This is a genomic window from Tigheibacillus halophilus (assembly GCF_042683165.1).
In the GTDB taxonomy this organism is placed as follows: domain Bacteria; phylum Bacillota; class Bacilli; order Bacillales; family Amphibacillaceae; genus Tigheibacillus; species Tigheibacillus halophilus.
Genome location: NZ_JBHUIZ010000018.1, coordinates 197,302 through 254,972 on the forward strand (window position 1 = coordinate 197,302; position 57,671 = coordinate 254,972).

Below are 57,671 nucleotides of genomic sequence, written 5' to 3' on the forward strand. Positions count from 1 at the left end.
GATTTCAGGAAGTCGATTTGGTTCATTATTTCCAGCCGATCAGCAAATGGACGGTAGAAATCAAGGATGCGGATCGGATTCCTGAGCTGGTTCAGCGAGCATTTCGCATAGCTAAATCTGGACGGCCCGGCCCCGTGGTCATTTCATTACCGGAAGATGTGCTGCCGGAAGTTGCAGAAATGCGGATTGGGCCTGTAGCTGAAAAGCCAAAACCAGCACCATCAGAAGAAGAAATCGAAAAAACTGCGGCGATGCTGAACGGAGCCAGGCAACCTGTCATTATTGCTGGCGGCGGAGTGAAGGCGGCTGGAGCGGAAGAATTGCTGGCCAAATTTTCCACGCGATGCAAGCTGCCGGTACTGGCTGCTTTCCGCCGGCACGATGTAATTGACAGCAAGCATGAAATGTATGCGGGACATCTCGGGCTGGGACTGAGTCCGACCATTAGGCAAACTGTAAAGGAAGCAGACCTGATCCTCGTTCTCGGAAGCCGGTTATCCGAAGTGACCACACAGGATTATGGCCTGATTGAAGCTAGCCAGAAAATGATCCATATAGATATTGATGCAAATACACTCGGAAAGGTCTACGCCCCAGATGTCGGTATAGTCGCTGATATGAAAGAAGCGCTGCTTAAGCTGCTGCAAATGGACATCTCGGTCACATGGGGGGATTGGGCGGCTGCGACACATGATTCATATAAACAGACCTGTGTGTTGCAGGTTTCGAAAAATGATGTGCTGAATAAATTTGTCATCGCGGAGCTAGCCGAAAAATTGCCGAAAAATGCATTGCTTACAAATGATGCCGGTAATTTTGCAGGCTGGATGCATCGTTATTATCCATTTAGAACAACACATAGTTATGTTGGACCGACTTCGGGGGCAATGGGTTATGGAATGCCGGCTGCCCTTGGCGCAAAGCTGGCATTCCCGCATAAGACAGTTGTTTCTTTATCCGGTGATGGCGGATTCATGATGACGGTATCCGAGCTGGAAACAGCAGTCCGGCACCAAATTCATATCATCGCGATCGTGTTCAATAACCAAATGTACGGAACTATCCGCATGCATCAGGAAATGCATTACCCAGAAAGAACCATCGCAACAGACTTGGGGAGAGTGTCTTTTGTCCAGCTTGCTGAAAGTATGGGAGCAAAAGGCTGCCTTGTTACAACCAGGAAAGATTTTTCCGAGGCGTTTGATGAAGCGCTTCATTCCGATTGTTGTACCGTCATTGAAGTGATGACAAATCCGGAACAGATATCTGTTTCCGCAACTATTGCAGATATCAGGAGTAAAAAGAAGTGAATGGTTTGCAGTCCTACACACATATTTTTTAGTAACCAGACATAGGATACTATTTGTCTATGAAAATGGGAGGTTTTGAATGTGACAGAAGCAGTAATTGATACAAAAAAACTAGCAAACTTTATCGACGGTGTTTGGGAGAAAGAAAAAGTGGAATCTGTGCCGGTGATCAACCCGGCGACAGGAGAAAGCATCGTGGAGGTGCCTCTGTCTACAGCTGAGGATGTGGATCGGGCTGTGGCTGCAGCAAAAAAAGCACAAAAAGAATGGTCGCTTGTTCCCGCTCCGCAACGTGCAGAAGTCCTTTTCAAAATAGGAAGTCTGATGAAAGAGCGTAAGGAGCATCTTGCACAGCTGTTGACAATGGAAAACGGTAAAGTGATTGAAGAAGGCAGGGGAGAAGTGCAGGAAGGCATCGATATGGCATTTTACATGGCAGGTGAAGGCAGAAGGATGTTCGGACAGACGACACCGTCAGAACTTAAAAATAAATTTGCTATGAGCGTACGGGCACCAATCGGTGTGGTTGGCATTATCACACCATGGAACTTTCCAATCGCTATTGCTACGTGGAAATCTTTTCCTGCCATTGTTGCTGGGAATGCCGTTGTCTGGAAACCAGCGACTGAGACACCAATCATGGCTTATGAACTTGCAAAGATTTGTGAAGAAGCGGGGCTGCCTAAAGGTGTTTTGAACGTTGTGTTCGGTAAAGGATCTACTGTAGGAGACAGCATGGTACACCATGATGACATCCGAGTCATTTCCTTTACGGGATCTAATGATACAGGGCGCGATATCGCTGCGGAATGTGGGAAGCAGCTGAAAAAGCTGTCCATGGAAATGGGTGGAAAAAACGCAGTGATCGTAATGGATGATGCTGACTTGGACTTGGCTGTGGAAGGCATCTTATGGAGTGCTTTCGGTACAAGCGGGCAACGTTGTACAGCCTGCAGCAGAGTTATTGTCCACAAAGATGTGAAAACAGCGGTGGAGGAACGTCTGCTGTCTGCCATGGAGACATTGACCATTGGCAATGGATTGGATGAATCTATTAAGGTCGGTCCGATCATCAATCAAGCAGGCATTGATAAAATAAAAAAATATATTAGCATCGGCAATGAAGAGGGAGCTAAACTGCTTGCCGGCGGCTATGAACTGAAAGATGGCAAATACAAATCCGGCCATTATTTTGCTCCGACATTATTCACAAATGTTAAAGCAGACATGCGCATAGGCCAGGAAGAAATCTTTGGCCCGGTTGTTTCGCTCATTCCTGTGGATAGTTTTGAAGAAGCGATAGAAGCCAACAACAGCGTTTCGTACGGATTATCCAGCTCTATTTTCACGAAGGATGTCAATCGGGTATTTCAAGCGCAGCGAGATTTGGATACCGGTATCGTGTACGTGAATGCGGGAACAACTGGAGCTGAAATCCATCTGCCATTCGGCGGCACGAAAGGGACCGGAAACGGGCATCGTGATTCCGGCGTGCAAGCCTTGGATGTTTTTACGGAATGGAAAGCAGTTTACGTCGATTACAGTGGCAAACTGCAACGGGCCCAAATAGACGTAGAATAACTGGCAGAAGTACTGAAGAGATTCGCCCGGCACATTGGTGCTGCCGGGCGCCTGCTTTGATGCAGTAGAGAGGACGACCGCTTTTAACCGGTGAACAGAGCCCGCAACAAAAAGCTATTGCAGATCCAATGAATCGAAACAAGGGAGTGATCGTTTTGAAAATAGGTGTATTAGGATCAGGACTCATGGGAAAAGAAGCAGCGAGGGACTTGACCCAAAATGAGGGGGTGACAGCTGTCGGTCTTGCAGACATCGACTTGGAAAGGGCCAGGCAGGTTTGTGATCAGTTACATTCCCCAAAGCTGAAAGCCTATCAGGTCAATGCCGCCGATGAGGAAGATTTAGCAAATTATATGCAACAATTCGATGTCATCATCAATGCGCTTTTCTATTCGTTTAACGAAATTGTTGCCAAGACTGCTATAAAAGTTGGTGTAAACTCTGTCGATCTTGGGGGGCATATTGGTCATATCACTGACAAAGTACTGGATCTGAAAAAAGAAGCGGAAACTGCAGGTGTGACTGTTATTCCGGATCTTGGTGTTGCACCAGGAATGATCAATATTTTATCCGGGCACGGCGTGAGCAAGCTGGATAAAACGGAATCTATCAAACTGTATGTTGGCGGCATCCCAGTTAAACCTGAACCGCCTTTCGAGTATAATCACGTTTTTTCAATGGAAGGCCTGCTTGACCACTATACGGATCCTTCGTTGATCATTCGCAATGGGAATAAAGTTGAAGTGCCTTCATTGTCTGAAATAGAGCAGGTTTATTTTGAGCGATTCGGTCCCTTAGAAGCTTTCCACACTTCCGGAGGAACATCGACACTTTCCTTTTCTTACCCGGATTTGGAAACACTCGAGTACAAGACGATCCGTTACAGAGGCCATGCGGAAAAGTTCAAACTGCTCGTCGATCTGAATTTGACAAGAACTGATTATGAGGTGGAACTGCGAGGAGAGAAAATCAACCCGCGTGAAGTGTTGCTGAAGGTGCTTGACCCGATTGTCGAACTCGGAGAAAAAGATGATGCCGTATTGCTCCGTGTAATTGTCGCCGGAATAAAAAACGGAGAACAAGCTGCATATGAATATGAGATGACAACCTATAAAGATCGAAAGAATAACGTAACGGCCATGGCAAGAGCCACTGCCAATACGATATCTGTTGTAGCACAAATGATCGGCGCCGGTCATATTCAGCAAAAAGGTGTCTACCCGCCAGAGCAGATCGTACCAGGTGATTTATACATGAAAGAGATGGCAAAACGTGGAGTGAATATCATAGAAACGGAGCATGTGGAAAAGACACATATTCGGATGTAAAAGCATAGAATTTTTTCAAAAATACACCGAAACATGAAAAGCCCCTGTACATGCAGGGGCTTTTCATGGCAGAATAAAGGAATAGACTTTGCAGAAAAATGAAAATAGGGGATTTAACATGAACCAGAGTGTGATTAAAGCATTGAAATTATTGGACTTGTTTACAGCGGAAACGCCAGAATTGGCATTGCGGGATATTGCTGATCAGGCAAACATGCCCAAGCCCACCGTTTATCGGCTGTTAACTGCGCTGGAATCGCTGGACTATATACATAAAGTAGGAGATACAGGAAACTACAGGCTAGGCTTGAAGCTCCTTGAACTTGGAAGGCTGGTTTCTGACCAGCTGGAGGTACGGACGGTAGCTTTTCCGTTTATGCAACAGCTGGCAATGAAGATCAATGAAGCTGTTCATCTTGTCATTGCCAATCAAAACCAGGCGACTTACATTGAAAAAGTGGATAGCAACCAAGCACTAAGATTGTTTACGAAAGTCGGCAAAAGTTCCCCACTTCATATCGGATCTGGCCCCAAGCTGTTATTTGCTTTCATGTCTGCAGAAAAGCAGATAGAGATCATGCGTCATTTAATGTCTGCTGGCCAGGGCCAGAAATCCTTTCTAAAGGAAGATGAGCTTTTTGATCAGCTGCAGAAAATTCGCGACACCGGGTATGCCTATAGCATTGGTGAACAGGATGAAGATACTACCGGGATTTCTTATCCAATCTATGATTTTAGAAATCATGTTGTCGCTTCCTTGACAGTCAGCGGCTTATCCAGTCATTTCATTGGGAAAAATTTGGAATTCATCAAAAGGGAAACGCAACGGACAGCAATCATGATATCGAAAAAACTTGGCTATACACGTGACTGAGGGGGGAGTGGCTTATGAAAACCGTATTTATCGCTGGACATGCCAGGCTTCCTTCTGGGATGGCGGCAAAAAGCATATATGATACATTGACGATTACCGCAGAAATAGATAAAAAATATGGTGTCATTGTCAATGCTGGGTGTACATTGGCAACAATCCACGGCAGAGAATTCGTTCAGCAGCTTTTGCGCGGGCATAGTTTGCAAGACGGTATTAGTGAACCGGAAAAGAAATTGCGGGAGCACTATTTGGGAAAAGCAGGCAACGCACTCGTGTCCGCACTCCATGATTTATATAAGCAGTACGAGGCACATAAGAATAGTTAAGCAATCCCGGTAAATATCGTGAGAATACGAATATGTAACATGATCAGAATGGAGTTATGAAAGAATCTTATTTCAACTGGACTAAATGGCAGAATAAGATTCTATGCTGCACAATTTGTTGTAAAAAAATCTTCTTTTGATAGGACTATCTGAATGGAGGATTCCGGGATGTTAAAACTGTTCCAATATAACTGGCAAGTTCGTGATGATTGGTTCAGATGGTGCGAAGATGTTTCTGAAGAAGAATTATTGAAGATGCGAGTGGAAAGAGTTGGCAGCATTCTCTACAGATTGTTTCACATTGCAGATGTTGAATACAGCTGGATTTTAGGACTAAAAAAAGGGGAACCAGAGCCTGAGGAGCCGCCTTTCGAGTCCTTCTTAAGCTTGCAAAGGGTGAAGGAATTTTGAAGACATTGTCATAAGGAAGTGGAACCTTTTATCATTCCTGGACAAACGAAATGGAATCCCGGATACATTCAGAAAATGATTCCAGTGGAAAGGCGATTCGTTATAAATATGGAGAGATTATGCTGCATGTCATTGCCCACGAAATACACCACATTGGTCCGTTATCAGTATGGTCGCGTGAATTGGGAAAGGAACCGGTGACTGCAAATTTGATTAGAAGGGGATTATTTGAGGATTAGGCTGCCTGCGTTGAGTGATGACACATTCCATAGGGATTGTGATCCAGGAGAATTTTTTATTAGGAGAGGTCAATAAACATGGGGGCATTTAAAGAATTTTTATCAAGTTTTTTACTTGTGCTGGGTTGGTTTGTTTTTGCAATAACTACGTATTTGCTTTTTTGGACGATTATCATGCCGTCCATTACAATTATCCCTTTTCTTTTTTCTTTTGTGATAGGTTTCATGTGTTTTTATGTATCAAGAAAGTTTGATGGCAGGGGAACTGAATAACGCTTTTTTATTCTTTACAATAGCATTCTGAATTGAATCGGCGCATGTTAAAGATAAGGGCCAGTTAAAAAAGTAAGATTATTTACAAGGATGCGATCAATAGATGGAACAAAAATTTAAAGTGTTTTTAGAAAAAAACGATGAAATTTTCACTTTCTTAAAAAATGAAGTGAGAGATTATAATAACCAACACTCGGTTCATCATCGAGAGGCAAGGAAACAGGGCTCTGTCCAGCCCATAAACATTATTGTATCAGATGGCAATGAACAATGGGTCGGTGGAATAACTGCTGAAGTCTATTGGGATTGGGTTGAAATTACTTGGTTTTGGTTAAGTGAAGATTTTCGTGGTAAAGGATTGGGTAGCTCATTAATTCGTAAGACAGAGGAATTAGCAGAAGAAATGGGTGCAACAAAGGCGATAGTGACAACATTTGAATTTCAAGCTCGGTCGTTCTATGCATTAAAAGGTTATGAGGTTGTTGGAGAGGTTAAAGGTTATCCACCTGGAAGCAGTTATTATACAATGGTTAAATCATTAGAATAATAGGTAATAGTTCTTCAAACGGATGTGTTTGTTGAATAGAAAATGTGCTTATACTGGACCAGATTGTTGAACAAAAGGACTATTTTACAAAATAAGGGGGAAGATAGTTGGCTAAATCGTACTTGAGAATTTTATGGGTTATTCTCACACTCATACCAGCACCGTACTTATTTCACTTTTATGAGTACGGGCAGTTCATCAAGCATAAGGAAGCTCCCTTCCTGTTTTTAGCTTCCATATTATTTGTTTTGATAGTTGGCTTTTTATCTTGTCTAGTAAAAATCCGTTATGTAGTCCTGATCCATATATTAGTAGCAATAACCTCAGTAGTATTAGCTATAAATTTCATTTCTGATGATGGTGGTCAAAATTGGAAGAAAACAAAACAGGAATACTTCTCTGTTCATCGTGAACTTGGGAAAATACTAGCAAAATCAGACTATGAAGACTTGTATAGAGAGATACCGGGAGAAGATAATTCATTAGTGCTTGAACTGAAGAGTTTAGGGTTGCACGACGCATATCATATTGGGCAAATTGTATTCCTAAGTAAAATGCAAGGAGCTTGGCCAGGGAAACGCAACTTTTAAAGCGCTTTATTAGAATTTTAATTATTCGACTATAGGGCGCGATTATCGTAATGTGTATGACGAAAAGGGCGGTGAGGAGGAGAGCCCCTCCAATCCTAATTTATATTCAGAAATATGGAACTTAAGTCCACTGCTGCAAGAATAACTGTAAACTGTATTCACACGAGATTGCTTAACAGCATTATTTGTTAATAGGTCAACTAACTGAATAAATCAAAGGAGAACAAGGGTTGATGAGTTCAGTAAAACAAAACAAATGTATGTACTTTTATCATTTTTATGTGCATGCGGATCAAGAAATGGAATTTGCAGGACTTCAATTCTATTTTTTTAAGATCTAATTATTAGTAACTTTAACCATTTCTTTGAAAAATTAGTTACAACGAAAAACAAATAGCTCAACTATTGGGCGCAGTTGTTAAAATAATCACTGTGCCTGAAGATAGAAAGGAGGGAGAAAAGTACATGCTGGGTTATTATAACAAGCTTTCTTCAGAGGTGTATGATATAGACAAATATATCGGCCTTTCATTTGGAGATGTAGAGTTCTACAGCAGCAGATTGGCTTCTTGTGGGGGGAATGTTCTCGAGCCCGGGACAGGTACTGGTCGGGTTCTTATTCCATTACTAGAAAAAGGATTGAAAGTTGATGGTTTTGATATATCCGAAGAAATGTTAAAAATTTGCCGTAATAACTGTGAAAATAGAGGGTTGCATCCAAAATTGTTTAAAGGGAAAATGGAGTCCTTTTCCTTGGACACTGAGTATGATGCGATTATTGTACCGACTGGAACATTTTTACTGCTGCATAAAAGAGAAGATTCTCTTAGCGCCTTGAAGAATTTCTATAACCATCTTTCAGATGGCGGCAAGCTTATCTTAGACATCTTTTTGCAAACTGATCTAACTGTTGGTAATGTATCGACGAGAACTTGGAAATCTCACAATGATGGAATTATCACTTTAGAAAGCAAAATAGTAGAAGTTGATTTTATCCGACAATATACAATATCTCATAATCGATATGAAAAATGGAATAATGGGCAGTTAACAGAAACAGAGCTAGAACGATTTCCACTCCGTTGGTATGGGGTTGAAGAGTTTAAAACGATCCTTGAACAGATCGGTTTTGAAGACATAATTATCTCCGCAGATTATAATCTCGGAAATTATCCTACAAATTCAACTCAGACAATTACCTTTGAAGCTATAGCTAATAAATAATTTTGCTGCCATCGAATGCTTTGGCATAATAAAAGCGTTTCAGAACTAGAATATGAGTATTGAATATTTTCTCCAAGCAACAATAGTTAAAATTCTTTAGAATCAGCAAGTTTTTAATTAAATTAACCCCGAATTAAGGGTGGGGACACGGAATGAAAATTAGTCAGCGAGAATTTAACGTTAACGAAATGACCTATGTAATTAGGTCTGCCGTAAATAAAGACGCAAAGGATTTGTCTCAAATCAGATTGTAAATCGATGGAGAGACTGAAAACCTTGATAGAGAAAAAGGTGAAGCGTTTATAGATGTTCAAGGTTTTGAAGAACTAATCAAATCCGATATAGAAAATAAGAAGAACCTTTTTTTAGTTGCTGAGATTCATGATAAGATTGTCGGATTTTCAAGATGTGAAGGAAATACTTTAATAAGATTTGCACACAAGGTAGAGTTCGGAGTTTGTGTCTTAAAAGATTATTGGGACTACGGCATTGGTAAAAACCTTTTAAAAGAATCAACTGCTTGGGCTGATACAAACGGAATTAAAAAATAACTTTAAATGTTCTTGAAACAAATAAGAAAGCGATAAGTCTCTATGAGAATTTTGGCTTTAAAACCGAAGGGGTTTTAAAAAATGACAAGGTTCTTTCCGATGGTGAATACTATAGCACCATTGATGGGAAGATTTAATGGGTGATGTATAGTGCAACTGGCGCCAATAATTTAATCGACATAGTGGTATAGTGCAAATTGAATTATTGTAATTTTGGAATCGTAGAGATCTAATTTGCATTGCACTCAACAAGGGAGAGACTAATTATTGTATAAAATGGTGTTTCTTATTTTCATGAGGCACTGTAACAATATAAATCAATTGAGTAGGCGAGGTTATGGGAGTCAGTTTAGTTAAAGCAATCGAAAGTGATGCACATTCTGTTCTGGAGATTCAAATAAAGGCCTTTAGCCCAATGTTGGAGAAATATAAAGACTATGAAACGAATCCAGCAAATGAAACTATCGACAGGGTAATAAAGAGAATAAATAGATCCGATGGAAGCTTTTATAAGATATTAGTTGATAACAAACTGGTCGGTGCTATTTGTGTTTTTTGGAAGAAAGATAAGCAGTTTTGGATTAGTCCCATGTTTATTTTACCTGCTTACCAAGGCAGAGGGATAGCTCAGCAGGCAATTATTTTAACTGAAGAAATGTTTCCCCAAGCGGCTAGTTGGGAATTAGCTACAATCCTGGAAGAGGATAGAAATTGTTATTTGTACGAAAAAATGGGTTACAAACAGACAGGAATTAGTAAAAAAATTAATAACAACACAACTCTTATTTTTTATAAAAAGGTTTGTTAGATAAAGCGGTGTTGTGATTGAAGCTGGTATGAATACTGTTTTACGAACATTTTTTATTTATACGGTGCAATATTTGATAACCGGAAGTCTGGTGAAATCACTTGAGTAGAATTGGAAAAGCTCCGTCAGAAGTCGTAGAAAGTTTCATTCCAATGGTCGATGTGATTGTAATCTAAAAGGGTGAAAATGAATCTGAGACAATAAAAATGAGGGGGAAGGGTTAACGCATGAAACAAGAAACAAAAAATCATGATTTCGAACGATATTGCGACGAGATGTTGAAAAGATACAGCGTACCTGGTTTTGCGATTGGATTAGCAAAAGATGGTGAATTGCATTATGAAAGAGGGGTTGGATTTCGTGATATGGAGGCAAAGCTGCCGTTATCAGCAGATACCGTTTTTGGCGTGGGTTCCATAACGAAGGCATTTACAGCCATTGCCATTCTTCAATTACAAGAGAAAGGAAAACTGTCTGTAACTGAACCTGTAACCAAATATTTGCCCGAATGGCAGATGTCGGATGAAAAGCAAACAAAACAAACGACAATCCATCATTTTTTGACACACACATCGGGCTTGCCGCCATTAGCGACTTTAATGGGCGCATTGAAGAAAAGTATGGAAAAGGATCCAATTTTCGAAGATGGCCAACCACAAGAGAATCCCTTGAATGCAGTCCAGGCTATTGATACATATTCGGAATTAATGGATGCTATTGCAAACACAGCATTCACACCGCTTGGGTCACCGGGGGCCGTGTTCAGTTATTCAAATGATGCCTATGCTCTATTAGGTGCCATCGTCGAACGCGTAAGCGGTAAACGGTATGAGCAATTTGTTAAGGATAATATTTTAGAGCCTGCTGGTATGCATAACAGTGGTTTTCAAATTGGGGAACTGGAAGGGTATGAAGATATAGCTGTCTTATATGACAGACGAAAGAAAAATGAGGAAGAAATGATATGCAGATCCAATAATCATTGGGATGCGCCAGCAATGCATGCAGCAGGATTTTTAAAGTCAACCGTGAATGATATACTAAAATTTACGGAAATTATTCGAAATGAAGGAAAGGTTGGCGGTGTACGGATTCTGTCGGCTGAGAGTGTTAGGGCGATGACGACACCATACATCCAATGTGAACTCGGGACCTATTATGGTTATGGCTTCATGATCATGCCGGATTTCTTTGGATACAAGCTCATTCATCATGGCGGTGATATTAAAGGGGTAACAGCTCAAATGAATATTCTTCCTGAGCTCGGTTTGACTGGAATATCACTTGCCAATCTAGCGGGTGCCCCATCTTCTAAACTACTTTTTGGTGCGTTCTCCAGATACGTGGACAAACCTATCGATTCTTCCCACTTTGATGCTGAGGTAGTTGATTTAACGTATGAAAGTTTACTGGAATATGCAGGAACTTTCATATCCGGCGAAGGTATGAAAATTGATTTCTATGTAGAAAATGGGAGGCTGCTTTTTGAAACAGCCGGATTTCCTGAAACAGCGCTTAAGCCAATAGGGAATGACAGGTTCTTATTTACCATGAGAGAAATGGATGCTACCATACATTTTGAGAGAAATAAGGACAGAAAGATTGATCGCGCTGAATTTGGATTCAGACAAATTCCAAAGGTAGATGGGGATATAAGATAAATTTGGTGAAGTTATAAGGTCTGCCGCATTATAATAGCTAAGAAATAAATAAACATTACAATGTTTCAATCCTGTTTTTGGCTTCCGCATTGCTTTTTCCGGTCTATTAAAAATGCATTGTGTTGCTCTGATCAATATTTCAGTAGTAATATTGTTGGTAGACTTAATTGAATCAAATGAATTAATCAATGGAGGATGGATCATGACAAAACACCGGATTTACACGATGAGCATTACAAGAGTTTATCCCCATTATATTTCGAAAGCGGAGAAAAAAGGACGCACAAAATCAGAAGTAGATGAAATTATCTGTTGGCTTACAGGGTATCGTCAGCAGGAGTTAGAAGGACAATTGGCAAAAGAGACGGATTTTGAAACCTTTTTTGCGGAAGCTCCTCAATTGAACCCTTCACGGGAATTGATTAAGGGTGTAGTTTGCGGCGTCCGAGTGGAAAATATCGAAGAACCGACAATGCGGGAAATTCGCTATTTGGATAAGTTGATTGATGAGTTGGCCAAGGGAAAAGCGATGGAGAAAATTTTACGGAAATAATTAAATCCAACGTCAATACTTATCTTTATCGAATCTGGGTAACGAAGCTGTGAATTGATTGATCTGATGGCAAAACGCTAAATTATATTGTTGAAGGTTAGGGTAAGTCTGAACCATTGCTTGGAAAAAAAACAGCTACCGTCACTGGTGCAAGCAGTGGTATTGGAACGGCAATAGCAAAACAACTTGTTGCAGCAGGTGCCAATGTAGTGCTTGGATACAAAAACGTTATGTGTTCAAGCAGACATGACGAAGCAAAACGATGCCAATTTTTTGGCAAAGCACACGATACAAGCTTTTGGAAGTGTCGATATTTATGTTAATAATGCTGGGAAAATAGGCTCTAGCAGGGCATATTGTCAATATCGCTTCTGATTCAGGATTTGAAGTCACGGAAAGACTTACAGTATATTGCGCAACGAAGTTTGCCGTACGCGCAATTTCAACCGGGCTGGAAAAAGAACTTGCTAAGACAGGCGTTCGTGTATCCAATATCTTGCCAGGTATGGTGGAACCCCCATTAAGCTCACGCAGTCCATTCGAAAGTGACCGGAAAAAACTTGAACTAGCTGATATTGCCCGGGCAGTATTGTGCCGTGACACAGCCAGATTATCTAAATGTAAATGAAATAACGGTCAGACCAGTTTAGCATATTGATTGCCAGGAGAGAGGGATATCTTCAGAAAGGATTGATACTCAGTATTAAAGAACTGCAGTTGGGTGGAAAAAGTATTATTTATACAAAAGTTGAAATATAACTAGGTGTAGGCACGTGAAATGCAAAACGAGATTATATTCCGCTGTGCTTTTTGTTGGAGAAGCGACCATGGGGGAAGTCATCCTTGCTTTAACAGATGTGTGTTAAGTTTGCGTTATGTAATTGCAGCATCAGGTATTTTTATGACAAAAAATAGGAGCTGATTGGGCATGATAAAGCAAATGTTGTTAAACGGGAACACTTTTCAGTATTTGGAGTATGGAGAACGTTCTGCTCCGCCGATAATAGCACTTCACGCTTTGGGAAAAAGTGCAGAATCTTGGAAGCAGATTGCTGCTGAATTAGGCGAAGAATATCGAATATTGGCTTTAGACCAACGAGGTCATGGCGGAAGTGAAAAAACTGGTGTATACTCCTTTGAGCTAATGTGCGATGATTTACTACTTTTTGCGAATACCTTGGATTTAAAACAATTTACGCTAATTGGTCATTCTATGGGAGGGACAGTATCCTACCTCTTTTCCGAAAAATATCCGTCCATGATTGATCGATTAATTGTTGAAGATACCCCTCCACCTTTTCCGGATAAACAAATTGACATTCCATCTGAACCATCTGAACCGGTGCCATTTGACTGGCAAGTTATACCATCTATTCTGCAGCAGCTTAATGAACCGAATCCCCAATGGTGGGACAGATTGAAAGATATCATCGCACCAACGCTAATTATAGGCGGCGGTAACAATAGCCATGTCCCTCAAAATAAGTTATATGAGGTTGCTGAACTTATACCAGATTGTAAGTTAGTGACCATCGAAGGTGCTGGTCACCATGTTCATGAAACGAATGTACCAGCTTACTTAAAAGCTGTAAAAAGCTTTCTTCAGCTACGATAGTTTGATGGTCGAATGCAGATTTAACTTTTGCTACAAGGTGTTTACCGCTCCACGCAATTGGATTGAATTACTTATTCAACAGCTGGATATGGGGTATCAGGGCTTCATCCATCGACCTTTTGAGCATTCTTATATCCTGCCCGTTTATGAAAGAATTACATAGTTAAGAACAGGCTTGTTTGATATTTCAAGAAAGCAACTGGGGCTCCTAGCTAGAGAGCTTTACTAGAGCACAGAGCAGATATTTGAAAAGCAATGATGGAATACATTTCCACTGGGTATTAAAGGGGGGCTTCATAATGGATCTGAAATTAGCTGAAGCACAAGTTACTGGATGGGCTAAAAAGTACTCACAAATATTGGGATTACACAAAACGAACATAAAGGCGATATATATCCATAACCCAGGAGGCTTTGTCAATCAATCTTTTCGATTATCTGATGGTGAAACAAGTCTGCATGTGAAATTTGCAGATGATCGAAGAGCCCCTCATCTTAAACAATGGGCAAGCCTTAACGAGTATTTATCGAAAAATCATCATTCACCAAGGCTGATACATGAAGTGGCAGAAGAGGTTTTGCCTGGTTTTAGATATGGCCTCGTTTTTGAATATATCAATGGTAAGCCGTTAGAAGACGTCGCCGAGCCATTGCCGGTTGTTCAAGAGGTGTTCAAGTCACTGAAACGAATCCACAGCGATACATATATCAAAAAGGTACTTGGTATGAAAGAGAAAACTACCCTTTCCGAGGCTTTTGTTGCGGAATATATCTCCCGATTTGAAGAGGATTTACTGATCATCCGTTCAGGAAGGAATTTGCTTGATTTTGTTTCCGATGAATCACTAGATTGGTTTTATTCTGAATTGCAAGCTTTGAAACAAATGGTTAGCCAGCTGCATTGTTTTCAAAGGCAGGCGGCCGATGTGGTACATAATGATCTGAATTGGCAAAACATCCTGGTGAATAATCAGAATCATTTTTGGATTATTGACTGGGATGATTTGACAGCAGCAGGAGATGCAGCAATGGATTATACTGTATTACTTTGGCCGTTTTATCGTTCAGAGGAGTGGCCAGCTTGGAAAAACAAAATGGCGTTGGTACTGGACAAAGAAATGGTAGAAAGAATGTCGGTTTATTTTAGGGCTAAGCTGCTTGATGATGTTATTGATGTTCTTGCCGATTATGTGGAGGCGGAGGGGTTTCCAGATGTGAAAGAAGCCGCACAATTACAAGCGAAGGAGACACATCTGTGTGCTTTTCAGACTTATAGAGAAAGATACGGGGACTCAAAAAACTGGGACAAGCCAATTGGATAACATCTTCATTTAGGCGGGCACGCTAGCATAATCCTTGCGATCATGGATTCGGCGCTATACCGAGTGTTGTTTATAGTTTCTTGCAATTGCAAAGAAGGAAAAATGCAAACGACATCTGTTTTTGGCAGCTGGTGTATACATGATTAAGCATCATATAGTATACTAATTTTTGACAGAGTTTATTTGCAGCAGGAGGACCTTAGATTGAAATCACCAGCGTATTCTTATATTTTTTTATTTTTGGGTGTATTTGCACTGTCGACATCGGCTATTTTTGTGAAATTAGCAGATGCTCCGGCAACAATCACTGCCTTTTATAGAATGTTTTTTTCGGCACTCATTCTGTTGCCGTTTTTAATGGGAAATAAGAATAACCGGAAAGAATTAGGCGCGTTAACAAGTAAACAGTGGGAGTTTGGCTTATTATCCGGCGTATTCCTCGCCGCGCATTACGGGTTGTGGTTCGCCTCGTTAGATTATACTTCGGTGGCCAGTTCAACCGTGATCGTTACACTGCAGCCGCTATTTTCTATGGCAGGCGGCTATTTTTTATTTAAAGAACACTTCACCAAAGGAGCGGTGTTAGGATGCATCATTGCGATCCTGGGCAGTGTCGTCATCGGTTGGCAGGATTTGCAAATCAGCGGGGAAGCGTTATTTGGCGACATACTGGCTTTTGTTGCTGCCGGATTGATTACAGCTTACTTTTTCATTGGTCAGCATGTCCGCAAAAAACTGTCACTTGTTCCTTATTCCATCATAGGTTATGCCAGCAGTGCTTTATTTCTAGCCATATTCGCAGCAGGACAGCAACAACCCTTTTTCGCTTATTCCGAAAAAACGTGGCTATATTTTATCGGGCTGGCATTTGTGGCAACGATATTGGGGCAGACCGTGTTTAATTGGCTTTTGAAATGGCTGAGCACCTCGATTGTTTCCATGAGTATATTGGGAGAGACAGTGGGTACTGTGCTGCTTGCTTATATTATTTTGGGTGAAGTCATTACGCTTCAGCAGGGAATCGGTATCCTGCTGATTTTATGCGGACTTGCATTATTTTTATTACAGCAGCGAGGGGTTAGGACGGAATAAACCAAACCAATAATACTACTGACTGTATGAAAGTACAATACAGTACTTTTAATAAACGGATACTTTTTGGGAGAGTGTCCGTTTTTATATATTGGCTAAAGTTTGGTGTAGCTTGTGATGAATAATACCATAAGTTGCAGATGAATTTTTTCCGTTTTCGAATACTTATTTCATTCGGAGGGTATTGTATAATTGTATATTGATTACTGCTATAATCCGCCGTTGTGAAAAAGCAATATCCTGCCATCTAATCAGACAAAGAAATGCTATATATGGAAAATAGTAAAATTGCCTTTTGAATGTGAACCACTATTATAAGCGAAAGGGGACTAACACATTGCATAAAGCGGAACGCATTAGAGTTTTGCAAGATGTAATAAAAATAAAATCGGTAAACGATAATGAATCAGAGGTAGCTGATTACTTAGCAGATCTATTTCAAAAATATGAGATTGAATCTGAAAAAATAAAATATAGTGAAGGCCGTGAAAGCTTAATAGCCACTTACAAAAAAGGTGAGGGTAAAGTTTTAGGGATCAGCGGACACGAAGATGTTGTGGCAGCTGGTGACGAAAGCGAATGGAAATTCCCGCCATTCTCAGCTGAAATCGAGGGTGACAAATTATACGGGCGAGGTTCAACAGATATGAAATCTGGTTTAGTAGCCTTAGCAATCGCTATGATTGAAATGAAAGAAGAAAACGCAGACATCAACGGTACACTGAAATTCATGGGAACTGTTGGCGAAGAAGTCGGTGAATTAGGTTCTGAACAATTAACTAAAGAAGGTTATGCAGACGATCTTGATGGATTGATTATTGGTGAACCAACAGGTTCAGCATTGATTTACACCCACAAAGGTTCCATGAACTATACAGTTGTTTCTCGTGGTAAATCCGCGCACAGTTCCATGCCTAAAGAAGGTATTAACGCCATTGCAAATATTAATGAATTTGTGACCCGCGCCAATGCAGAAATGCAAGCAGTCACGGATAAATACAAAAACGACGTATTAGGTGAAACTGCTCATTCTATTACCATCATCAATGGCGGGGATCAAGTGAACAGTATTCCTGCTATGACCACATTACAAGGTAATATTCGTACCATTCCTGAATTTGATAACAGCCAAGTTAAAGCATTGTTACAAGGTATTGTTGATGAATTGAACAAAAGGGATGGATTTAACCTGGAATTAATTGTCGATTATGATATTTATCCTGTAGAATCTAAATCTGATTCTGAACTAATTAAAGCCATCCAAGCTGTTTCAAATCAAGAATTGCCCGTAACCGGTATTTCACCAACGACAGATGCAGCTGCATTTACTAAAGCTGACAATGAATTCGACCTTGTCATTTATGGCCCTGGCGTTTCATATTTACCTCATCAAATAGACGAATACGTATCAATTGAAAACTACTTAGAAATGATTGACAATTACAAAGCGATTTACAAAGAATACTTGAAATAAATAAGTTGTTACACTTGATGATTACAAACACCCCCAATTAATCATAATTGGGGTGTTTTTTATAGACTACATTGCCAATTGCCAAAATCCTGGGGTTTAAGTTTATACAACTTTCTAAACTTGAACAAATACAAGAGAATTACTAACACCATACGTCAACGTAAATTTCAGAAATAATTATAACCTCATTTCGGTTACGGCGGATTTTACCATAAAGTAAATGAGGTTTTCTTCTGAAAAAGCCTATTCTAGACCAATAGCTTTTGGATAGGATTTTTTTAAGAATGTCTTGTTTATACTTAGATAGAAATATATTTATGAAATAGTCTTTGCAGCACAACAACTATCAAATGAATAAAGTCGTTGTCATATATAATTTTATTCAGGAGTGAGGCAAATGAATGAATATATACAGTTAATGATTGATTGGATCGAGGAAAATTTAAAAGTTGAATTTTCTCTAGAGAATTTAGCTAGTTATATGGGGTACTCCCCTTATTATTGTTCTTTTAAATTTCATCAGGTAACAGGTATTAGCATCAGACGCTATATTCTTCAAAGGAAGCTGTATTTATCTACGGAAGATTTAGCAAATAACCGGAAGATTATCGATATTGCTTTTGATTACCATTATTCATCCCAGGAAGCCTACAGCAGGGCTTTTAAAACAATTTTTGGTGTTAGTCCAAGAGAATTTCAACTCAATCAATTGCCTGTTCAATCATTTTCCAAGCTCATTATTCACCAGGGTGAGGATGGCTGTAGAATGAACATATCTAGAGAAACTGAGGTTGAACAATTAAAAAGAAGGAAAAGAGAACTATTTGATCAAGATGTACTGAACATATTAAACGGTCAAGTCATGTATAAGGAATTTAAAAATAAAAGGCTCATGGGAGATTCTGATTATGCTCCATTCAATGAAGCAATGTGCGTAAATGCGGTGACGACAACTATTTTCGATCATGCGTTTATTCAAACAAGAGCGGCAGGGCATGGTGAGTCTGAAGAAAATTACAGGAACAAGGTAATAGAGCCTTTAAACAATCTGTTCTTGAAAAAATATAACTATATTGTTTTATGGTTTGGAGAAGATATGTTTTGTCAGATGAATCTTCTCACGTTACTTGCCTATCTTGAACAGTCTCACTTTAAAGGTAAAGTTTATTTAAATAGCTTTAGAGATGATGAATTTAAAGTAAGCCAAACGGAGATTGCTTTGAGCGGTTATTATTCCGTCTATGTTGAAGTAATGGTCAACCTTATGAAACCAACAAATGAAGTACCTCCAGTGATGTATCAAGCAATAGGTTTATTTTTAGAAATGCAGACAGAAAACAACAGGGTCATAAAGTACATTTTAAAAAATAAACATTTACCTTCGTTCGAATTGCTTAAGCGATTATTCGAGGTTTTTCCAACATTAGGATATGGAGATTCACAATATAGAGAGTTAATTGATAAAATAAGTGAATGAATAAACCAAAAGTATTTAATTAAATAAAAGATCATTTAGACACATTATGATGGACCTTACCACAAATAAACTGAAAAGACAGTTGAGCAGCCTACGGTAAGTTAACCAATTACCGGTAGAATTTTTAACTTGCGAGACTGTGTATGGATATCCAGCTTGGATAGACTGTTCAAACATCTGTTTGAACAGTCTTTGCGCTTGTCAGGATCTGCTGAATCAGACTATTTTCATGAAAATAAAGACGTTATAAGAGACCGCTGGATTGAAATGTTGTAAAATGGGTTAAATCTAAGTAGGAGAACGATGTCCTTCATTTTGGAGGGGTACTTTTATAGCATTTTCACTTACAGCAAATACTGTTATTTTATTCTTTGCAAATTCATCAGTGAGATAATAAAAAAGTGATTGACTTTCTCCTTAGAGAGGTTTTAAATTAAGTTTTAATGTCTGTAAAAGGAGTTAGAGAGTATGGAGAAAAAGCAAACGATGGCACTCGTCATTGTATTATCAAATTTATTTTTGGCATTTTTAGGAATCAGCCTTGTGATTCCTGTTGTACCTACCATCATGGATGAATTGCATCTATCCGGTTCGGTGGTTGGGTATCTTGTTGCTGCCTTCGCTTTTTTACAGCTGCTGGTTTCGCCGATTGCAGGAAGATGGGTGGACCGTTTTGGCAGGAAAAGAATGATTGTGATTGGATTAGTCATCTTTGCTTTTTCTGAAATCCTGTTCGGTGTCGGTGAGGATGTAATCGTACTCTTTATTTCCCGTATGTTCGGCGGTGTCAGTGCGGCATTCATCATGCCGGCAGTTACGGCTTATATCGCTGATATCACTTCGTCTGATTATCGCCCGAAAGCCTTGGGGTATATGTCGGCAGCCATTTCGACCGGGTTTATTGTCGGTCCGGGTGTTGGCGGTTTTTTAGCGGGGATTGGAACAAGAGTGCCTTTCTTTGTTGCAGCGGGTTTTGCACTGCTTGCAGCAATATTGTCATTTATTCTGCTGAAAGAACCTGAGCGGCATGAAGATGATGTACAAATGGCAGGGGAACAAAAGGGTTGGAAAAAGATATTTATACCAATCTTTTTTATATCGTTCCTGATCATTTTCATTTCTTCCTTTGGCCTCTCAGCGTTTGAATCGCTGTTTTCGCTGTTTACAGACCGTAAATTCGGTTTTACCCCGAAAGATATTGCCATTATGATTACAGGAGGCGGTGTTCTTGGGGCTATATTTCAGGTTTTCTTCTTTGACCGTCTGGTAAAAAGATTTGGGGAAATTCTTCTGGTTAGGTACAGCCTGCTTTTTTCTACCTGCTTGGTGTTTTTGATGACAATTGTACACGCCTATTACGCTATATTGCTTGTGACAATAACGATTTTTATAGGCTTTGACTTAATGCGTCCGGCTGTCACCAATTATTTGTCAAGAATCGCAGGAAATGAGCAAGGATTTGCTGCTGGCATGAACTCGATGTTTACAAGTATCGGAAATGTTATCGGACCAGTAGTCGGCGGGCTTTTATTCGATGTGAATTTGGATTATCCTTTCTACTTTTCAACGCTTTTTCTGGCTATAGGCATTGGTATCACTTTTGCTTGGAAAGATCCTGAGAATGGCGGAGTGAATATCCCGGACAATGACTAATTTATGCCCTAATGACCTATCCTCCAGTGAAGCGGCAATAAACAAAATCCTAGCAAAGCAAGGAATAGAGACCCCAGGCGTCATGAGTGATTCATGTGCCTGGGGCTTTTGAAAAGAAAACTGATATCCATCTGTTCTTGACAGGAGCCGTGTTCAGCACCCGCCAGCTGGTAAATTTCACCCTGGTAAATGTGGTGACAAGCCTGCATGTAACTCCGGTCAATCCCGCTTTCATTGTTAAATAGGCATTCACGCTTTTTAAGTCATTCAATTGCAATGGATATGAGTTTTTTCTCTAGAAATTCATCCATACCATGGTGTCCGCCTTCTTTGGAATTTCCGGATTCCTTCATACCGCCGAATGGTGCTTCGGAGAGGGCAGGAAATACATCATTGACACCAACAATGCCATATTCCAGTTTCTCAGCTGTACGTAATGTCTTGCCTGTATTTTCTGTGAAAATATATGCCGCCAATCCATAATCAGTGTTATTCGCTTTCGCTATCGCCTCATCGTCATCAGAAAACAGTTGAATAGGGAAAAGTGGACCAAACGTTTCCTCGGTCATGATCGCCATGTCATCAGTTACTTCAGACAAGACAGTTGGCTGAAAATAGAAACCAGCTAATCCATTGGGGATAGCATTGAGATCGGAACCGCCGCAAACAATCTGGGCTCCTTTGCTCAGTGCATCATCATACTGTGCTTTCACCTTTTTAACAGCTTGCTCATTGATTAATGGTCCAAGATCGACACCTTCTTTCACACCGTTGCCTATTTGCAGTTGTTCAACCTTTTCCTTTAGTAATGCAGTGAAGGCTTCAGCAACCTTCTCATGGACATATAGACGGTTGGCGCAAATGCACGTTTGTCCATTATTTCGGAATTTGCTCGCCAGGGAAAGTGTTGCAGCCTTTTCGAGATCTGCATCGTCGAAAACGATGATTGGGGCGTGCCCACCAAGTTCCAATGACACCTTCTTCATTTGTTTGGCGCCTTCACTCATTAAATATTTTCCAGTTGCCGTGGAGCCGGTGAACGTAATCATTTTGACAGCTTTGCTGTTCAGCATTGCTTGACCAATAGCTTTCGCATCACCTGTCACCATATTGACCACACCGCCAGGCAGTCCGGCCTTCTCGAATATTTCCATGATAGCGATTGCCGATAATGGTGTCTCCGGTGATGGTTTCAACACAACGGTACATCCTGCAGCCAATGCCGGTGCGACTTTCCTTGTGATCATGGAAGAAGGGAAGTTCCACGGCGTGATCGCGCCCACTACCCCAATTGGCTGGCCAATGACAAGCATACGTTTGGAATTGGTCGAGGAAGGGAGCCATTCTCCATATCCTCTTGAAGCCTCCTCTGCGTACCAAAGAAGAAAACTTGCTGCACTTTTAATTTCCCCTTTTGCCTCCTGGAGAGGTTTACCTTGTTCCATTGTGAGAATTTCGCCGAGACGATCGACATCTTTCAGCATTAACTCATGGGCGCGATATAAATATCTGGATCGTTCCCGTCCGGTTTTTTTGCTCCAGTCGGAAAATGCAGCAGAGGCCGCAGCGATAGCCTGCTCAGTTTCCGATTTTCCGCCGTAAGATACCTTTGTGATATGTTCCAGTGTTGCCGGGTTGACAACTGATTCTGTCTGTTTTTGATCAACTTGATGCCATTCACCGTTGATGAACAGACTATTTGTAAACTCCTTGAATTCCATGAATTTTACCTCCTTAGAGACAACCTATATGAAGCAGTCCCTTCATGTATGCAATGCTTTAATACGCCAAAACACGTCAGGGCGGCGGGGATATGTCCCCGTCATTATTTCAATGCTGCCTGAGATTGATCTGACCAGGCTGGCAGCATGTTGGATAGCTTTTTGTCGTTCCGGTAGCCGAGTACATATTCTGCTTGCAGCACGGTGTGGATCTCCCTTGTGCCTTCATAAATAACCGGAGCTTTGGAGTTGCGCAAATAACGTTCTACAGGGTATTCATCTGAAAAACCGTAGGCTCCGTGGATTTGCACGGCATCATCGGCTGCTTTATTGGCAAAATCGCATGCTTGCCATTTGGCAATGGAAGTTTCTCTTGTGTTGCGTTTGCCGGCGTTTTTCAGTTCACCGGCACGATATACGAGCAGCCGGCTCATTTGAAGTCCAGCTTCCATGTTAGCGAGCATTTGCTGGACGAGTTGATGCTTACCAATAGGTTTACCAAAGGTTTCCCGTTCATGGCAATATTTCACACTTGCTTCCAGACAAGCCATGATTTGTCCTACTGCGCCCGCAGCAACAGTGAAACGCCCATTATCAAGTGCTGACATAGCGATTTTAAAGCCTTCACCTTCTTTGCCAAGCAGATTTTCAGCCGGTACCTTGACGTCATCGAAAAATAGCTCGCCGGTGTTTCCAGAACGAATGCCTAGTTTTCCTTTCACACCCTTGGAAGAGAAGCCGTCCCAAGTGCGTTCCACGATGAATGCAGAAATGCCATGATGTTTTTTATCTTTATCCGTATAGGCGAACACAATGAAATGATCGGCGATATCACATAGGGAAATCCAGCTTTTTTGTCCTTTTAGGGTATAGTAATCTCCGTCTTTTGTCGCGGTTGTCTGCAGTGCGGCAACATCAGAACCGGCTCCGGGCTCCGTCAAACCGAATGCTCCGATTTTTTCACCTCTTGCTTGCGGAGTCAGATATTTTTGTTTCTGTTCCTCATTTGCCCATTGTAGAAGTGTCATGCTGTTCAATCCAGTGTGAACCGATACGGCTGTCCGAAAAGCTGTGTCGCCGCGTTCCAATTCTTCACAGACAATGGCAAGAGAATTATAATCCATTCCAGCACCGCCATATTCTTCAGGGATACAGACACCCATCAGTCCAAGCTCAGCAAGCCGGTTCATTAGATTTGGATCAAATTGTCCTTTGCGGTCCCATTCTGTGATATAGGGCATGATTTCCTGGTCTACAAATTTTCTGACGGTCTGTCGCAACAAATCTTGTTCTTCTGTAAAATTAAAATCCATTTGTATCACTCCTCGATTATATGATGTTGATCGATGTGGAATTCCTGTCTGACAGCATTATTATGCTCGCCGGGTTCTGGCGGATGTCTCCTGATAGTCGCGGGAGTCCGTGATAGCTTCAAAGGGCTTGCTACCATGTTGATTTTTCCTGCTGTCGGATGATCGCATGTTGCAAACATCTCTCGTGATTGAAGCTGCGGATCCTGTGCAACTTCTGCTAGATTTTGAATAGGTCCGCACGGGATTTTGTTTTGCCTGCAAGCTTCCAGCCAAATATCTGTCGGTTTTTCGAGTAGTGCATTTTGCAGCATCGGGATAAGTACTTCCCGGTGCTGTACACGGTCGGGATTGCTTTGAAAGCGTCCATCCGCTGCAATGCCGGGTAAGTCCAATATACTGCACAGCGCTCGAAACTGGTGATCATTGCCGACTGCAATGACCATTTCCCCGTCCTGGGTATGAAATGTCTGGTAAGGGACGATATTGGCATGATGGTTGCCAAGTCTTTCAGGAATCTTGCCGGACATCAAGTAATTGCTGCCTATATTGACAAGGGAGCTCACCGCTGTATCATACAAGGATAAATCCAGCCTTTGACCTTTGCCCGACTGCTGTCTCTCCAACAGGGCACTTTGAATTCCAACACATGCATACAGACCTGTCAGCACATCCGTGATGGCGATGCCCAATTTTTGTGGTTCGCCATCTTTTTCACCAGTGATACTCATCAGGCCGCTCATTGCCTGGATAATAAAATCGTAGCCAGGCATATTTTTATACGGTCCTGTTTCACCGAAGCCAGTAATAGAACAATAAACTAGTTTTGGATTGATGGCAGATAGAGTATCATAGCTAAGACCGAAACGCTCCATTGTTCCGGTTTTAAAATTGTGGATGATGACATCGCTTTCATTAGCGAGCGTCTTAATTGCTTGAATGCCATTTTCTGATTTCAAATCGATTGTGATGCTTCGCTTGTTGCGATTGGCACAAAGATAATAAGCACTTACACCTTCTTTGAATGGAGGACCCCATTTTCTGGTTTCATCACTGCCCCCAGGGGCTTCAACTTTAATCACATCAGCTCCTAGATCTCCGAGGATCATTGTGCAGTATGGGCCCGCAAGTACACGGGACAAATCGAGAATACGTATGCCATCCAATGCTCCTGTCAAGCTTTACACCCTCTTTCTTCCATTAAATAAAAAAGCCAGCACAAATGTTATGCAGTTGATGCTGCAAATCATGAGCTGGCTTTTATCTGTTTGGTCACCTTTGGGAAGGCTCACAGATTAGGCAGTTTTTTTATATACGATGAATTTCACATCATGTGGAACGGGTGCGGCAACACCTCAACATGATTCGTTGTTTCAATTTTAACACAATCTGAATAATTCGTAAATGGCAAACGGATTTAAATGCCTATCCGAATATACCCAAAAGAGGCATATCCAATTTTCGTTGTGGATACACCTTGATGGATTGAAGGAACGAACGTTAGTTTTGAATCAATCGATTGCTGACAAGCCTTATTTGGCAGCCTGTTGCAGCTTGGAAATCATTTTGATCGCTTTACCTGTTCCAATAGCGACGGACTCGAGCGGGTTCGGCGCGATGTGAACTGGTACAATGATCTGTTCGGCGAGCCACTCTTGGATACCGTGCAACTGGGACCCGCCGCCTGTCAGGACAATACCATGATCTACAATATCACCACTAAGTTCTGGCGGACATTCTTCAAGTGTGGTGCGAATAGCTTCCAAAATTTGTTCAAGCAGTTCTTTAATTGCATGATGAATTTCTGTGGAGGTTACATTGACTGTTTTTGGTAAACCGGTCACCATATCACGCCCACGGATTTCCATCGTTTTTTCTTCATGATTCGGGTGTGCATAACCGATTTCCATTTTGACAGTTTCAGCTGTGCGCTCTCCAATCAGGATATTGTATTTTTTGCGGATGTATTGAATGATTTCTTCGTCCATCCGGTCGCCGCCAACACGGACTGAATTGGAAGAAACCACGCCTCCAAAGGATATGATCCCCACTTCGGATGTACCGCCCCCGATGTCGACAATCACATTAGCGATCGGCTCATCCACAGGCAGGTCAGCCCCAATCGCGGCAGCAACAGGTTCTTCTATTAAATGGACATGTTTGACGCCATAACTGGCCACTGCGTTATGAATGGCGCGGCGTTCGACAGAAGTGCTTCCGGTTGGTGTACAAATGACTACTGTAGGTTTTCTCACGGAAAGGCCCATTTTTTTACTGACCTTCTTCAATAATTCCTTCAGCATTTGAGCCGTTACGTCAAAATCTGCAATCACCCCGTCTTTCAACGGACGGATAGGAACGATGTTTCGTGGTGTCTTTCCGATCATTTCTTTGGCTTCTTTGCCGACAGCGACAACTTGCTTCGTGTTTATATCAATCGCAACAACAGATGGTTCATTTAAAACGATACCTTTAGATTTTGTATAAATAAGGACGTTTGCCGTACCTAGATCGATCCCAATCTCTGTATTATTCAACATAATTTAGTTCCTCCAATGATGACAGTTTTCATTCATAGCATTTCTCTATTAGTTACCCTTTTCTGGGGGTGAATCATTTTACAACCAGATTACAAATCTATGGAAACAGTCCCTTGTTGCTCTTTAATGCTTTAGCACTTTACTAAAGCGGGGGCTATCCCCATAGATTAGTGTCTATTAAATTTCATAATACTACTAAAATAAGATGAGGGGAACTGGATTGCAAGTTTCATTTCTTTTACATTCGGCTCCTGATTGTAATATTCCTACAGCGTTTAGGGGGCTGTCAAGTATATATTTCCGGTATATTTTTCCTCTCCAATCGTTTATTTCCAATGCAGCCGGAAAAAGGGTTTTAGAAAATCCCGCATACAAAGCGGATTTTTATGTCAAAACCTGTCGGAATGCCTGTTTTCAGCATCTATGGAAATAGCAGCCAAAATTATTACAAAAAACTCGTGATATATTATTTGTGCAACACAAAAAAACAAAATTTTTCGGGAGAGGTGTTACAAGATGTTTAAACAGATCACCACGGTGGCAGTATTGTCATCTGCAATATTATTTGGCGGTGCCTCCTTACATTCAGCGGATGCGTCGGCACAAGACCAGGGACAGTCCCAGCCGTACAAAATATATTATTCTACTAACTACAGCTGGAACAATCTAAATCAGGATAGCGACTTCAGCAATATGTTTAAGAATTGTTTCTCATGGCAGAATCATTCTGATCAAGCCGCACAGAACCAAGGACAAAATACACAATCACAAAAAGCACCGGAGAAACAGCAAGCTGCACAGCAAAAACCAGCGAAGCAGCAAACACAAGAAACTGTTCAGCAGAAGCCCGCTAAGCAGCAAGCACAACAAGCTGAAAAACAGCCAGCTAAACAACAAACAACGGAACAGTCAACTGAAGATCAGAAACAATCCGCTTCGAGCAAGCAGCAAGGATTGAGCGATTATGAACAGCAAGTAGTAGATTTGACAAACCAGGAACGTGCCAAGGAAGGCTTGAAGCCGTTAAAAGCAGATGTGGAATTGAGCAAAGTAGCTCGTGAAAAATCACATGATATGGCAGTGAATGGTTACTTTTCTCACAATAGCCCGACCTATGGCTCGCCATTTGATATGATGAAGAGCTGGGGAATCAGCTATAACACCGCTGGGGAAAATATTGCTAAAGGACAAAAAACACCACAAGAAGTTGTCAATGCATGGATGAATAGTGAAGGCCACCGAGCTAATATCATGAATCCGAAGTTCACAAAAATCGGAGTAGGTTATTCTTCCCAAGGCAATATCTGGACACAACAGTTCATTGGCTAAACAATGTACAAAAACAAAAAACGAAGAACCTGCCGTCCTGAAATGTGCCGGCAGGTTTTTTATGGCATTCATCAGTGGAAGGGACCGTTTTCTTTTCGATTCACCAGGGTAATAAGAAATGGTACATATTGTTTCTGTTGTGGCAGACTGGCTTTTGGTTTATATTTTGGATAGATAATGGTCATCATGTCTGTAGGTACTTTATTAAAAAGCTGGCCGTTTTTGATGCAACTGGTAAGGGGTGATCGTTTGGTACAAGGAACAGCGAATTGGAGTACAGAACAAAATAAAGAGTGGCTGCAAGAATATGTGAACGACTGGGTTTCTTTCTACCGTAAACATACAGATGATGGAAAGGTAGCGGATTATATACCTTTGTTAAAAGAGGCCGATCCGAATCTGCTTGGAATCTCGATCATTGGTACAGATGGCATGAAAATCAGATCGGGTGATGTGAGTCAAAGTTTTACTTTGCAAAGCATTTCAAAGGTGCTCAGTTTTATTGTGGCCTGCATGACACGTGGTGTGACGTATATTTTAAATCGAGTGGATGTGGAGCCGACTGGAGAAGCCTTCAATTCAATCATGCATTTGGAAATGAAGGGGCCGAAAAAACCATTCAATCCGTTTGTCAATGCAGGAGCAATTACTGTTACTTCCATGCTGGAAGGGAATACCTCTGATGAAAAAATGGCACCGATTTATAATCTGCTGGAAAAAATGCTTGGGTATCGTCCGGTTTTAAATGTGGATATTTACGAGTCAGAACGGGATTCTTCCATGCGTAACAGAGCGATTGGCTACTATTTGCTGGAAACAGGTTTTTTGGAATCCGATTTGAATATCACTTTGGAAACGTATTTCAAGCAGTGTTCCATAAATATCACTGTGGATGATCTGGCGCGGATAGGGGTCATATTGGCAAATGACGGAGAAGATCCGGATACGAAAACGGAAATCATTCCAAGACAGGTTGCCAGGATTGTGAAGGCATTGATGCTTACCTGTGGTATGTATGATGCTTCGGGAAAATTTGCAACATACGTTGGTGTGCCTGCCAAAAGTGGTGTATCCGGAGGCATTATAGCGGTGGCCCCGCCGCGTGTCCGTGAAGAGGAATTGCCATTCATGAGTGGCTGCGGTATCGGAGTATTCGGCCCGGCGCTTGATGAAAGAGGGAATAGTATCGCCGGCATCCGATTGTTGAAGCATATTGCATCACAGTGGGATTTAAGTGTATTTTAATTGAAATAGGTTTCTGGGCCATTGTGGAAAAAACGGCTATCCATACGAAAATCTTCTATAAAAGAGATGGCTTGGTAAGTTCCCAAGCCATCTCTTTTAACACTGCAAGACTATATATCATTATGGATCGAAACAATATAAAAAATCCATTTTCTTTTTACCTTCCAATTCGCTATTTCACTTTGTGTGGCATGGTCGAATGGCGGTTTGGTCAAAGTATAATATCTCTCATTTTGCTTACCGATTTTATGAATGTCTGTCTGATTCACTATTTTTGTAGTAAGACCGGATGTAATATACCCATTTTCGAGCAAGTGCTCCCTCAGCGCTAGTTTTGGAGAAAGGCGGCTGATGAGGATGGTAAGAAAAAAGAGAAGTACAACCGTAAGAAAAATGGCTTTCACATGTTTGTTTTCCACTGTTTTACCCCTTTTCCATTGAGCTTTCCAATCATTGCTGTGGAACAAATCAGGAAATATTTTTCATTCTCTGCTCTTTTTCCCGTTCTTTTTCTTCCTTTGCCACCTTTAGGAAGCGTTTTGTTTCAAAAGCTACTACACCGGATAAACCTAGCAGTCCGACAAGGTTCGGGAAGGCCATAAGGGCATTCATGATATCTGAAATGCTCCAAACCACATTAAGTTGTGATACAGCACCGATCATGACTGCTGCTACAAAAACAATCCGGTAATAAGGAATGGCTTTATCAGAGAATAAGTAGGAAAAGCACTTTTCTCCGTAGTATGACCAGCCAACCAGGGTGGAAAAGGCGAAAAGCACGATTCCGATAGTGACGATGTATCCACCAGCTCCCCCAAGAAATTGAGTGAAAGCTGCGGACGTCAGTGCGACACCTTCCAGCCCCCCATCGTAAAGTCCGGACATGACGATAGTGATCCCTGTAATGGAACAAACCAAAATCGTGTCAATGAACACTTGTGTCATGGAAACGAGTGCCTGGCGTCCAGGATAATCAGTTTTCGCCGCCGCCGCAGCTATAGGAGCCGATCCGAGACCTGCTTCGTTTGAGAATACACCCCGTGCAACACCAAAACGGATGACTGTGCCTAAAATACCGCCTCCGAGCGCGGAACCAGTAAACGCATCATTGAAAATCAAACCGATTGCTCCAGGAACAACTTCCCAGTTCATGACCATGACGATCAGCCCGCCAATCAGATAGAATAATGCCATGATAGGAACGAAAAAGGCGGTGACTTTGCCAATTGCTTTGATGCCCCCAAGTATAACAAGACCTGTCAATAACGTAAGTATAATACCAGTAACCCAGGTTGGAACGCTGAATGCATCCAGCAGCGCTCCTGAGACAGAGTTTGACTGCGTCATATTGCCTATACCAAAGGCTGCAATAGATCCAAATATTGCAAACAAAATACCAAGCCACTTTGCTTTCAAACCGTGTTCAAGATAATACATCGGACCGCCGGACATTTGTCCTTTACTGTTTGTGACACGAAACTTCACAGCCAGAATCGCCTCAGAGTATTTTGTTGCCATTCCGAATAATGCCGACAGCCACATCCAGAATACTGCTCCAGGCCCGCCCATGACGACTGCTGTCGCTACTCCGACAATGTTGCCGGTACCGATGGTTGCTGCCATGGCAGTTGTCAAAGCTTCATAATGACTGATGTCGCCTTTTGATTTTTTGTCCTGCCTTTTCGGACTGAATGCCAATTTTATGGCATAGGGAAGTGTCCGAAACTGCAAAAATCCAAGTCTGCCTGTTAAATAGATTCCTGTTCCTACAATAAGAACTAATGTGATTGGTCCCCAGACAAAATCGCTGACTTTTCCTAGAAATGCATCCAACATATATCCCCCTGTCTATTAAATATATTATAGTTCCTATATCAAATATTGCGAACATTTAATGATAAGTCAATACTTTTTTTGTATAAATTGTAAGGAATGTTTTTTGATCATGTTAACATAGTTGCCATAATTGAATTGCCGTTGGATGCGAAATCTGACAGAATCAACCATCATGTGCATATCTTTTATGCGAAAACAGTGAAATAGTGGAGATTCATGTCGATTTGATTATATAATTACTGTGGATGATCAGAATAATGATGGTAATACGCAGTAACCGGAATGAATCAAGACTGTAAGAAGGGAAATGCGCAGATATTGGGCAGAAAGGTTACCTGGGATGTTTCTTGCATGAAAACAGCTCCGGCGAGAGCCAGCGACGCGTTTAGCTTTTGCCAGGCTTTGTGCAATGCTGCTAAGGGTGTCCTCTATCGGCTTGGCGAATTTCAAGTTTTATTAGGATTATATCCGGGACAAATATCATATAACAAGAAGGAGAGTTATTATTATGGGAAAGCGAAAACTATTGACAGGGATTATTTCAGGAGCAGTTATCGGCGGCATTGTCGCATTGTTTGATAAAGATGCCAGAGGATATGCCAAGGAAAAAATTTCGTCTGCGAAATCATGCAGCGCTAATATCTTGAAAAATCCTTCCGAAGCATTGCGCAATGTGAGCGGAACAGTAAACAGCTTTAACACGACATTCTCCAATCAGGTAGACAATGCCATCAACGCTTTGGAGCAAGTGGAAGACACAGTTAATAAAGTGATTAAACGCGGATAACCTGCCCGCTACCGGCGAAGCGCCTGCAGCGGGCGGACGTTCCTGCCTGTTGCCAAGGAGGGCGAACCATTGAGGCAAACAATCAACTTTATCAGAAAGCTGATGAAAAAATTATCCAGCCATGATGTGTTTGGACTTGCTGCCCAGCTGTCTTATTTTTTTCTGTTGTCATTGTTTCCGCTATTATTGTTTATGATGACTTTAATCGGTTTTTTACCGATTGATGAACAATCTATACTTGATATGGTAGCAATGGTGGCACCGGACCAAACAATGGACCTGATCAACACCAACATTAGTACACTGCTGAACCAGCAAAACAGCGGATTATTGTCCTTCAGTATCATTGCGACGCTTTGGTCGGCTTCAAACGGCGTAAATGCCTTGACCAAGGCACTGAACAGGGCGTATGGAGTGGAAGAGAATCGGACTTTTATTGTTTCGAGGTTGATCGCGTTAGTTTTGACATTAGCTATGATTGTAGTGATCGTGCTGGCGATTTTATTACCCATCCTAGGTAAAATGATCGGCATGTATGTGTTTTCCCTTTTTGGATTATCGGAAGATTTTACAAAAGTATGGAACCTGTTGCGATGGGTAATGACCTCTGTTGTTTTCTTCATAGTGTTTTTGGCGTTTTACAGAATGGCGCCCAACAAACGAATATACCTGCGGGACGCAGTTGCGGGAGCGTTATTCACTACGATTTGCTGGCAGCTTGTTTCACTGATATTTTCTTTCTATGTAAGTACAATTGGTAATTACACCGCTACATATGGCAGTCTGGGCGCTGTAATCATCCTGATGATCTGGTTTTATATTTCCGGTATCATCATGATTATCGGCGGCATCATCAATGCCATGAAAACAGAGAAAGTGGAAGTAAAATAGCTGCCTTATCTTCGGCAGCTATTTTAACAGGCGCAAGCCATTTAAAATCACGAGAATCGTGCTTCCTTCATGTCCAATGACACCAAATGGCAAATCGATGACCTGTAAGAAGTTCGAAAGAATCAATAAAGTGATGACAGCCAATGAAAAGAAAATATTTTGTTTGACAATCCGATTCATTCGCTTGGAAAGGGTCATTGCCTCACCGATTTTCTGAAGATCGCTTTTCATTAGAATGACATCTGCTGTTTCCAGCGCGACATCAGTTCCTTCACCCATTGCGATGGATACGTCTGCACTGGCGAGTGCGGGAGCGTCGTTGATACCGTCACCGACCATGGCTACCTGGCTGTATACATGACGCAGATTTTTGATATGTGTCATTTTTTCACCAGGTAAGCAATTTGCAATGTAATGGTTGAGCCCCGCCTCTGATGCGATAGCCTTGGCGGTTACACCATTATCTCCAGTCAGCATGACAGGTTCGATCTTTTTGGATTTGAGTGTTTGAATGATTTTCTTTCCAGATGTCCGAATGGTATCTTTCAGCCCGAATACAGCCACTGTTTTGCCGTCGACTTTAACTAAGGTGATGGTTTTTCCCGCTTCGGCCAGTTTTTTCAAAAGGTATTCCGCAAAACCCTCCATCAGATCATCATCATTTTCCGGCTTGACAATTTCCCACAAATGACCCTCGACATCCGCTCTAACGCCTTTTCCCCCGGCTGTTTTCATACGACTGATAATGACCTCGTTGTCTTTGTGATCTTTCAGCTTTTCCTGTGCGAATGTGACGATTGCTTTGGCAAGGGGATGCGTAGACTCTTTTTCAATTGCGGCAGCAGCAGCCAATATTTTATCTGCGTCAACATCCGGGTGGTATAGGGCATCCGTCACGAATGGTTTTCCGTTCGTCAATGTACCAGTTTTATCAAAAGCTATTGCCTTGATGTGGGCCAAGTTTTCCAGATGGACTCCCCCTTTGAACAAAACGCCATTTTTGGCACTATTGGAAATAGCTGATAATGTCGCAGGCATGATAGAGGCTACTAATGCACAAGGTGAAGCTACCACGAGCAGGATCATAGCCCTGTATATACTTTCGGAAAAAGACCATCCGAAAAATAGATAAGGTAAAAACATCATAATAGCCACCACACCAAGAACAGCCTTAACGTATGTACCTTCGAAGCGTTCGATGAAAAGCTGTGCTGGTGATCTTTCTTCTTTCGCGTTTTGCACCATCTGGATGATCTTTTGAAAAAGCGTCTCTGATGCTCGTTTCGTGATTTTAATGTAAATGGTGCCATCTAGTGCTACAGTCCCGGCAAAAACCTCTTCCTTGTTTTTTCTTAAAACAGGCATGGATTCCCCGGTGATCGTGCTTTCATCGATGGCTGTTTCTCCATTTTCTATAATACCATCAGCCGGAATGCGTTCTCCAGCCCGTACGAGAATCGTATCGTTGATTGTAAGGTCTTCCACTTTGACACGTTCTATTTCGCCGTGGTTAATCCGTAGTGCGTCCTCAGGCTGCAGTTCCATCAAAGCGGAAATTTCCTTGTTGCTCTTGTTCATGGTATATGTTTCCAAGGCCCCTGACAAAGCAAAAATAAAAATCAGCACAGCACCTTCCGTCCAATAACCGATCGCAGCCGACCCAATCGCAGCCAGTATCATCAGCAACTCGACATTCAACTGTTTATCATGCATCGTATCGAGGATGCCTTCTTTTGCTTTGGCATAGCCCCCGATCATAAATGCCGCCACGTGAAGAATGATGAAAGAGATAGGAGAGATGCTTCCCGAGAACCCCCATGCGAGTAAAATCAGCAGACCACTTGTCAATGCAGCAACTAACTCTAAATGGGCAGCGAGCTTAACGAACAAAAAGCATTTCTTTTTACGATCCGCCTTCATTACAGACGGATCGTGTATTGTTTTTGGATTTGCTTCCATTTTGATTCCTCCCCTTTTGATGCTACAATACATATTACATTATAATAATTATTATTTGGTATTCATTATTATCATAACATGTCAGTGGAGAAAAGCAATAAAAATATATAATTTGTTATCGCTTCAACTTAACAGATAGTATATAGATACAGTTATATGAAAAGTTGAAAAGAAAGGGGTTAACTGTTACAATCATAAATGTTTAAAGTATATAACAGATATAAGGGGAGTTTTGCGATGAAAAAGACTGTAATTTTTCTCTTGGTTGTAATCGTTGCCATGCTGAGCGCATGTTCCGGTAATTCAGACAATAAGGCTGATGGTGCAAATCAGAAGAAGGATCCATTATGGGAAAAAATCAAAGACAAAGGAGTCATTGTGGCTGGAACGGATGGTACATTGTATCCCGCCTCTTACTATCCGGAGGATTCCGATAAATTGACAGGTTATAATGTTGAAATATTTCGTGAGCTGGCTAAGCGGCTTGGCGTGAAAGTGAAATTTGAAGTAATGCCATTCGATTCCATGCTCGGTGCTTTGAGCAGCGGCAGGGTAGACATGATACAAGCAGGTCCTCGTGGCGAAAGCAAGAAAAAATTCACGTACAGTACTCCTGTAAAGTATTCATACGCCACCATGATTGTGCGCAAAAAGGACCACTCTGGTATTGAAAAAATGACCGATCTAAAAGGGAAAAAAGCAGGTGGCGCAGCTACAACTGTATATAGTGAAATTGCCAAAAAATATGGTGCAAAAGTAGTAACATATGGCAATGTGGCAAATGATGCTTATTTGCGCGATGTCGACAATGGACGCACAGATGTGGTTATTAATGATTATTATTTGCAGCGATTGGCTTTAGCGGCTTTACCACAATTTGATTTGGAGATTCATCCGAATTTGAAATTTTATCCGAATACGAATAATGTGGTGATTCAAAAAGATGCGCCAGTACTGGAGAAAAAGGTGAATAAGGCAATTGCCGATATGCAAGAGGATGGCACGCTTACTAAGTTGTCCAAGAAATTCTTCAGCGGAGATGACGTTTCGAAAGAGCCGGATTTACCAGAGATGATTGATATGGAAGGCATTGAGTAAAAGGACGTTTTATCATGATTGAATTAAGTGATGTACATTTGGAAAAATTATTTGATATGGAACTAGCGATAAAAAGCATACCGTTTTTACTGGGCGGCATTCCGATGACTTTGCTGGTGGCTGTTACAGGTATGCTAATGGGGATGATTCTTGGTTTGTTCCTAGCCGTGGGGAGAAATTCTGCAAAAGTGATTTTGCGCTGGCCTGCAAGAATTTATATATCTTTCATGCGTGGCACACCGCTGTTAGTATTTCTGTTCCTTTTATATTTTGGGTTTCCGGTAATTGGTATACAGCTGTCCGGCATTTTTGCAGCTGTTTTAGGTTTTGGATTGAATAGCGCCGCATACATTGCAGAAATTAATCGCTCTGCAATCAATAGTATTGACAAGGGACAGTGGGAGTCCGCCAAAGCACTTAATATGGGCTATTGGTTTACGATGCGAAAAATCATTTTGCCGCAAGCGACTCGTGTCGCAGTTCCCCCGTTGACAAATGTATTCATGGATATTGTCAAGGGTACTTCGCTGGCGGCGATGATCACTGTTCCAGAGCTTTTTCAAAAAGCGCAGATTGTGGCGGGCAGGACCTTTGATTCGATGACAATGTATATTATGGTTGCATTGATTTACTGGCCGATTTGTATGCTCATTTCCCATTTGCAGGACAGATTGGAAGATAGATTCAGCCGATTTTTATAGGTTTCTTCTTTTTATTGCAAATGTATGAATGAGCAAGTTTGTAAATATTTTGCGGCAGGGAAGGTATAATGTAGGAAACATTAGATAGGGAGGAAATTAAAATGCAATTTCGTTCAAATGGCGATGCCATGGAAACAACCGTTGGGTTTGGCGATTTGGTCATTTCTGCAAATGATGAGCTCGGCTATCGTCCTTTCCAGTTGATGGTCGCTTCCATAGTTGGCTGCAGCGGGTCGGTATTTAAAAAAATCCTGAAAAAACAGCGTATTGAATTTGAAGAGCTGACAATTGATGCAGATGTAAAAAGAAATCCCGATGAAGCGGACAGAATCGAGCGTATTATACTGTCCTTCACTATTAAAGGTGAAAACTTAGATAAAGAAAAATTGAAAAAGAATTTGGCGATTGCCCGCAAAAATTGTTCAATGGCTCGTTCCGTGGAAAATAGTATTGAGATTGAAGAAACAATAGAAGTGGTGGAATGAACATGGCAATGATGGATGCTGATCAGGTATCCATCATTTTTTTACTTGCATAATATTCATGTGTCTGAAAAAACTATACAAAAAAGAGAGGAATGGACACATGATGAAATTGAATCGAAGGATTATCTTCTTGTTCGCTCTGGTTATTGCGTTATTGTTACCTTTTAATCATTCAACATTGGTATCCGCTAAAGAAAAGAAAAAGCAGAGTGTTGAGATTCCGAACCATGTTCTGGATATTTCCAAAGAAAATACCTACCCAAATGCAACAGAAGACCAGGAAGTAATCGAGCCAAGTGAACTCACAAAAGAGCTGCTTGAAGGATTGGAAAAAACCCCGATTGAAAATCCGGATTTGATCAAGATGCTCAATGAAACTACGCTGAAGCCATCCCCCATCGCAATCGGCTATCGCGGCATGATTTTTCTTGGACGTTGGCCACTGAATTACAAATCTAATGAAACCAACGTGAACTGGCAATATCAAAAAATCAACGGGAATGAACTGAATAATCTGGGAGGAGACACCACTCAAAAATTGAGTTTCAGCCAGCAGACGGATAAGGAGATCAAAGGAGCACTGACAAACAAAATCACCAACCCTGATGATGTTAAAAAGATGATGCTGTTGAAAGCGAAGCATAAAACAAAACTGCCGCTTTCATACAAGGCCATGGTCGGGAAAGGGACCAAAAAAGATCAGGCATATAATGTTCCGGTGAAAAAATATGGCTATTTGAATGCTTATGCACCAGCCATCAATGAAAAGGGACAAATCACATTCGGCGAAGTGTATATTCAATTACAAGGAAAAAATAAAAAGATTGTTATCAAGAATGTGACCAAGCAAGGAATCGGTGCATGGATTCCAATTCAAGATTATATTTCTTTCTCTTTCACACTTAAATAGGAGAAAAGCATATCGTCATTCAGACGGTATGTTTTTTTGTGGTCTGCTGGAGGAGGAAGTGGTACATGCCCATACATTTTCAAACGGAGGTGAGCAAGTTATTTCCAAAAAAAGAAAGACGAGCTCCGATTGACTTTATCGCTTTATCATGATAAAGTAGCGGAGGAATTGAACGGGGGAATAATTATATGCTTGAATGGGTAGTTATCATTTCTGTCATTGTTATGACGATACTTTGTCTTATCCGTGTGAATGTTATTATATCGATTATCCTGGCTGCTATCCTGGCCGGTCTTATGTCTGGTCTGTCGATTGCAGATTCCATCGGCATGCTTGTTAATGGTATGGGCGGGCAGGCTGAAACGGCCTTAAGCTATATATTGCTCGGAGGTTTTGCAGTGGCCATCAGCTACTCGGGAATCACGTCATTATTGGTGAATTACCTGATTCGAGTGCTGACAGGTAAAAAAACAATGATGCTGCTGGCACTGGCTGGTGTTGCTTGCTTATCGCAAAATGTGGTGCCAGTCCACATCGCTTTTATACCGATATTGATTCCGCCTCTGCTGAAATTATTTGATAAAATGCGTATCGACCGGCGTGGTGTCGCATGTGCGCTGACGTTTGGCCTGAAGGCCCCTTATCTAGCCATTCCTGCTGGATTTGGTTTGATTTTCCATGGTATTATCATGGACGGTATGAAACAAAATGGTGCAGATGTGACATTGAACCAAACTGCAATTGCTACGATTATTCCTGCAATCGGCATGGTGGTCGGACTGTTTATCGCTATTTTTATTACTTACCGTAAAGATCGAGTAGCGGTAGAAGGGGCCGGGGGAGCTACCAGTGTGATAAATCTGGAGGAGCCAAAAAAAATTACATTCGAGAAAAAACATGCCTTCACATTGATTGCAATAATTGGAGCCTTAGCAGCCCAGTTGATTACAGGAAATCTAATAGCTGGTGCGCTTACAGGTTTAATTTTGATGTTTGCCTTTTTTGTCGTTCCCTTCAATAATGGAGATAAGGTGGTAGCAGAAGGCGTTGGCATGATGGGGACGATTGCGTTTGTAATGCTGGTAGCTTCCGGTTATGGAAATATTTTAAAAAAAACAGGAGCGGTAAAAGCGCTAGTGAAAGCATCTTCAGGGTTTCTTGGAGAAAATCACGCTATGATCGCATTCGTATTATTGCTTGTGGGCCTGCTTGTCACGATCGGCATTGGTTCTTCATTCGGCACTATTCCAATCATCGCTGCTTTATTCGTTCCAATCTGCATCTCAGCAGGCTTTTCAACATTAGCTACCGCTGCCTTAATAGGCACAGCCGGTGCACTGGGGGATGCGGGTTCACCAGCTTCAGACAGTACGTTAGGTCCCACAGCCGGTCTGAATGCCGATGGGAAGCATAACCACATTTGGGATACTTGTGTCCCGACTTTTTTACATTATAATATTCCGTTGTTTATTTTTGGCTGGGTAGCTGCAATGGTCTTGTAGAACAGATTTATATAGGTACATTATTTATATAGGTACATTTTGACTCCAAAAAGGCTCAGGCAACTCTGAGCCTTTTTTCTACGTATGTCATTTTTGTGAAAGCTGCCGTGTGAAATTTCCTGCAGTGTGCATCCTTTGGAATCAAATCGCTGGTCTCTACTTCTTTTTAAGCAGCATTTTTTTCTTGTTATCCCATGCCGTCAGGATACTATGCAGAATCATACCGGTAATAACCATGAGGATGCCAAGGACGGAGAGCAGACTTGGCAACGGCATGTGGAGAAACAACCATTCTCCAGCCAGTGCAAAAATCACTTCGCCGGATTGCGTTGCCTCTACGCCGGCTAACCTTTGATTGTCGCTTTGTACCAATTCAGTCGCATAGAAAAATAATACAGTTGCAATGATTCCTGATGAGATTGCAACGATGAAAGTTTGCAGCATCTGGCTAGTTTCCGGCAGTCCGTGTGAAGCCAGCCCGCAGAGAGAAAGTAATATCCAGAACGGCATAGAGGCGATAGTCATTCCGAGCATACGCTGGAAAGTATTCAGTTCTCCATTGACAAATTGCATCATTTTCCGATTGCCAAGCGGATAGGCAAAGGCGGAAACAAGCAATGGTACAATACACAAGATAACAGCAACGACGGGAACAGATGAGGCATGCTCATATTGCATGACGAAAATACCTGCGAGGATGAGCAAGGAAATAAATACGCCTTGTTTCGGTATAGCTTGACGCTGTTTCTCTCTCTTGTTTAAAAAGGGTACAAGCAAGGAACCTGCAATAATGGTAATTTGAAAGGTAGCTGCAACCAACCAGCCAGGTCCGTAAATTGTCGCGAAAGTTAGCGGTGCGTAGAATAATCCGAATCCGACGGTGCTCCAAATCAGCCAGGGCAAAGGCTGTTTTTTTATGTGCAAGAAGACTGGACGCAAATTGTTCTGGCAGCCAACAATCATCACGAGCATAGGCAGCATGAAAATGAATCGGAGGGAAGCGCTCCAAATCCAGCTTCCGCCCTCTAGCTCCATCGAGTGATTCAAAACAAATGTAACAGAGAAAAATAAAGCGGCCAAGATACCAATGAAGATGGCTCTCATCTAAACACCTCACCAGAACCGTTGAGATCTGAAAATATATTCAATTATATCAGAATTCAACTCGTTTGTTTTCGTTATTCATCATCGATAGCTCTGTCTGTATAATTTCACTGCTTGATGTGTAAAGTAAGAGAAAAAACGGGTGGGATTTTATGAAGAAAATGAAGCCTCTTCAATTCGTAGTGCTCGTGGTGGTGCTTCTGTTCGGGATACCGGGTCAGGCAGTACTTGCGAGTGGTTATGGATGGGGCTATAAAAAAAATAGTACGCACCAGCCTCCGGAAATTGGAAAATACAAATCCATGCTGAAAAAATATGGTGCATACTATGTAGATGATTCCGGAGAGAAAACTGTATACTTAACTTTTGATAACGGATATGAGCAAGGGTATACGGGGAAGGTTTTGGATGTATTGAAAAAAGAACATGTCCCGGCTATCTTTTTTGTGACGGGTCATTATGTGAAGAGTGAGCCTGGACTGGTGAAACGCATGGTGCAGGAAGGGCATATTGTTGGTAACCATTCTTATCATCACCCTGATTTCACTGTGATTTCCAAGGAATCAGTAAAAAAGGAATTAGAAGATTTACAAAGCTCCGTTGCCAAAATAACAGATCAGAAAGAAATGAAATATCTGCGGCCACCTCGCGGTATTTTTAGTGAAGAAACGATGAAATGGTCAAAAGAACTGGGATATGTCCATGTATTTTGGTCACTAGCATATAATGACTGGAACGTGGATAAACAAAAAGGATGGAAAAATGCCTACAATCAAGTAATGTCACAGATTCATCCTGGAGCAATCATTCTGCTGCATGCTGTTTCTGAAGATAATGCGGAAGCACTGTCTCATATCATCCAATCATTGAAAAAGAAAGGCTATAAATTCCAGAGTCTTGATGATATGTTGATGAAAGAGAATATGTTGATGGGATTTTAAATCGCAGGGATGGCATGTACTTTACATAGCCATTCCTGTTTCTTTTTTTGGAGATATGGCAACAAACAGAAAGAAGTTACATACTTCCAACGTTTTAAATTTTTATAATATTTGTTATACTGGGAGAAACTGATGGTGGGAGTGAAGCAGATGAATAAAGAAGATTTGGTTGCACCACAGCAATATAATATTGTCATGGAAGTGGAGCGTTTTGCCAAAAATGAGGAGAAATTGGCATTGATATGGCAAGATGAGACAGGACATCAAAAGAAGATCACCTATCGGAATCTGTTGAAAAACGTAAATAAAATTGGTAATGCCTTCTTAGAGAACGGCTTACATCGCGGCGATAAAATACTTGTGATGATTCCTCGTTTAATCGATGCTTATGAAGTATACTTAGCTGCCTTGAAAACAGGTATCATCATCATTCCAAGCTCGGAAATGCTTAAAACAAAAGACTTGCAGTACCGTGTGACTCATGGTGAAGTCAGAGGCATTGTCAGTTATTACCCTTTTGTGGATCAATATAAAGGTATCCGCGAATACAGCGACATAGTGAAGTTCTCAGTCGGGAATTCAAAGGATACGGATTGGTTGGACTTAAACGCACTAAAGGTACAAGCCTCCGACCAGTTGGAAATTGCGGATACAAGTAAGGATGATATTGCCTTTTTACCATATACTTCTGGAACGACCGGTGATCCGAAAGGGGTTGTTCACACACATGGGTGGGGATTTGCCCATTTGAAAACAGCTGCTGAGAATTGGCTTTGTCTGACCAAGGACGATACTGTTTGGGCAACTGCGGCTCCTGGCTGGCAAAAATGGATATGGAGCCCATTCTTGTCTGTATTAGGTTCTGGTGCAACAGGGTTTATATATAATGGGAAGTTTGATGCAAAAACATATCTTGGTTTGCTGGAGGAAAATGCAATCAACGTACTTTGCTGCACACCAACAGAATACCGTTTAATGGCTAAAGTGAACAATTTGAAGGACTATCATCTGCCGGCATTACATAGCGCTGTTTCTGCAGGAGAGCCGCTGAATGTGGAAGTGATCAACACATTCCGCAAGCATTTTAATGTGACAGTTCGAGATGGCTATGGTCAAACAGAAAATACTTTGTTGCTCGGATTCATGAAGGGGATGGATGTCAAACCTGGCTCAATGGGGAAGCCAACCCCAGGTAATGAGGTGGAGATCATTGATGGGAATGGTCAGCCAGTTCCAAATGGAGAAGTCGGAGACATTGCAGTTAAACTAGACTGTCCCGCGTTGTTTCGCGAGTATTACAAGGATGAAGAGAGAACATCCATGGCTAAGAGAGGCAATTATTATGTCACCGGTGACCAAGCAAAAAAAGATGTTGACGGTTATTTTTGGTTTGAAGGCCGCAGTGATGACATCATTATCAGCTCAGGTTATACAATCGGGCCGTTCGAGGTAGAAGATGCGCTGGTCAAACATCCAAAAGTGCAAGAATGTGCGGTTGTTGCAAGCCCCCATGAAATACGCGGAAACATTGTGAAGGCGTTTGTTGTACTGCGTGAAGGCGTTGTTGAATCGGTGGAGTTGATCAAAGAATTACAGAATCACGTCAAAAATGCAACTGCTCCATATAAATATCCAAGAGAAATTGAATTTATCACGGAATTGCCAAAGACGACCTCGGGGAAAATCAGAAGGGTTGTATTAAGGCACAAAGAACAACTGAAGCAAGTGTAAAAAAGCTTACGTCACTTAGTAAAGACGCATGCAGCAAACAATAAGGAGAAGGTGGATTTTGTCACAGCGGACGGAATCCACCTTTTATTTGTAAATTGGACAATGTATAAAGTCTATTTCTTCACCTATACGTGGCATAGCAGTTTTCGCAAGTTTAAAGTTAGCGAAATCTGGGAATCAGATATAGTAGCGTCCGCTAAACCATATAAGTGTTTGCTATTTATCAGCAAGAAAATCATACCTTAGACTTGCATTTGTGTATCCAGGCTATTATAATGAAATCAAAGGTCAAAGAAAGTCAAAGTCAATAACCTTTATCCATGGCCTCACCGGTATTTCACTGGATTGTCAGTAAAAAATTACTACAAAACGCTTGAAAGTCAAAGAAGGTCAGAGTATAATGATATGTGTAAGGTCAAAGATAGTCAAAGTCAAAAAATGATTGTTTTAGTTTATGAAGATACAATTCAAGGAGGAATGGAATATGAAATGTCAAAAATGTGGTGTCAATGACGCAAATGTTAACATGGCTATGCAAATGAATGGCCAGAAAATGCAATTGCACCTTTGCAATTCATGTTTCAATGAAATACAAAATCAAATGATGAATAATTCCGATGGATTCTTTTCTAATCCATTCTTTGGTGGAAATGAAAATGATGATATATTTGCGAATAATTTTTTCCAAGGTAACGCTAGCGGAGGTGCACAAGCAGGAACAAGAACTCAGCAGCGGGCAGGCAATGGCAATAATGGTCTGCTGGATCAGCTCGGAAAAAACATCACTGATGCTGCCCGGGCCGGTTTGATTGATCCAGTTATCGGTCGTGATCTGGAAGTTAAACGTGTCATTGAAACATTGAATAGAAGAAATAAAAACAATCCTGTGCTAATAGGTGAATCTGGTGTTGGTAAAACTGCTATAGCAGAAGGTTTGGCATTGAAAATTGTTGAAGGCAATGTGCCTGCAAAATTGATGAATAAAGAAGTGTATTTGCTGGATGTTGCTTCACTTGTCGCCAATACAGGTATCCGGGGACAATTCGAAGAAAGAATGAAGCAATTGATCCAAGAATTGCAGCAACGCAAAAACGTTATCTTGTTTGTTGATGAAATCCATTTGCTTGTTGGCGCAGGTACTGCGGAGAGCTCGCAAATGGATGCCGGTAATATTTTGAAGCCAGCACTTGCACGTGGCGAACTGCAATTGATCGGTGCAACCACATTAAAAGAATATCGACAGATTGAAAAAGATGCTGCATTGGAACGCCGTCTGCAGCCAATCACGGTCAAAGAACCATCTGTTGACGAAGCCGTTCAAATTTTGCAAGGCATCAAGGAACGTTATGAAAAATTCCATGAAGTACGTTATTCTGATGACGCCGTCAAAGCATTTGTCACATTATCACAGCGCTACATTCAAGATCGTTTCCTGCCAGACAAAGCCATTGATTTGATGGATGAAGTAGGTTCGCGTTTGAACTTGAAAAACGCCGCGAAAGACTCCGGAACGATTGAACAGCGTCTGGCAGAAATCACAAAAGAAAAAGAAGCCGCAGCCGAAAAAGAAGACTACGAAAAAGCTGCCAACCTGAGATATCAGGAAATCCAGCTGCAAAAACAACTGGAAAAAGCAAATGGTGAGGAAGCAGTCATTGATGTTGATATATCTGATATCGAATTGATTGTTGAAGAAAAGACCGGTATTCCTGTTACAAAATTGCAAGCTGATGAGCAGGAACAAATGAAAAATCTGGCTGAAAACATGCACAAAAAAGTAATTGGACAAGGTAAAGCGGTGGAAAAAGTGGCTAAAGCAATTCGCAGAAGCCGCGCCGGTTTGAAATCTAAATACCGTCCTATTGGATCGTTCCTATTTGTTGGGCCAACTGGAGTCGGTAAAACAGAGCTGACGAAAGTGCTTGCAGAAGAATTGTTTGGCTCCCGGGATTCACTGATCAGACTAGACATGAGTGAATATATGGAGAAACACTCGGTGTCTAAAATTATCGGTTCACCTCCAGGCTATGTAGGTCATGAGGAAGCTGGTCAGCTGACAGAGCGCGTCCGTCGCAATCCTTATTCCATCATTTTGTTGGATGAAATTGAAAAAGCTCATCCTGATGTGCAGAATATGTTCCTGCAAATTATGGAAGACGGTCACCTAACCGACTCTCACGGCCGGACTGTCAGCTTCAAGGATACAGTCATTATCATGACAAGTAATGCTGGGACAGGTGTAAAACAAATCAATGTTGGCTTCCATAATGAAGGCCATGAATCGATTTCCACTTTGGAAAATCTCAGTGCTTATTTCAAACCTGAATTCTTAAACCGATTCGATTCAATTATTGAATTCAATGAACTAAGTGAGGATAATTTGGTTCACATCGTTGATTTGCTGCTGGATGAATTACAAGACAGAATGACTGACAGTAACATGAAAATCCATTTGTCAGATGAAGCGAAGCACCATTTGGCTCATATTGGCTATGACAAACGTTTTGGTGCACGCCCATTGCGCCGTGTCATCCAGGATAAAATCGAGGATCCATTGACTGATTTGATACTGGATGCCGATGAACCAATTGAAACCGTGAATGTAGTTGTGAAAGACAAAGAACTTGTTGTTGAAAAAGCATAACTGTAACAAATAGGAACCACTGCCGCTGTGCAGTGGTTTTTTCTGTCTTGAACAGCCTGAACTGTTGCCCGAATCGAGGAGAATTGACAAATTTTATATGACTCCATGTGGAACGTATTACGATAAATTCGCTGATAATTCATCAAAACCAGGGCAAAACTAATGGTATGATTTTTACACTATACTTGAAATGGAATTATTGAAGGAGAGTTTGCCATGCGGATTCGCCACTATGTCTTGATTTATGGCATGATCGTTTTCTTGGTTTTCGTTCCAATACGGTCTGGCGCATCAGCCCAGGTACCAAGCATGAAAATGCATTTTATCAATGTGGGGCAAGGAGACAGTATTTTCATCCAAACCCCCAGAAAGAAAAACATATTGATCGATGGCGGACCACCAGATGCGGGCAACAAGGTAGTAAGTTATTTAAAGAAACATCATGTGCGGGAAATTGATTTGCTGATCTCCACTCACCCCGATATTGACCATATTGGCGGGCTCCCATATGTCCTGAAAAAAATCAAAACAAAACAAATCCTTGATTCGGGCAAATTGTACAATACGAAGACATATTTAAAATACATGGAGGAGATCAGCCAACAAAGTATCCCTATCCGTGTTGCCAAGGAGAATGAAAAACTGGATATTGATCCGTCCTTGCAAATACAGGTATTGAATACGTATAAGAAACCAAAAACCAATAATCAGTCATCAATCGCATTGAAAGTCAGCTACGAGCGAATGGATTTCTTGCTGATGAGTGATGTGGACCGTAAGCAAGAGAAAAGAATTGTTAAGAAATACAATGTACGCTCTGAAGTGTTGAAAGTGCCGCATCATGGCTCGAACACTAGCAGTTCCATGTCTTTTTTACAGGCAGTCAATCCACAAGTGGCTATCATTACCTACAGTAAAACAAATGATTACGGTCATCCTGTTAATCGGGTGATCAGCAATTTGAACAGGCTACAAACTGAGATTTATTCCACTGCTGTTTTTGGAGATATTGTTGTTCAAGCAACTGGCAGCGACTACTATATACTGCCGCAAAGAACACCGGAAGATGGAATGACCGAGAAAATCAGCTGAATAAAAAGCTTTGGCCTTTAACAGATAAGAGCTGTATAACTTTAATATATGCAGCTCTTTTTGCAGGCGTAAAAATTTGATCTAAAAATATTGAAAATGCAGTTGATTTTTAGCTGTACTTGTTATATGGTTAATTACATAAGTAACTAACTATATAACTCAGGTGATAAATTGATGAAGAGTAAATTAGATGAGAGCAAGCCAATTTTTTTGCAAATAAAGGAAGAGCTGGAGGATGCAATCATGAGTGAAGCTATAAAAACAGACGAGCGGGTCCCCTCCACAAATGAGTTCGCACATTTCTATAAAATCAACCCGGCCACAGCTGCTAAAGGTATCAATGAACTGGTTGCTGAAGGGATTTTATATAAACGAAGGGGCGTCGGCATGTTTGTCTCCGACAAAGCTAGAGAAATCATTACTGGAAAGCGGAAGGAAAGTTTTTATGAAAACTTCGTTCTGCCATTAAAGGAAGAAGCAGCCAAACTGCATATTGAAACGATTGAACTGGTAGAAATGTTAAAAAAAGGGGAGAGTAGATCTTGAAAATAGTTGTGAAGGGTCTGACAAGGAAATATGGGGAAAAGCTGGCATTAAACAATGTCTCATTTACATTGGATGAGCCGAAAATATATGGGTTGCTCGGAAGAAACGGGGCTGGAAAAACGACATTTATGGAAATACTTTCTGGATATAAACTGGCCAGCAGTGGCCAGATATTGGTTGATGATGAAGATCCGTTTGACAACCAGCGATTGACCGAATCGATATGCTTGATCAAAGACACGAATAATTTTAAGCCTGAATTGAAAGTGAAGCATATTTTGCGAATGTACTCCTACTTTTATCCAACTTGGGATGCTGCGCTTGCGGAAGAATTGATAGATGTCTATCAATTGAATCGCAACTCTAAAGTAAAGGCCCTGTCTAAAGGCATGGAATCGGCACTTGGTATTATCGTCGGTTTGGCAAGTAAAGCTCCGATTACTATATTTGACGAACCGTACGTTGGATTGGATGCTTCTGCAAGAAAGAAGTTCTATGAAATATTAATGGAAGAGTATGAAGCTAAAAAACGAACCATTATTTTATCAACACATTTAATAGATGAAGTCAGTCTGCTATTTGAAGAAGTTTTGATATTGCAGGAAGGTTCCATCATTTTGCAGGAAAATGCGGAGGTTTTACGAAATAATGCCTGTGCAGTCACTGGACCCAAGCATGAAGTGGAGGCATTTTTGACAGATAAAGAAATCATTGGCAAAAAAGAATTGGCTGGTATGATGACAGCTTATGTATTTGACAGCAAGCATGCGGCGCAAAGGCAAGGGCTGCAAGTGGATGGTGTTCCGATTCAGGACTTAATGATCTATTTGACAGAAGGGCAAAGGGGGGCATAAAAATGGGCAGGCAAATCAAGGGACTGTTATATTTTTTCATCACAGACAGTATAAAGGCTTTAACCATATTTTGGGGCATATTGACGGGGACAATCATTATATCAACGATCATCGCTTTTGCGATCGTGGATGTGGCAGATACAAAAATGATATTTGCTATTCCGGCAGTACTGTACATTTTTTGTGCTATTTATGGTTTTAAGGTAGCAGCAAATCTAATTCCATTTTCCATCAGGATGGGGGCAACCCGTAAAAATATATTCATTAGCTTGGGGATCTTTTTCCTGGGATTGGCTATTTTTAAAGCGATTCTTGGCAGTACCATACAAACCGCTTTTACTTATTTGAATCGTGCTTTTGGTATTGATACGTATGCTTTTCTCCATCCTGCACAGCTGCTGTCAGATACATGGTTAACAAGGGTAGCTATTGATACGTCAATGATGTTTTGTATTTTGTCAGTATTGTTTTTGTTAGGGTTCATATATTACAGGTATGGCCTGTTCGCTGGCGGAACCATTCCGGCTATCATGTTTATTGTGCTTTTGCTGGGCATTTCTAAAGGTTGGATTCTTGATTATTTGGTCCATCTGTCGAATACCCTCACACTCGGATACTTTTTTGGAGTATTTGCCATAGGGGTTTTGATATATATGATAAGCTGGTTTATGACCAGAAATGTTACAGTAGCGAAATAATTACTCATATCAAAAAAAGCATCTGACCTTGACGCAGTTCATAGCTGCGCAATATCAGATGCTTTTTCAATTGCGCCTGGGCGCAGCTTTGCTATGTTAATAAGAAGGGAAGAAGGATGGCAAGCCCAACAATACCAATCAGGAAAATCCATGAGAGCGGGTGTGCCCAATTGTTTGTCCAGCCGACTCCGAATCGTTTTTCCAAAAAGATTGATGGATCATTTCGGTTAAAATAAAATATACCAAGCTTCCAATGACGATCATCATCCCGATCTAGTTTGCCTGATGAGCCAATGACGGAGCCCTGTACGGAAACCCTGCTGCCGCCCTGGCCAGTCGTAATGGAAAGAAAAATACAGCCAATAACCGACAGTGCCGCAAATGCTATGATAGCCCAAGCTGACCATTTCACACTAATATTGTAAAACATGGCCAGTTGTGGAAGAGAAAACAGTGCTACCAGGCCATTTCCCATCAATATCATAAACAGTGACCAGCGTCTGCGGAAAATAATATTTTGCTGTATAGCAATTTCTGCATTGGCGGCGTTAATTTGCTGCTTCGCTTTGTTGATGATAATGTTGACGAATAGGAACAGCGCTGTTAGATATACTTGCATGATCGGCATCATTAAGACGCTGCCGTAAGATTTGCTCGACCAGCCATCAGGTTGGCCATGCAAGTCAAAATGGGTTGCAAATTTTTCCGGTATTTCATCGTATTTCATTAGGCTTAAAACAATCATCACAATAGCTATGAGAAAACCGATAAGATACCAGAGATGTGAATAGACAAGCTTGCCTTGTCGAAAGCCGGTGTTTACAGTGACTAATTGCGCTTTGCGGGTCCAGTCAGGATTTTGGATTTTCAAATTTTTCATCTGTCCATGAAAATACAAGTAAATAACAAACGAAAGAACCAAGTAGATAGATATGATGCATGCAAAGACAATGCCCATGACTGGGTTATCTTCATGATAATTCGGCATAAGAATGACTAATGCTACAGCGGTAAGCAATGATAACAAACCGGTCAGCCAAGTGTATTTTTTTCGCATGTTCCGCAGGGTTTCCTGCCTGTATGCCTCTTCGGGGATTGCAACGCCGAAGCTTTCTGTCTTACGTGTCCAATAAGGAATGAACATGGTCGATATGAAACAGGGAACAAGCACAGCCAAAAAAATAAGCGATAAAGTCATCAGCAATCACTCCTTCATGTGGTAAGAATCATATATTTTTTTGCAAAGGGATAAAAATTCATCCTTTGAAACATCACGGCAGATGGCTTCAGCAATGATGGGGTGCAATGAAGACTCCAGACGCTGAAAATATGCCTGATCTGCCTTGGCAACTCCATCGGGGTGGATAACGACCCCTTTCTGTCGGTGGATTAAAATGAAACCTTCTTGTTTCAGCTGTTGGTAAGCTTTATTGACAGTGTGTAAATTGATGCCAAGGTCGGCTGCCATTGCTCGAACAGATGGCAATGCTTCACCGGCAGATAGTTCTTTTTTAGCAATTCCGGCAATAATTTGTTGTTTCAGCTGTGTATAAATCGGTATGGTGGATTCAAAATCAAGTGTAAGAAACACATGGATTCACACTCCTTCTCTGTTTCAACTGTTATATATATAATATAACAACTATTTTTTTATGTCAATGAGAAAACAGCCCAATTTTTTAAATCAAGCTAGGCTCTGAATATTAACTTCCGGAATCTTCATTTGAACCGCTCTGGTTCTTGAAAATCTCTAAATTAAATATGCTGTACTTAAAGGAACTGTATGCCACACAAAAACAGAACAAGTGTTGCTTTTTGTCGTTTTGTAAGTTATAATAGAACGAACATACGGAAAAATGATACTTGTCTTTATACAAGTTAACAAGGCTAACTCTTCCATTATTTAATTGACTTCCGGATAATTACCCTGTAAATATCTGCATGGTTTTAATCGGAATGAGGGGCTTATAGTAAGTTGCTGCAGGGTATTTTCGTATTCAGTGCTTTTCTTCTTTTGTTCATGGGGAGGAAGAGAACCACACTGAACAAAGATTCAATTTTATAATATATACCGTAAAGAAGAGGGGGATTGCATGGTTAGCTGTCTCGTGCTGTACCACCCGGAAATTACAATTATGACAAAGTGCAAGATGCTCCGGTTTCATTTTCATGAGAAGGAATATGAAATAGCTGTCGAAAATAACAACAGCGTTTGCATCTATCTATGGAATATCGAAAAAAACCAATTATACCAAGCTGCCATGCTGTTCGAACATGAAGGATTGAGCACGGGATACGGATTTGGAAAAGATAAATCAGAAGCGCATCGCCGTGCATGGCAAATTTTGTTCAAAAGAGCGTTAGAAGAAGGGAAGAAAAAAGGACAGCAAGCGGGGGGAGAGTATTCGGAATAATCAAGCATGGAAAAAGGCTGGAGCGTACCAGCCTTTTTCTGTCAATGATTTTTGGAACGGACATTATATATCTTATCCGCATGCTTGAATTCCTTCTGGTAAAGCACTTGCTGTGTTTTGTTGAGGGTTTTATCAACCCTGATCGTTTTATCTTTCATCAAAACCAGCCTCCTTTGGTACTAGCATTGTCAAAGAAAGCCGAAGATATCCGGGAGTATGACGGAAGTTAGCATGTATGCAGGGCGAGTTTACAGACTCAAAACAGATTGTTACATGGCATCCTCTGAGACTTCTGATACATTTGCAAACGCCAGATAGGACGCATAATGTTCTTTCGTTATGGCAAATAGATCGTATTGCTGCTGCCCGCCTTGATTCAATTTATTGTAAACATCAGGGTACATGTCGTTGCCTAAAGCTGTAAATGAGAGTTTCAATACTGCTTTTCGAGACCTGATATTATCTTTGCGCACTTTCATGAAGATGGTTTTGATATTATGTTGGTAGAATAGCTCTGCAAAGAAAGCGTCCTTTGCCAAGCGGTTGTATCCTTTGCCAAAATACGGCTGGCCAAGCCAAGTGGCCAGAAAACCACAGTCATTTTCAATGTCAAAAAGGTTGATAGTACCAATAGGCTGCTGAAATTCATCCAGGATGGTGCGGGAAATCAATTCTCCTTGTTCTTCTGCTTCTATTGTTTGTTTAGTAAGAAAGTAATATTCATCAGTGTTGTACGCTTTATGGCGGACGAATGGGAATACATCGGTATGCGACATCAGCTCGAATAATACTGGTACTTCATGAAGATCACGTTTTTTCAACATGAAAAATACCCTCCTTTTCGGCGCAGGCGGGCATAGATATCCTATAGGGAATCAAAGGATGGACCCACCGCGAATTTTTATTAAGCTTGCAACAAAAATTCGGGGTGGGAATCGAACCCACTAGAACCGGCCAGACCGGTGGCGCACCATTTGCCTTCCCTATGTACTTTATTAGGTTGGATCGTGAAGTTTTTAATGAATCACCTTCCGTTTTGTAATTTTATTTTACACTGGTTTGAAATGAAAGGGAATCATTTTTTTTAGACAAAATAGTGACAAAAAACGACACGGTATTTAGGGGGATTTTCCTCCAATTTCAGCAGGACCGGACTATGTCCTGTTAAGTGTGATAAATATTGTCCAGTGCTTCTGACAGTGCTGCATGCTGGAAGGTATAACCGTATTCCGTTAATTTTTTCGGCAGCACATACTGGCCCTGCAGAACAAGTTGACTCACTTCTCCTGCAGCAAGGGAAAAAAGTCTGGACGGGACTGTAGACCAAAAAGGGCGTTTTAATGAACGGGCTAAAAGTTTCATGAAATCCATATTGCGTAATGGCTGGGGAGCTGTGGCATTTACTGGTCCCTTCATATGGGAATGGAACAAACAGTATATAATGATTTCTACGACATCGTCCACATGGATCCATGAAATCCATTGCTCGCCATTGCCGATTTTTCCACCTGCGAACAGCTTAACTGGTAAAGCCATCATCGGCAGCGCACCTTTTTCCCCCAGTATGACGCCGAAACGAACAAATATGGTACGGATATCGAGTGATACCGCTCTTTCAGCTGCATTTTCCCATTTTTTCGCAACGATTGCGAGGAAGTCTTCACCAGCTTGTTTTGTTTCCTCTGTGTATATCAGGTCTTCTGACGTCCCATAGTAGCCGACTGCTGATGCGCTGATGAAGGCTTTTGGTTTGGCAGGCATTTTTGACATGAACTTCACCAGTTTATCTGTCATGAGGAGCCTGCTGTCGATAATTTCTTTCTTTTTCTTTTCTGACCAGTAACCAAACAATGATTCCCCGGCCAGGTTGATCACTCCCTCCATTGCTGGAAGTTCGTCAGTCAGTTCATCTGTATGAATGAATGTTGTATGTTCGTCATTTTGGTGTGCTTCCGGACTTCTTGTCAAAATAAATATGTGATGGTCTTCCTGCTTAAGGCGTGCAGCCAGTTTTGTCCCTACGAATCCGGTCCCGCCCGAAATAAGGAAATTCATCGCCATTCTCCTTCGTCATAATGTTCTTTGTCCCCATTATATATGAAAAGAGTGCGCTTTCATAACGAGAGACTATTCTTAATGGTTTTTCGTACACCATAGATGTATCATGATAGAAGGGAGGAAATAAAGATGAAGAAAATCACCAGGATCACAACACAGAAAAAAAACAAACATCGTTTCAATGTTTTTGTAGAAAACGGAAAATCAGATATGTATGCTTTTAGTGTGGATGCCGATATCCTAGTGAAGTACAATCTTCGTAAAGGACTGGAATTATCCAATGGCGACTGGGAAGAACTACAGGAGCAAAATGATCTGCAAAAGGGCTATGGAATGGCTTTGCATTTTTTAAGTTACCGTATGCGGACTAAAAAAGAAATTCATGACTACCTGTATGGTAAAGATGTCGACCCAGAGCAAATCACCGAAATAATAGGACGTTTGGAAAAAGAAAAATTATTGGATGATCAGGAATTTGCAAATGCTTTTGTCCGTGACCGTATGGAGTTCTCAACAAAAGGTCCGCAGATTCTTATACAGGAACTGATAAAAAAAGGTGTGCCACAAGCGCAAGCCGCCGAAGCTGCTGCCGCCTATACGTATGAAAAACAATTTGAAAAAGCATTCAAGCTTGCTGGAAAAAGGTTGGAACGTTCCACAAGCAAGTCTTTCAAACAGCAATTGCAGCAACTTCACGCTCATTTGCTCCAAAAAGGCTTTTCAAATGGGGTGATAAAGGATGTTGTGGAGCGTTATAAGAATGAAAAGGATACTGATGGTGAGTGGGAGGCTTTGTTAAAACAGGGGGAAAAGCTTTGGCAAAAAAATGCCAGGAAATATGAAGGATACAATTTGCAGTTGAAAGTGAAGGAAGGGCTTTACAGAAAAGGGTTCGAATTGCAAGCAATTGACAGGTTTATAGAGGAGAAAAAGACGGAAAATCAAAGCTAAGACCGGAGGAGAGGCAGAACCAGGTATGAAAGCAGGCAGCTTTATCTGCTGCCTGCTTTCTTCGTCTTTAGCGATCGATATAGATTGTTTCTCTGCCATCATCTTCGTTGAATATTTGAGCCGCTACTGATTCTGCCCCTTTCAGATTTTCCGGTTTATCGACATGCGTATGTTTATCCCAAAAAGGCGTGTTCATGCCACCCATATAGACCGCAGTAACACGGACCGATTCATCCTGCAATTCTTTTCTTAAGCTTTCTGTAAACCCTCTGACAGCAAACTTGCTGGCACAATAGATGGATTCATGGATTTTTCCGCGCAATCCCGCAGTAGAAATGATATTCAAAATTCTGCCATGGGTTTTGCGGATCAGTTCCAGTGCGGATTGAACCGCTAGAATCGTACCTTTGACATTTGTATTCAACATACGTTCTATGTCTTCAAGTGAATATTGCGCTATTGGTCCAAATGCGCCAATCCCGGCATTGTTAATCAACACATCTAGCGTGCCGATTTGCTGAAAAGCAAGACTGACTGAAGCGGGTTCTGCTACATCACAGATGACGATTTCAGCACTGCCTTTTTGTTGGTATATTTCATGCATGACCATATGTAATTTATTATCCGTTCTTCCAAGTAAATATACATGATAGTTATTTTTGGCGTATTCCAATGCCAATGCCCGGCCCAAGCCGCTGCCAGCACCTGTTATTGCTACTGTAGGCATCATGTACTCCCCCTTTTATTAACCAAAAGTCTAAAACTATTGTCTAACGTAATAAAGAAATTGTAAAATGATATGAGAAGGGAGTTCGAAACAATGAATTACCGATATAGTGATTATTCTGTTGAGCAGCTGAGACAAGAAGTAGGCAAGCTGAAAGAACAGCTTCAAAAGGCAGAACAGCTGGGAAATGTCAGTGAGGCAGCCATATATGAAAGAAAAATGCAGGTCGCGCTCGCTTATACATTAAGCCCTGCAGATTTCAAGCCGGGAGAGACGTATCCCTTACGGATGGATCCAGGACATCGTTTTAAGATAGACCATTTGGAAGGTGTATTTGCTTGGGGCTATCGTATAAATTTGCTTGATGACGTATATGAAAAACTGGAAGCTGTTCCGATTTCTCTGTTAGGGAATCAATAAAGGACTTTTGAAACAAACAAAAAGCAGCGGATTCCCCGCTGCTTGCTTTCATCATTGCTTATATAGGATTATCTCCGACAAGTAATTTGCGTTTCAATTTTCTTTCGGAATATATCCAACCGGTATAAGAACTAATAATATGCCGGTCTTTACCAACCTGGACAACAGCAACAAATGGGTAATAATCCTTTGATCGGTATCGTAAATCAATAAAACGGATTTCTGTATACTGATCATATTCATTGATTTCCCACCGGTACACCGGTGAAAAGGAAAGAAAAGCAGAGATATTGCTGTCAGTGTTTGCAAGTGCCATTACATCAGAAGCGGGCAGTGGGACCTTATTGAATTCATCAACAATTTCGATATGCCCATTGCTGACAGTTCCTACATAAAATTTGTCCTTCGTCGTAATGGCTACACGCCAATCGTTTTGCTTCATGGTTGGGGACGTTGCCACCTGTAAGGTGTCAGGGAAATAGTCGTTTATTTTTTTGACAATTTCTCTTTTGTCCATGTACCGTTTGATATAATACAGGAAAATTACTGCGTAAATTGACAGGAATGTGTAACCAGGGTTTGCCCCGATAGCCCAGGCGATAAGTCCAACGACATGTAAGCCGAATATGAACGGATCGAAAGTATTGATAAATCCGTAGGCCACCCATCGGTTGGAAAACGGTCGGTAGGCCTGTGTTCCATATGCATTGAATACATCAACGAGTACGTGAATGATCACCGCTGCAAATGTCCATGCCCACAGATGAGCTAAGGATACCTCAGGCGCAAACGCATGAATCACGGCTGCAATCGCAATTCCCCAGAAAATGACAGCTGGGAGCGAGTGTGTAAGTCCCCGGTGGTTTCTTATATATGTTGCATTGTTTTTCAGTTTAAGAACAGTATCAAAGTCTGGTGCATTTGAGCCGATGAGTGTACCGGCCAAAACGCAATTAAAAAGGGTTGGATCATTGTGAACGGCTGGATCCAGTGTTGCGAGACCTCCTAAAGCAATTCCCATAACAATATGGGTACCTGTGTCCATAAATGTGTGTCCTCCTTGGATGTTGACGAAAATGATTTCCAACTACCTATACTTATTATTGTAACATAAGGAAGTGTTTTTTATGAAAGATGAAACGTTACGATATTTTGACAATTCGGGCTTCCAAGAGAAGCTTATTTCCTGGTATCAAGCTAATAAACGAGATCTGCCGTGGCGGCAGAATCAGGATCCTTATCGTGTCTGGGTTTCTGAAATCATGCTGCAGCAGACAAAAGTAGATACGGTCAAACCATATTTTGAACGCTTCATGGAAAAGTTCCCAACTGTTCATGCGCTTGCTGAGGCTGATGAACAAGCTGTTTTAAAAGCATGGGAAGGCCTTGGTTATTATTCCCGGGCACGCAATTTACAAACCGCTGTACGTGAAGTGGTAGCGGAATATGATGGAAAAGTGCCAAAGAATAAAAACGAGTTGGGAAAGCTGAAAGGTATCGGCCCATATACAAAGGGAGCTATTCTTTCTATTGCTTTCGGCCAGCCGGAACCTGCTGTCGATGGAAATGTAATGCGGGTGCTCTCACGTGTACTTCGTATTTCAGACAATATCGCTGAGGCCAAAGTGAAAAAAAGATTTGAAGCAATCGTCAGTGAAATGATTTCCAAAGATGATCCATCTTCTTTCAATCAGGGATTGATGGAACTCGGGGCATTGGTATGCACACCGAAAGCTCCCCTTTGTTTATTTTGCCCGGTTAATGCATATTGCCGCGCATTCTCGGAAGGGATTCAGGAACAGCTCCCAGTGAAATCGAAAGCGAAAAAACCGAAAAGAGTTACATATTTGGTTCTTTTGCTGAAAAAAGGTAAGGAAGTCATTATTGAACAACGTTCAGAACAGGGACTTTTGGCAAACCTCTGGCAATTTCCTATGATCCCAATGAAAGGTGAAATGGACGCTGCGCAGGCGGAAAAATGGTTTGAAGCAGAATATGGGTGGTCCATCCAGATTGGAAAGGAAGCTGGGGAATTGAAACACGTCTTCACTCATCTCGTGTGGGACTTGAAAATTTTTGAAGCAGATGTATTGTACGCTTCTGATGATACACGGTTAAAATCGGTAAATGAAATAGAAATCAGTGAATATCCATTTCCTGTCTCTCATCAAAAAATGATGAAATTCCTTTGACTGTGGTAACCAACCATCCCAACCACTTACCAAGTAGAAATGACTTCTTGCTCATCTTATGTTTGATAATTTGAAA

At 41.3% G+C, this 57,671-nt stretch carries 54 protein-coding genes and 2 pseudogenes (1 of these 56 running past the window's edge); 41 read left to right on the forward strand and 15 right to left on the reverse strand.

What is annotated here, in order from left to right:
• The 21 genes and pseudogenes from ACFSMW_RS19960 to norA form a co-directional block, all read left to right on the forward strand.
• Positions 1-1,310, forward strand: partial view of a thiamine pyrophosphate-dependent enzyme gene (locus tag ACFSMW_RS19960; RefSeq protein ID WP_390358142.1) — the 3' portion only. The gene continues 325 nt to the left of window position 1, outside the view; only the last 1,310 of its 1,635 coding nucleotides appear in the window; its start codon lies beyond the left edge, outside the window; it ends in the stop codon at positions 1,308-1,310.
• An 81-nt stretch (positions 1,311-1,391) separates the two neighbouring features.
• Positions 1,392-2,891: an aldehyde dehydrogenase family protein gene (locus tag ACFSMW_RS19965; RefSeq protein ID WP_390358070.1), complete on the forward strand. Its 1,500-nt coding sequence runs from the start codon at positions 1,392-1,394 to the stop codon at positions 2,889-2,891.
• 155 nt (positions 2,892-3,046) lie between these two features.
• Entirely contained in the window at positions 3,047-4,219 is a 1,173-nt protein-coding gene (locus ACFSMW_RS19970) for a saccharopine dehydrogenase family protein (protein WP_390358071.1), read from the forward strand.
• A gap of 118 nt (positions 4,220-4,337) precedes the next feature.
• Positions 4,338-5,093, forward strand: coding sequence for an IclR family transcriptional regulator (locus ACFSMW_RS19975; RefSeq protein ID WP_390358072.1), 756 nt, complete (start codon positions 4,338-4,340; stop codon positions 5,091-5,093).
• Positions 5,094-5,107: 14 nt separating this feature from the next.
• Positions 5,108-5,419: a DUF3870 domain-containing protein gene (locus tag ACFSMW_RS19980; RefSeq protein ID WP_390358073.1), complete on the forward strand. Its 312-nt coding sequence runs from the start codon at positions 5,108-5,110 to the stop codon at positions 5,417-5,419.
• A gap of 168 nt (positions 5,420-5,587) precedes the next feature.
• Positions 5,588-6,069, forward strand: a pseudogene (locus ACFSMW_RS19985) (DinB family protein).
• Between the two features lie 376 nt (positions 6,070-6,445).
• Positions 6,446-6,889, forward strand: coding sequence for a GNAT family N-acetyltransferase (locus ACFSMW_RS19990; RefSeq protein WP_390358074.1), 444 nt, complete (start codon positions 6,446-6,448; stop codon positions 6,887-6,889).
• Between the two features lie 107 nt (positions 6,890-6,996).
• Positions 6,997-7,479, forward strand: coding sequence for a DinB family protein (locus tag ACFSMW_RS19995; RefSeq protein WP_390358075.1), 483 nt, complete (start codon positions 6,997-6,999; stop codon positions 7,477-7,479).
• A gap of 465 nt (positions 7,480-7,944) precedes the next feature.
• Complete coding sequence (locus ACFSMW_RS20000; protein WP_390358076.1) at positions 7,945-8,703, forward strand: class I SAM-dependent methyltransferase; 759 nt, start codon at positions 7,945-7,947, stop codon at positions 8,701-8,703.
• Between the two features lie 152 nt (positions 8,704-8,855).
• A pseudogene (locus tag ACFSMW_RS20005) lies at positions 8,856-9,398 on the forward strand (GNAT family N-acetyltransferase).
• A gap of 193 nt (positions 9,399-9,591) precedes the next feature.
• A complete protein-coding gene (locus ACFSMW_RS20010) occupies positions 9,592-10,062 on the forward strand; it encodes a GNAT family N-acetyltransferase (RefSeq protein ID WP_390358077.1) in 471 nt (156 codons plus the stop codon).
• Positions 10,063-10,289: 227 nt separating this feature from the next.
• Positions 10,290-11,723, forward strand: a complete 1,434-nt coding sequence (locus ACFSMW_RS20015; protein WP_390358078.1) for a serine hydrolase — start codon at positions 10,290-10,292, stop codon at positions 11,721-11,723.
• A 202-nt stretch (positions 11,724-11,925) separates the two neighbouring features.
• Positions 11,926-12,276 carry a DUF2200 domain-containing protein gene (locus tag ACFSMW_RS20020; RefSeq protein ID WP_390358079.1) on the forward strand — a complete coding sequence of 117 codons (351 nt, stop codon included), beginning with the start codon at positions 11,926-11,928 and terminating at the stop codon, positions 12,274-12,276.
• A gap of 116 nt (positions 12,277-12,392) precedes the next feature.
• The gene (locus ACFSMW_RS20025; protein ID WP_390358080.1) at positions 12,393-12,599 is read left to right on the forward strand and encodes an SDR family NAD(P)-dependent oxidoreductase; all 207 of its coding nucleotides are present in this window, start codon (positions 12,393-12,395) and stop codon (positions 12,597-12,599) included.
• Positions 12,600-12,640: 41 nt separating this feature from the next.
• On the forward strand, positions 12,641-12,904 hold the full coding sequence (locus tag ACFSMW_RS20030) for an SDR family oxidoreductase (RefSeq protein WP_390358143.1): 264 nt from the start codon (positions 12,641-12,643) through the stop codon (positions 12,902-12,904).
• A 300-nt stretch (positions 12,905-13,204) separates the two neighbouring features.
• Positions 13,205-13,891 carry an alpha/beta fold hydrolase gene (locus ACFSMW_RS20035; protein WP_390358081.1) on the forward strand — a complete coding sequence of 229 codons (687 nt, stop codon included), beginning with the start codon at positions 13,205-13,207 and terminating at the stop codon, positions 13,889-13,891.
• A gap of 299 nt (positions 13,892-14,190) precedes the next feature.
• Complete coding sequence (locus ACFSMW_RS20040) at positions 14,191-15,213, forward strand: aminoglycoside phosphotransferase family protein (protein ID WP_390358082.1); 1,023 nt, start codon at positions 14,191-14,193, stop codon at positions 15,211-15,213.
• Between the two features lie 204 nt (positions 15,214-15,417).
• Positions 15,418-16,305, forward strand: a complete 888-nt coding sequence (locus tag ACFSMW_RS20045) for a DMT family transporter (protein ID WP_390358083.1) — start codon at positions 15,418-15,420, stop codon at positions 16,303-16,305.
• Positions 16,306-16,642: 337 nt separating this feature from the next.
• Complete coding sequence (locus ACFSMW_RS20050) at positions 16,643-17,779, forward strand: ArgE/DapE family deacylase (protein ID WP_390358084.1); 1,137 nt, start codon at positions 16,643-16,645, stop codon at positions 17,777-17,779.
• A 397-nt stretch (positions 17,780-18,176) separates the two neighbouring features.
• The gene (locus tag ACFSMW_RS20055) at positions 18,177-19,256 is read left to right on the forward strand and encodes a helix-turn-helix transcriptional regulator (RefSeq protein WP_390358085.1); all 1,080 of its coding nucleotides are present in this window, start codon (positions 18,177-18,179) and stop codon (positions 19,254-19,256) included.
• 468 nt (positions 19,257-19,724) lie between these two features.
• Positions 19,725-20,909 (forward strand): multidrug efflux MFS transporter NorA, encoded by a 1,185-nt coding sequence (gene norA, locus ACFSMW_RS20060; RefSeq protein ID WP_390358086.1) that lies wholly within the window; start codon positions 19,725-19,727, stop codon positions 20,907-20,909.
• A 263-nt stretch (positions 20,910-21,172) separates the two neighbouring features.
• On the opposite strand, the gene ACFSMW_RS20065 is transcribed toward norA, so the two are convergent.
• The 4 genes from ACFSMW_RS20065 to mreBH form a co-directional block, all read right to left on the reverse strand.
• The gene (locus ACFSMW_RS20065; RefSeq protein WP_390358087.1) at positions 21,173-22,630 is read right to left on the reverse strand and encodes an NAD-dependent succinate-semialdehyde dehydrogenase; all 1,458 of its coding nucleotides are present in this window, start codon (positions 22,628-22,630) and stop codon (positions 21,173-21,175) included.
• Positions 22,631-22,734: 104 nt separating this feature from the next.
• A complete protein-coding gene (locus ACFSMW_RS20070; RefSeq protein WP_390358088.1) occupies positions 22,735-23,943 on the reverse strand; it encodes an acyl-CoA dehydrogenase family protein in 1,209 nt (402 codons plus the stop codon).
• A gap of 5 nt (positions 23,944-23,948) precedes the next feature.
• Positions 23,949-25,118 carry a CaiB/BaiF CoA transferase family protein gene (locus ACFSMW_RS20075; RefSeq protein ID WP_390358089.1) on the reverse strand — a complete coding sequence of 390 codons (1,170 nt, stop codon included), beginning with the start codon at positions 25,116-25,118 and terminating at the stop codon, positions 23,949-23,951.
• A gap of 354 nt (positions 25,119-25,472) precedes the next feature.
• Entirely contained in the window at positions 25,473-26,480 is a 1,008-nt protein-coding gene (mreBH, locus tag ACFSMW_RS20080) for a rod-share determining protein MreBH (protein WP_390358090.1), read from the reverse strand.
• A gap of 516 nt (positions 26,481-26,996) precedes the next feature.
• Here mreBH and ACFSMW_RS20085 point away from each other — a divergent pair.
• Positions 26,997-27,809 (forward strand): CAP domain-containing protein, encoded by an 813-nt coding sequence (locus tag ACFSMW_RS20085; RefSeq protein ID WP_390358091.1) that lies wholly within the window; start codon positions 26,997-26,999, stop codon positions 27,807-27,809.
• A gap of 249 nt (positions 27,810-28,058) precedes the next feature.
• Complete coding sequence (locus tag ACFSMW_RS20090; RefSeq protein ID WP_390358144.1) at positions 28,059-29,054, forward strand: glutaminase; 996 nt, start codon at positions 28,059-28,061, stop codon at positions 29,052-29,054.
• Between the two features lie 110 nt (positions 29,055-29,164).
• Here ACFSMW_RS20090 and ACFSMW_RS20095 read toward each other — a convergent pair whose 3' ends face one another.
• The gene (locus ACFSMW_RS20095) at positions 29,165-29,473 is read right to left on the reverse strand and encodes a hypothetical protein (RefSeq protein WP_390358092.1); all 309 of its coding nucleotides are present in this window, start codon (positions 29,471-29,473) and stop codon (positions 29,165-29,167) included.
• Positions 29,474-29,522: 49 nt separating this feature from the next.
• On the reverse strand, positions 29,523-30,890 hold the full coding sequence (locus ACFSMW_RS20100; RefSeq protein WP_390358093.1) for an alanine/glycine:cation symporter family protein: 1,368 nt from the start codon (positions 30,888-30,890) through the stop codon (positions 29,523-29,525).
• A gap of 508 nt (positions 30,891-31,398) precedes the next feature.
• Between ACFSMW_RS20100 and ACFSMW_RS20105 the strand changes: the two genes are divergently transcribed.
• Both ACFSMW_RS20105 and ACFSMW_RS20110 read left to right on the forward strand, forming a co-directional pair.
• The gene (locus ACFSMW_RS20105; RefSeq protein ID WP_390358094.1) at positions 31,399-31,677 is read left to right on the forward strand and encodes a YtxH domain-containing protein; all 279 of its coding nucleotides are present in this window, start codon (positions 31,399-31,401) and stop codon (positions 31,675-31,677) included.
• A 69-nt stretch (positions 31,678-31,746) separates the two neighbouring features.
• Positions 31,747-32,568 carry a YihY/virulence factor BrkB family protein gene (locus ACFSMW_RS20110; RefSeq protein WP_390358095.1) on the forward strand — a complete coding sequence of 274 codons (822 nt, stop codon included), beginning with the start codon at positions 31,747-31,749 and terminating at the stop codon, positions 32,566-32,568.
• Positions 32,569-32,586: 18 nt separating this feature from the next.
• On the opposite strand, the gene ACFSMW_RS20115 is transcribed toward ACFSMW_RS20110, so the two are convergent.
• Positions 32,587-34,527: a heavy metal translocating P-type ATPase gene (locus ACFSMW_RS20115; protein WP_390358096.1), complete on the reverse strand. Its 1,941-nt coding sequence runs from the start codon at positions 34,525-34,527 to the stop codon at positions 32,587-32,589.
• A gap of 237 nt (positions 34,528-34,764) precedes the next feature.
• On the opposite strand from ACFSMW_RS20115, the gene ACFSMW_RS20120 reads away from it, so the two are divergent.
• The 5 genes from ACFSMW_RS20120 to ACFSMW_RS20140 all read left to right on the forward strand — a co-directional run bounded on the left by ACFSMW_RS20120 (position 34,765) and on the right by ACFSMW_RS20140 (position 39,223).
• The gene (locus ACFSMW_RS20120; RefSeq protein WP_390358097.1) at positions 34,765-35,625 is read left to right on the forward strand and encodes a transporter substrate-binding domain-containing protein; all 861 of its coding nucleotides are present in this window, start codon (positions 34,765-34,767) and stop codon (positions 35,623-35,625) included.
• A 14-nt stretch (positions 35,626-35,639) separates the two neighbouring features.
• Positions 35,640-36,326 carry an amino acid ABC transporter permease gene (locus ACFSMW_RS20125; RefSeq protein WP_390358098.1) on the forward strand — a complete coding sequence of 229 codons (687 nt, stop codon included), beginning with the start codon at positions 35,640-35,642 and terminating at the stop codon, positions 36,324-36,326.
• Between the two features lie 101 nt (positions 36,327-36,427).
• Positions 36,428-36,811 carry an OsmC family protein gene (locus ACFSMW_RS20130; protein WP_390358099.1) on the forward strand — a complete coding sequence of 128 codons (384 nt, stop codon included), beginning with the start codon at positions 36,428-36,430 and terminating at the stop codon, positions 36,809-36,811.
• A 103-nt stretch (positions 36,812-36,914) separates the two neighbouring features.
• A complete protein-coding gene (locus tag ACFSMW_RS20135; protein ID WP_390358145.1) occupies positions 36,915-37,721 on the forward strand; it encodes a YfkD famly protein in 807 nt (268 codons plus the stop codon).
• Positions 37,722-37,909: 188 nt separating this feature from the next.
• Positions 37,910-39,223, forward strand: a complete 1,314-nt coding sequence (locus ACFSMW_RS20140; RefSeq protein WP_390358100.1) for a Na+/H+ antiporter family protein — start codon at positions 37,910-37,912, stop codon at positions 39,221-39,223.
• 156 nt (positions 39,224-39,379) lie between these two features.
• On the opposite strand, the gene ACFSMW_RS20145 is transcribed toward ACFSMW_RS20140, so the two are convergent.
• Complete coding sequence (locus ACFSMW_RS20145; RefSeq protein ID WP_390358101.1) at positions 39,380-40,327, reverse strand: DMT family transporter; 948 nt, start codon at positions 40,325-40,327, stop codon at positions 39,380-39,382.
• A 161-nt stretch (positions 40,328-40,488) separates the two neighbouring features.
• On the opposite strand from ACFSMW_RS20145, the gene pdaA reads away from it, so the two are divergent.
• From pdaA to ACFSMW_RS20180, 7 genes are all read left to right on the forward strand, one after another.
• Complete coding sequence (pdaA, locus tag ACFSMW_RS20150) at positions 40,489-41,268, forward strand: delta-lactam-biosynthetic de-N-acetylase (protein ID WP_390358146.1); 780 nt, start codon at positions 40,489-40,491, stop codon at positions 41,266-41,268.
• 150 nt (positions 41,269-41,418) lie between these two features.
• Positions 41,419-42,999, forward strand: a complete 1,581-nt coding sequence (gene mbcS / locus ACFSMW_RS20155; protein WP_390358102.1) for an acyl-CoA synthetase MbcS — start codon at positions 41,419-41,421, stop codon at positions 42,997-42,999.
• A 484-nt stretch (positions 43,000-43,483) separates the two neighbouring features.
• On the forward strand, positions 43,484-45,643 hold the full coding sequence (locus tag ACFSMW_RS20160) for an ATP-dependent Clp protease ATP-binding subunit (RefSeq protein ID WP_390358103.1): 2,160 nt from the start codon (positions 43,484-43,486) through the stop codon (positions 45,641-45,643).
• A 216-nt stretch (positions 45,644-45,859) separates the two neighbouring features.
• Complete coding sequence (locus tag ACFSMW_RS20165) at positions 45,860-46,735, forward strand: ComEC/Rec2 family competence protein (protein ID WP_390358104.1); 876 nt, start codon at positions 45,860-45,862, stop codon at positions 46,733-46,735.
• Positions 46,736-46,909: 174 nt separating this feature from the next.
• A complete protein-coding gene (locus ACFSMW_RS20170) occupies positions 46,910-47,281 on the forward strand; it encodes a GntR family transcriptional regulator (RefSeq protein WP_390358105.1) in 372 nt (123 codons plus the stop codon).
• Positions 47,278-48,135: an ABC transporter ATP-binding protein gene (locus ACFSMW_RS20175; RefSeq protein ID WP_390358106.1), complete on the forward strand. Its 858-nt coding sequence runs from the start codon at positions 47,278-47,280 to the stop codon at positions 48,133-48,135. Before ACFSMW_RS20170 ends, ACFSMW_RS20175 begins: the two co-directional genes overlap by 4 nt.
• A 2-nt stretch (positions 48,136-48,137) precedes the next feature.
• Complete coding sequence (locus tag ACFSMW_RS20180; protein ID WP_390358107.1) at positions 48,138-48,833, forward strand: hypothetical protein; 696 nt, start codon at positions 48,138-48,140, stop codon at positions 48,831-48,833.
• Positions 48,834-48,924: 91 nt separating this feature from the next.
• Here ACFSMW_RS20180 and ACFSMW_RS20185 read toward each other — a convergent pair whose 3' ends face one another.
• Both ACFSMW_RS20185 and ACFSMW_RS20190 read right to left on the reverse strand, forming a co-directional pair.
• Entirely contained in the window at positions 48,925-50,031 is a 1,107-nt protein-coding gene (locus ACFSMW_RS20185) for a DUF1648 domain-containing protein (RefSeq protein WP_390358108.1), read from the reverse strand.
• Positions 50,032-50,037: 6 nt separating this feature from the next.
• Complete coding sequence (locus ACFSMW_RS20190) at positions 50,038-50,424, reverse strand: GntR family transcriptional regulator (protein WP_390358109.1); 387 nt, start codon at positions 50,422-50,424, stop codon at positions 50,038-50,040.
• A gap of 502 nt (positions 50,425-50,926) precedes the next feature.
• Between ACFSMW_RS20190 and ACFSMW_RS20195 the strand changes: the two genes are divergently transcribed.
• On the forward strand, positions 50,927-51,247 hold the full coding sequence (locus tag ACFSMW_RS20195) for a hypothetical protein (RefSeq protein ID WP_390358110.1): 321 nt from the start codon (positions 50,927-50,929) through the stop codon (positions 51,245-51,247).
• Between the two features lie 41 nt (positions 51,248-51,288).
• Here the strand turns inward: ACFSMW_RS20195 and ACFSMW_RS20200 are convergent, their stop codons facing one another.
• From ACFSMW_RS20200 to ACFSMW_RS20210, 3 genes are all read right to left on the reverse strand, one after another.
• Positions 51,289-51,405 carry a YfhE family protein gene (locus ACFSMW_RS20200; RefSeq protein WP_390358111.1) on the reverse strand — a complete coding sequence of 39 codons (117 nt, stop codon included), beginning with the start codon at positions 51,403-51,405 and terminating at the stop codon, positions 51,289-51,291.
• 111 nt (positions 51,406-51,516) lie between these two features.
• Positions 51,517-52,071 carry a GNAT family N-acetyltransferase gene (locus tag ACFSMW_RS20205; RefSeq protein WP_390358112.1) on the reverse strand — a complete coding sequence of 185 codons (555 nt, stop codon included), beginning with the start codon at positions 52,069-52,071 and terminating at the stop codon, positions 51,517-51,519.
• A gap of 340 nt (positions 52,072-52,411) precedes the next feature.
• The gene (locus tag ACFSMW_RS20210; protein WP_390358113.1) at positions 52,412-53,302 is read right to left on the reverse strand and encodes a TIGR01777 family oxidoreductase; all 891 of its coding nucleotides are present in this window, start codon (positions 53,300-53,302) and stop codon (positions 52,412-52,414) included.
• A gap of 132 nt (positions 53,303-53,434) precedes the next feature.
• Here ACFSMW_RS20210 and recX point away from each other — a divergent pair, with 132 nt between their 5' ends.
• Positions 53,435-54,256 carry a recombination regulator RecX gene (gene recX / locus ACFSMW_RS20215; RefSeq protein ID WP_390358114.1) on the forward strand — a complete coding sequence of 274 codons (822 nt, stop codon included), beginning with the start codon at positions 53,435-53,437 and terminating at the stop codon, positions 54,254-54,256.
• A 67-nt stretch (positions 54,257-54,323) separates the two neighbouring features.
• Here recX and ACFSMW_RS20220 read toward each other — a convergent pair whose 3' ends face one another.
• A complete protein-coding gene (locus ACFSMW_RS20220; RefSeq protein ID WP_390358115.1) occupies positions 54,324-54,986 on the reverse strand; it encodes an SDR family NAD(P)-dependent oxidoreductase in 663 nt (220 codons plus the stop codon).
• A 90-nt stretch (positions 54,987-55,076) separates the two neighbouring features.
• Here ACFSMW_RS20220 and ACFSMW_RS20225 point away from each other — a divergent pair, with 90 nt between their 5' ends.
• Positions 55,077-55,403: a YfhH family protein gene (locus ACFSMW_RS20225; protein WP_390358116.1), complete on the forward strand. Its 327-nt coding sequence runs from the start codon at positions 55,077-55,079 to the stop codon at positions 55,401-55,403.
• A gap of 58 nt (positions 55,404-55,461) precedes the next feature.
• Here the strand turns inward: ACFSMW_RS20225 and ACFSMW_RS20230 are convergent, their stop codons facing one another.
• On the reverse strand, positions 55,462-56,448 hold the full coding sequence (locus ACFSMW_RS20230) for a metal-dependent hydrolase (protein WP_390358117.1): 987 nt from the start codon (positions 56,446-56,448) through the stop codon (positions 55,462-55,464).
• A gap of 82 nt (positions 56,449-56,530) precedes the next feature.
• Between ACFSMW_RS20230 and mutY the strand changes: the two genes are divergently transcribed.
• Positions 56,531-57,595: an A/G-specific adenine glycosylase gene (gene mutY, locus ACFSMW_RS20235; protein WP_390358118.1), complete on the forward strand. Its 1,065-nt coding sequence runs from the start codon at positions 56,531-56,533 to the stop codon at positions 57,593-57,595.
• The last annotated feature ends 76 nt before the right edge of the window (positions 57,596-57,671 follow it).

Bases quoted from the DNA above. Each gene is read 5' to 3' on its own strand.
- ACFSMW_RS19975 (WP_390358072.1), top strand. From the start codon at position 4,338: ATGAACCAGAGTGTGATTAAAGCATTGAAATTATTGGACTTGTTTACA.
- ACFSMW_RS19980 (WP_390358073.1), top strand. From the start codon at position 5,108: ATGAAAACCGTATTTATCGCTGGACATGCCAGGCTTCCTTCTGGGATG.
- ACFSMW_RS19990 (WP_390358074.1), top strand. From the start codon at position 6,446: ATGGAACAAAAATTTAAAGTGTTTTTAGAAAAAAACGATGAAATTTTC.
- ACFSMW_RS20000 (WP_390358076.1), top strand. From the start codon at position 7,945: ATGCTGGGTTATTATAACAAGCTTTCTTCAGAGGTGTATGATATAGAC.
- ACFSMW_RS20010 (WP_390358077.1), top strand. From the start codon at position 9,592: ATGGGAGTCAGTTTAGTTAAAGCAATCGAAAGTGATGCACATTCTGTT.
- ACFSMW_RS20015 (WP_390358078.1), top strand. From the start codon at position 10,290: ATGAAACAAGAAACAAAAAATCATGATTTCGAACGATATTGCGACGAG.
- ACFSMW_RS20020 (WP_390358079.1), top strand. From the start codon at position 11,926: ATGACAAAACACCGGATTTACACGATGAGCATTACAAGAGTTTATCCC.
- ACFSMW_RS20035 (WP_390358081.1), top strand. From the start codon at position 13,205: ATGATAAAGCAAATGTTGTTAAACGGGAACACTTTTCAGTATTTGGAG.
- ACFSMW_RS20040 (WP_390358082.1), top strand. From the start codon at position 14,191: ATGGATCTGAAATTAGCTGAAGCACAAGTTACTGGATGGGCTAAAAAG.
- ACFSMW_RS20055 (WP_390358085.1), top strand. From the start codon at position 18,177: ATGAATGAATATATACAGTTAATGATTGATTGGATCGAGGAAAATTTA.
- norA (WP_390358086.1), top strand. From the start codon at position 19,725: ATGGAGAAAAAGCAAACGATGGCACTCGTCATTGTATTATCAAATTTA.
- ACFSMW_RS20065 (WP_390358087.1), bottom strand. From the start codon at position 22,630: ATGGAATTCAAGGAGTTTACAAATAGTCTGTTCATCAACGGTGAATGG.
- ACFSMW_RS20070 (WP_390358088.1), bottom strand. From the start codon at position 23,943: ATGGATTTTAATTTTACAGAAGAACAAGATTTGTTGCGACAGACCGTC.
- mreBH (WP_390358090.1), bottom strand. From the start codon at position 26,480: ATGTTGAATAATACAGAGATTGGGATCGATCTAGGTACGGCAAACGTC.
- ACFSMW_RS20085 (WP_390358091.1), top strand. From the start codon at position 26,997: ATGTTTAAACAGATCACCACGGTGGCAGTATTGTCATCTGCAATATTA.
- ACFSMW_RS20100 (WP_390358093.1), bottom strand. From the start codon at position 30,890: ATGTTGGATGCATTTCTAGGAAAAGTCAGCGATTTTGTCTGGGGACCA.
- ACFSMW_RS20105 (WP_390358094.1), top strand. From the start codon at position 31,399: ATGGGAAAGCGAAAACTATTGACAGGGATTATTTCAGGAGCAGTTATC.
- ACFSMW_RS20115 (WP_390358096.1), bottom strand. From the start codon at position 34,527: ATGGAAGCAAATCCAAAAACAATACACGATCCGTCTGTAATGAAGGCG.
- ACFSMW_RS20120 (WP_390358097.1), top strand. From the start codon at position 34,765: ATGAAAAAGACTGTAATTTTTCTCTTGGTTGTAATCGTTGCCATGCTG.
- ACFSMW_RS20125 (WP_390358098.1), top strand. From the start codon at position 35,640: ATGATTGAATTAAGTGATGTACATTTGGAAAAATTATTTGATATGGAA.
- ACFSMW_RS20130 (WP_390358099.1), top strand. From the start codon at position 36,428: ATGCAATTTCGTTCAAATGGCGATGCCATGGAAACAACCGTTGGGTTT.
- ACFSMW_RS20135 (WP_390358145.1), top strand. From the start codon at position 36,915: ATGAAATTGAATCGAAGGATTATCTTCTTGTTCGCTCTGGTTATTGCG.
- ACFSMW_RS20140 (WP_390358100.1), top strand. From the start codon at position 37,910: ATGCTTGAATGGGTAGTTATCATTTCTGTCATTGTTATGACGATACTT.
- ACFSMW_RS20145 (WP_390358101.1), bottom strand. From the start codon at position 40,327: ATGAGAGCCATCTTCATTGGTATCTTGGCCGCTTTATTTTTCTCTGTT.
- pdaA (WP_390358146.1), top strand. From the start codon at position 40,489: ATGAAGCCTCTTCAATTCGTAGTGCTCGTGGTGGTGCTTCTGTTCGGG.
- mbcS (WP_390358102.1), top strand. From the start codon at position 41,419: ATGAATAAAGAAGATTTGGTTGCACCACAGCAATATAATATTGTCATG.
- ACFSMW_RS20160 (WP_390358103.1), top strand. From the start codon at position 43,484: ATGAAATGTCAAAAATGTGGTGTCAATGACGCAAATGTTAACATGGCT.
- ACFSMW_RS20165 (WP_390358104.1), top strand. From the start codon at position 45,860: ATGCGGATTCGCCACTATGTCTTGATTTATGGCATGATCGTTTTCTTG.
- ACFSMW_RS20170 (WP_390358105.1), top strand. From the start codon at position 46,910: ATGAAGAGTAAATTAGATGAGAGCAAGCCAATTTTTTTGCAAATAAAG.
- ACFSMW_RS20180 (WP_390358107.1), top strand. From the start codon at position 48,138: ATGGGCAGGCAAATCAAGGGACTGTTATATTTTTTCATCACAGACAGT.
- ACFSMW_RS20185 (WP_390358108.1), bottom strand. From the start codon at position 50,031: ATGACTTTATCGCTTATTTTTTTGGCTGTGCTTGTTCCCTGTTTCATA.
- ACFSMW_RS20195 (WP_390358110.1), top strand. From the start codon at position 50,927: ATGGTTAGCTGTCTCGTGCTGTACCACCCGGAAATTACAATTATGACA.
- ACFSMW_RS20200 (WP_390358111.1), bottom strand. From the start codon at position 51,405: ATGAAAGATAAAACGATCAGGGTTGATAAAACCCTCAACAAAACACAG.
- ACFSMW_RS20205 (WP_390358112.1), bottom strand. From the start codon at position 52,071: ATGTTGAAAAAACGTGATCTTCATGAAGTACCAGTATTATTCGAGCTG.
- ACFSMW_RS20210 (WP_390358113.1), bottom strand. From the start codon at position 53,302: ATGAATTTCCTTATTTCGGGCGGGACCGGATTCGTAGGGACAAAACTG.
- recX (WP_390358114.1), top strand. From the start codon at position 53,435: ATGAAGAAAATCACCAGGATCACAACACAGAAAAAAAACAAACATCGT.
- ACFSMW_RS20220 (WP_390358115.1), bottom strand. From the start codon at position 54,986: ATGATGCCTACAGTAGCAATAACAGGTGCTGGCAGCGGCTTGGGCCGG.
- ACFSMW_RS20225 (WP_390358116.1), top strand. From the start codon at position 55,077: ATGAATTACCGATATAGTGATTATTCTGTTGAGCAGCTGAGACAAGAA.
- ACFSMW_RS20230 (WP_390358117.1), bottom strand. From the start codon at position 56,448: ATGGACACAGGTACCCATATTGTTATGGGAATTGCTTTAGGAGGTCTC.
- mutY (WP_390358118.1), top strand. From the start codon at position 56,531: ATGAAAGATGAAACGTTACGATATTTTGACAATTCGGGCTTCCAAGAG.